Annotated in this window: 51 protein-coding genes and 1 pseudogene; 24 read left to right on the top strand and 28 right to left on the bottom strand. The window is 68.5% G+C overall.

The annotated features are described in order from the left end of the window. Positions 1-119: 119 nt before the first annotated feature. From AB0N89_RS31585 to AB0N89_RS31575, 3 genes are all read right to left on the bottom strand, one after another. Positions 120-794, bottom strand: coding sequence for a class I SAM-dependent methyltransferase (locus AB0N89_RS31585; RefSeq protein WP_364212047.1), 675 nt, complete (start codon positions 792-794; stop codon positions 120-122). Positions 795-918: 124 nt separating this feature from the next. Further along, entirely contained in the window at positions 919-1,524 is a 606-nt protein-coding gene (locus AB0N89_RS31580; RefSeq protein WP_364212044.1) for a PadR family transcriptional regulator, read from the bottom strand. Between the two features lie 81 nt (positions 1,525-1,605). Beyond that, the gene (locus AB0N89_RS31575) at positions 1,606-3,261 is read right to left on the bottom strand and encodes a TM0106 family RecB-like putative nuclease (protein WP_364212041.1); all 1,656 of its coding nucleotides are present in this window, start codon (positions 3,259-3,261) and stop codon (positions 1,606-1,608) included. 81 nt (positions 3,262-3,342) lie between these two features. Between AB0N89_RS31575 and AB0N89_RS31570 the strand changes: the two genes are divergently transcribed. After that, positions 3,343-3,807: a DUF6474 family protein gene (locus AB0N89_RS31570; protein WP_005161672.1), complete on the top strand. Its 465-nt coding sequence runs from the start codon at positions 3,343-3,345 to the stop codon at positions 3,805-3,807. A gap of 76 nt (positions 3,808-3,883) precedes the next feature. On the opposite strand, the gene AB0N89_RS31565 is transcribed toward AB0N89_RS31570, so the two are convergent. Genes AB0N89_RS31565 through AB0N89_RS31550 form a run of 4 tightly spaced genes read right to left on the bottom strand, consistent with a single transcriptional unit; the run spans position 3,884 to position 7,436 of the window. Continuing rightward, a complete protein-coding gene (locus tag AB0N89_RS31565; protein WP_364212038.1) occupies positions 3,884-4,843 on the bottom strand; it encodes a glycine betaine ABC transporter substrate-binding protein in 960 nt (319 codons plus the stop codon). 1 nt (position 4,844) lies between these two features. After that, positions 4,845-5,621, bottom strand: coding sequence for an ABC transporter permease (locus tag AB0N89_RS31560; RefSeq protein ID WP_364212035.1), 777 nt, complete (start codon positions 5,619-5,621; stop codon positions 4,845-4,847). Beyond that, positions 5,618-6,796 (bottom strand): ABC transporter ATP-binding protein, encoded by a 1,179-nt coding sequence (locus AB0N89_RS31555; RefSeq protein ID WP_364212032.1) that lies wholly within the window; start codon positions 6,794-6,796, stop codon positions 5,618-5,620. Before AB0N89_RS31555 ends, AB0N89_RS31560 begins: the two co-directional genes overlap by 4 nt. Next, complete coding sequence (locus AB0N89_RS31550; protein WP_007030477.1) at positions 6,789-7,436, bottom strand: ABC transporter permease; 648 nt, start codon at positions 7,434-7,436, stop codon at positions 6,789-6,791. Before AB0N89_RS31550 ends, AB0N89_RS31555 begins: the two co-directional genes overlap by 8 nt. A 302-nt stretch (positions 7,437-7,738) precedes the next feature. Between AB0N89_RS31550 and AB0N89_RS31545 the strand changes: the two genes are divergently transcribed. The 4 genes from AB0N89_RS31545 (at position 7,739) to AB0N89_RS31530 (ending at position 10,668) form a co-directional block, all read left to right on the top strand. Continuing rightward, positions 7,739-8,230, top strand: a complete 492-nt coding sequence (locus AB0N89_RS31545) for a hypothetical protein (RefSeq protein WP_364212029.1) — start codon at positions 7,739-7,741, stop codon at positions 8,228-8,230. A gap of 72 nt (positions 8,231-8,302) precedes the next feature. Further along, on the top strand, positions 8,303-9,076 hold the full coding sequence (locus tag AB0N89_RS31540; RefSeq protein ID WP_364212026.1) for a YcnI family protein: 774 nt from the start codon (positions 8,303-8,305) through the stop codon (positions 9,074-9,076). Next, complete coding sequence (locus tag AB0N89_RS31535) at positions 9,077-9,640, top strand: copper resistance CopC family protein (RefSeq protein WP_364212023.1); 564 nt, start codon at positions 9,077-9,079, stop codon at positions 9,638-9,640. Then, positions 9,637-10,668 (top strand): CopD family protein, encoded by a 1,032-nt coding sequence (locus AB0N89_RS31530; protein ID WP_364212020.1) that lies wholly within the window; start codon positions 9,637-9,639, stop codon positions 10,666-10,668. The genes AB0N89_RS31535 and AB0N89_RS31530 overlap by 4 nt, the downstream gene beginning before the upstream one ends. Here the strand turns inward: AB0N89_RS31530 and AB0N89_RS31525 are convergent. After that, on the bottom strand, positions 10,665-11,231 hold the full coding sequence (locus AB0N89_RS31525; protein ID WP_364212017.1) for a dihydrofolate reductase family protein: 567 nt from the start codon (positions 11,229-11,231) through the stop codon (positions 10,665-10,667). The genes AB0N89_RS31530 and AB0N89_RS31525 overlap by 4 nt on opposite strands. Before the next feature lie 216 nt (positions 11,232-11,447). Here AB0N89_RS31525 and AB0N89_RS31520 point away from each other — a divergent pair, with 216 nt between their 5' ends. Further along, entirely contained in the window at positions 11,448-13,523 is a 2,076-nt protein-coding gene (locus AB0N89_RS31520; protein ID WP_364212014.1) for a tetratricopeptide repeat protein, read from the top strand. A gap of 213 nt (positions 13,524-13,736) precedes the next feature. Here AB0N89_RS31520 and AB0N89_RS31515 read toward each other — a convergent pair whose 3' ends face one another. Both AB0N89_RS31515 and AB0N89_RS31510 read right to left on the bottom strand, forming a co-directional pair. Next, positions 13,737-14,663 (bottom strand): aminoglycoside phosphotransferase family protein, encoded by a 927-nt coding sequence (locus AB0N89_RS31515; RefSeq protein ID WP_364212011.1) that lies wholly within the window; start codon positions 14,661-14,663, stop codon positions 13,737-13,739. Further along, positions 14,623-15,990, bottom strand: coding sequence for a helix-turn-helix transcriptional regulator (locus AB0N89_RS31510; protein WP_364212053.1), 1,368 nt, complete (start codon positions 15,988-15,990; stop codon positions 14,623-14,625). The genes AB0N89_RS31515 and AB0N89_RS31510 overlap by 41 nt, the downstream gene beginning before the upstream one ends. Positions 15,991-16,350: 360 nt before the next feature. On the opposite strand from AB0N89_RS31510, the gene AB0N89_RS31505 reads away from it, so the two are divergent. Further along, a complete protein-coding gene (locus AB0N89_RS31505) occupies positions 16,351-16,719 on the top strand; it encodes a hypothetical protein (protein ID WP_364212009.1) in 369 nt (122 codons plus the stop codon). A gap of 13 nt (positions 16,720-16,732) precedes the next feature. Next, positions 16,733-17,131, top strand: a complete 399-nt coding sequence (locus AB0N89_RS31500) for a hypothetical protein (RefSeq protein ID WP_364212006.1) — start codon at positions 16,733-16,735, stop codon at positions 17,129-17,131. Between the two features lie 317 nt (positions 17,132-17,448). Here AB0N89_RS31500 and AB0N89_RS31495 read toward each other — a convergent pair whose 3' ends face one another. Beyond that, positions 17,449-18,705, bottom strand: coding sequence for an MFS transporter (locus AB0N89_RS31495; protein ID WP_364212003.1), 1,257 nt, complete (start codon positions 18,703-18,705; stop codon positions 17,449-17,451). After that, positions 18,698-20,020 carry a GH1 family beta-glucosidase gene (locus AB0N89_RS31490; RefSeq protein WP_364212001.1) on the bottom strand — a complete coding sequence of 441 codons (1,323 nt, stop codon included), beginning with the start codon at positions 20,018-20,020 and terminating at the stop codon, positions 18,698-18,700. The genes AB0N89_RS31495 and AB0N89_RS31490 overlap by 8 nt, the downstream gene beginning before the upstream one ends. A gap of 126 nt (positions 20,021-20,146) precedes the next feature. Here AB0N89_RS31490 and AB0N89_RS31485 point away from each other — a divergent pair, with 126 nt between their 5' ends. Next, positions 20,147-20,788 (top strand): TetR family transcriptional regulator, encoded by a 642-nt coding sequence (locus tag AB0N89_RS31485; protein WP_364211999.1) that lies wholly within the window; start codon positions 20,147-20,149, stop codon positions 20,786-20,788. 358 nt (positions 20,789-21,146) lie between these two features. On the opposite strand, the gene AB0N89_RS31480 is transcribed toward AB0N89_RS31485, so the two are convergent. Then, positions 21,147-22,331: an amino acid deaminase/aldolase gene (locus AB0N89_RS31480; RefSeq protein WP_364211997.1), complete on the bottom strand. Its 1,185-nt coding sequence runs from the start codon at positions 22,329-22,331 to the stop codon at positions 21,147-21,149. 87 nt (positions 22,332-22,418) lie between these two features. Between AB0N89_RS31480 and AB0N89_RS31475 the strand changes: the two genes are divergently transcribed. After that, a complete protein-coding gene (locus tag AB0N89_RS31475) occupies positions 22,419-23,723 on the top strand; it encodes a D-arabinono-1,4-lactone oxidase (protein ID WP_364211994.1) in 1,305 nt (434 codons plus the stop codon). On the opposite strand, the gene AB0N89_RS31470 is transcribed toward AB0N89_RS31475, so the two are convergent. From AB0N89_RS31470 to AB0N89_RS31450, 5 genes are all read right to left on the bottom strand, one after another. After that, on the bottom strand, positions 23,720-24,667 hold the full coding sequence (locus tag AB0N89_RS31470) for a ribose-phosphate pyrophosphokinase (protein ID WP_364211991.1): 948 nt from the start codon (positions 24,665-24,667) through the stop codon (positions 23,720-23,722). The two genes, AB0N89_RS31475 and AB0N89_RS31470, sit on opposite strands and share 4 nt — an antisense overlap. A gap of 61 nt (positions 24,668-24,728) precedes the next feature. Beyond that, positions 24,729-25,379 carry an NAD(P)H-binding protein gene (locus AB0N89_RS31465; protein ID WP_364211988.1) on the bottom strand — a complete coding sequence of 217 codons (651 nt, stop codon included), beginning with the start codon at positions 25,377-25,379 and terminating at the stop codon, positions 24,729-24,731. Between the two features lie 19 nt (positions 25,380-25,398). Beyond that, on the bottom strand, positions 25,399-26,049 hold the full coding sequence (locus tag AB0N89_RS31460) for a hypothetical protein (protein WP_364211985.1): 651 nt from the start codon (positions 26,047-26,049) through the stop codon (positions 25,399-25,401). A gap of 351 nt (positions 26,050-26,400) precedes the next feature. Beyond that, positions 26,401-28,686: a serine/threonine-protein kinase gene (locus AB0N89_RS31455; RefSeq protein ID WP_364211982.1), complete on the bottom strand. Its 2,286-nt coding sequence runs from the start codon at positions 28,684-28,686 to the stop codon at positions 26,401-26,403. Next, positions 28,677-30,914 (bottom strand): protein kinase, encoded by a 2,238-nt coding sequence (locus AB0N89_RS31450; protein ID WP_364211979.1) that lies wholly within the window; start codon positions 30,912-30,914, stop codon positions 28,677-28,679. Before AB0N89_RS31450 ends, AB0N89_RS31455 begins: the two co-directional genes overlap by 10 nt. Before the next feature lie 118 nt (positions 30,915-31,032). Here AB0N89_RS31450 and AB0N89_RS31445 point away from each other — a divergent pair, with 118 nt between their 5' ends. The 4 genes from AB0N89_RS31445 (at position 31,033) to AB0N89_RS31430 (ending at position 34,822) form a co-directional block, all read left to right on the top strand. Then, complete coding sequence (locus tag AB0N89_RS31445; RefSeq protein ID WP_364211977.1) at positions 31,033-32,103, top strand: CoA ester lyase; 1,071 nt, start codon at positions 31,033-31,035, stop codon at positions 32,101-32,103. Beyond that, complete coding sequence (locus AB0N89_RS31440) at positions 32,100-32,954, top strand: CoA ester lyase (protein ID WP_364211974.1); 855 nt, start codon at positions 32,100-32,102, stop codon at positions 32,952-32,954. Before AB0N89_RS31445 ends, AB0N89_RS31440 begins: the two co-directional genes overlap by 4 nt. 85 nt (positions 32,955-33,039) lie before the next feature. Then, the gene (locus tag AB0N89_RS31435) at positions 33,040-34,167 is read left to right on the top strand and encodes an AAA family ATPase (protein ID WP_364211971.1); all 1,128 of its coding nucleotides are present in this window, start codon (positions 33,040-33,042) and stop codon (positions 34,165-34,167) included. After that, positions 34,160-34,822, top strand: a complete 663-nt coding sequence (locus AB0N89_RS31430) for a DUF4276 family protein (protein ID WP_364211968.1) — start codon at positions 34,160-34,162, stop codon at positions 34,820-34,822. The genes AB0N89_RS31435 and AB0N89_RS31430 overlap by 8 nt, the downstream gene beginning before the upstream one ends. 15 nt (positions 34,823-34,837) lie before the next feature. Here AB0N89_RS31430 and AB0N89_RS31425 read toward each other — a convergent pair whose 3' ends face one another. Genes AB0N89_RS31425 through AB0N89_RS31390 form a run of 8 tightly spaced genes read right to left on the bottom strand, consistent with a single transcriptional unit; the run spans position 34,838 to position 43,142 of the window. Then, entirely contained in the window at positions 34,838-36,217 is a 1,380-nt protein-coding gene (locus AB0N89_RS31425) for an amidase (protein WP_364211965.1), read from the bottom strand. Positions 36,218-36,228: 11 nt separating this feature from the next. Further along, on the bottom strand, positions 36,229-36,987 hold the full coding sequence (locus AB0N89_RS31420; protein WP_364211962.1) for an SDR family NAD(P)-dependent oxidoreductase: 759 nt from the start codon (positions 36,985-36,987) through the stop codon (positions 36,229-36,231). Continuing rightward, entirely contained in the window at positions 36,984-38,405 is a 1,422-nt protein-coding gene (locus AB0N89_RS31415) for an aldehyde dehydrogenase family protein (protein ID WP_364211959.1), read from the bottom strand. Before AB0N89_RS31415 ends, AB0N89_RS31420 begins: the two co-directional genes overlap by 4 nt. Continuing rightward, entirely contained in the window at positions 38,398-39,168 is a 771-nt protein-coding gene (locus tag AB0N89_RS31410; protein WP_364211956.1) for an ATP-binding cassette domain-containing protein, read from the bottom strand. Before AB0N89_RS31410 ends, AB0N89_RS31415 begins: the two co-directional genes overlap by 8 nt. Then, complete coding sequence (locus AB0N89_RS31405) at positions 39,165-39,902, bottom strand: ABC transporter ATP-binding protein (RefSeq protein ID WP_364211953.1); 738 nt, start codon at positions 39,900-39,902, stop codon at positions 39,165-39,167. The genes AB0N89_RS31410 and AB0N89_RS31405 overlap by 4 nt, the downstream gene beginning before the upstream one ends. Next, complete coding sequence (locus tag AB0N89_RS31400; protein WP_364211951.1) at positions 39,899-40,711, bottom strand: ABC transporter permease; 813 nt, start codon at positions 40,709-40,711, stop codon at positions 39,899-39,901. Before AB0N89_RS31400 ends, AB0N89_RS31405 begins: the two co-directional genes overlap by 4 nt. Continuing rightward, a complete protein-coding gene (locus AB0N89_RS31395) occupies positions 40,711-41,655 on the bottom strand; it encodes an ABC transporter permease (protein WP_364211948.1) in 945 nt (314 codons plus the stop codon). The genes AB0N89_RS31400 and AB0N89_RS31395 overlap by 1 nt, the downstream gene beginning before the upstream one ends. Continuing rightward, on the bottom strand, positions 41,652-43,142 hold the full coding sequence (locus tag AB0N89_RS31390; RefSeq protein ID WP_364211945.1) for an ABC transporter substrate-binding protein: 1,491 nt from the start codon (positions 43,140-43,142) through the stop codon (positions 41,652-41,654). The genes AB0N89_RS31395 and AB0N89_RS31390 overlap by 4 nt, the downstream gene beginning before the upstream one ends. 60 nt (positions 43,143-43,202) lie before the next feature. Between AB0N89_RS31390 and AB0N89_RS31385 the strand changes: the two genes are divergently transcribed. Both AB0N89_RS31385 and AB0N89_RS31380 read left to right on the top strand, forming a co-directional pair. Further along, positions 43,203-43,946 carry a FadR/GntR family transcriptional regulator gene (locus AB0N89_RS31385; protein ID WP_364211942.1) on the top strand — a complete coding sequence of 248 codons (744 nt, stop codon included), beginning with the start codon at positions 43,203-43,205 and terminating at the stop codon, positions 43,944-43,946. Between the two features lie 21 nt (positions 43,947-43,967). Continuing rightward, on the top strand, positions 43,968-45,023 hold the full coding sequence (locus AB0N89_RS31380) for a patatin-like phospholipase family protein (protein ID WP_364211939.1): 1,056 nt from the start codon (positions 43,968-43,970) through the stop codon (positions 45,021-45,023). A 77-nt stretch (positions 45,024-45,100) separates the two neighbouring features. Here the strand turns inward: AB0N89_RS31380 and AB0N89_RS31375 are convergent, their stop codons facing one another. Then, positions 45,101-46,036 (bottom strand): LLM class F420-dependent oxidoreductase, encoded by a 936-nt coding sequence (locus AB0N89_RS31375; protein ID WP_364211936.1) that lies wholly within the window; start codon positions 46,034-46,036, stop codon positions 45,101-45,103. Between the two features lie 82 nt (positions 46,037-46,118). On the opposite strand from AB0N89_RS31375, the pseudogene AB0N89_RS31370 reads away from it, so the two are divergent. Further along, positions 46,119-46,553, top strand: a pseudogene (locus AB0N89_RS31370) (OsmC family protein). Between the two features lie 84 nt (positions 46,554-46,637). On the opposite strand, the gene AB0N89_RS31365 reads toward AB0N89_RS31370, so the two are convergent. Further along, positions 46,638-47,924 carry an adenylosuccinate synthase gene (locus AB0N89_RS31365; protein WP_364211933.1) on the bottom strand — a complete coding sequence of 429 codons (1,287 nt, stop codon included), beginning with the start codon at positions 47,922-47,924 and terminating at the stop codon, positions 46,638-46,640. Between the two features lie 145 nt (positions 47,925-48,069). Between AB0N89_RS31365 and AB0N89_RS31360 the strand changes: the two genes are divergently transcribed. The 7 genes from AB0N89_RS31360 to AB0N89_RS31330 all read left to right on the top strand — a co-directional run bounded on the left by AB0N89_RS31360 (position 48,070) and on the right by AB0N89_RS31330 (position 55,692). Beyond that, positions 48,070-48,660 carry a hypothetical protein gene (locus AB0N89_RS31360; RefSeq protein ID WP_364212050.1) on the top strand — a complete coding sequence of 197 codons (591 nt, stop codon included), beginning with the start codon at positions 48,070-48,072 and terminating at the stop codon, positions 48,658-48,660. Positions 48,661-48,852: 192 nt separating this feature from the next. Continuing rightward, the gene (locus AB0N89_RS31355; protein WP_364211930.1) at positions 48,853-49,491 is read left to right on the top strand and encodes an HNH endonuclease family protein; all 639 of its coding nucleotides are present in this window, start codon (positions 48,853-48,855) and stop codon (positions 49,489-49,491) included. Between the two features lie 224 nt (positions 49,492-49,715). Beyond that, on the top strand, positions 49,716-51,323 hold the full coding sequence (locus tag AB0N89_RS31350; protein ID WP_364211928.1) for an ABC transporter substrate-binding protein: 1,608 nt from the start codon (positions 49,716-49,718) through the stop codon (positions 51,321-51,323). Then, the gene (locus AB0N89_RS31345; protein WP_364211926.1) at positions 51,320-52,270 is read left to right on the top strand and encodes an ABC transporter permease; all 951 of its coding nucleotides are present in this window, start codon (positions 51,320-51,322) and stop codon (positions 52,268-52,270) included. Before AB0N89_RS31350 ends, AB0N89_RS31345 begins: the two co-directional genes overlap by 4 nt. After that, entirely contained in the window at positions 52,263-53,078 is an 816-nt protein-coding gene (locus AB0N89_RS31340; RefSeq protein ID WP_364211923.1) for an ABC transporter permease, read from the top strand. Before AB0N89_RS31345 ends, AB0N89_RS31340 begins: the two co-directional genes overlap by 8 nt. Then, positions 53,075-54,652, top strand: a complete 1,578-nt coding sequence (locus AB0N89_RS31335) for an ABC transporter ATP-binding protein (protein ID WP_364211920.1) — start codon at positions 53,075-53,077, stop codon at positions 54,650-54,652. The genes AB0N89_RS31340 and AB0N89_RS31335 overlap by 4 nt, the downstream gene beginning before the upstream one ends. Then, a complete protein-coding gene (locus AB0N89_RS31330) occupies positions 54,649-55,692 on the top strand; it encodes an LLM class flavin-dependent oxidoreductase (protein ID WP_364211917.1) in 1,044 nt (347 codons plus the stop codon). The genes AB0N89_RS31335 and AB0N89_RS31330 overlap by 4 nt, the downstream gene beginning before the upstream one ends. Positions 55,693-55,830: the final 138 nt, after the last annotated feature.

Raw genomic sequence — 55,830 nt, 5'->3', positions numbered from 1 at the left:
ACCTATACCTCCACCCCGTATCAAACACTCTTCCCCACCCCCCCGCTCTCCCGAACTCCCGCATGTCATGAAAGGGTCGTTCCTGACGTTTTTCGTCAGGAACGACCCTTTCATGACATTTACGGACGGGTGAGGCGGACGTCCAGGCCGATGCCCACGGTGGTGACCTCACAGGTCCGGAACGCCGTTTCGGCGACCAGCCCGCCGAAGTCGACCGGCGTGTACGCGCGCCGCCGGAGCTGGCCGAGTGCCTGCCGCACGCCGAGCGCCGCCAGCTTGCCGAGCTTCATGCTCTCGACCTCGCGCACGATGTCGCCATCGGTCGAGTCCCGGTTCATGTCCTGCACCACGGCCGTACCGCCGGGACGCAGGACGCGGTACATCTCGTCGAGCGCCTTCACCGGCCAGACGAAGTTCTTGAACGCCGCCTGGCAGACGACGAAGTCGAACGACTCGTCGTCGAACGGCATCGCCGCGACATCGCCTTCGCGAAACGCTGCCTCGACGCCTTGGGCCCGTGCGTACTCGCTCGCGATCTCGACGAACGTCGGCGCGACGTCGAGGCCGGTGACCGAGAACCCGAGCCGCGCCAGTTCGACGGCGAAATAGCCGGGGCCGAAGGCGACTTCCAGGATCTTCGCGTCTTCCGGCAGGTCCGCGGTGAGTTCGCGGGCCTGCTTCCGCCACAGTTCGATCTGCGGTCCGGTGCCGCGCTGCCGGGCGTAATTCCGCGCCAGCGCGCCGCCCATCTCCGGGACGAGCTTGAACCGCCTCCTGTCTTTGATGTTCGACATGGTCTCTCCAGGGTGATGTCCCGGAGCCCGGTTATCCTCAAGATGCCGTCTCGTGGCCGGGTTCCGGTTGCGGGATCGTCATCCCCGGCGGGGTGCTGCAACACCTCGCCGGGGTTTCTTTCGACTAGCCGGTGTTCCCCCTTTCGGCCAACAGCGCCCGCCACTCGGCGAGGCCGGGCATCGAGCCGGAAGTCAGTTCCCCGAGGATCGAGCGGACCCACTCGGCCTCCGCCGTCCGGATCGCCAGGTGGTACTCGGATTCGAGCAGCACCAGCCGCGGGACCTCCTCGATCAGTCGCGCCAGCCCCTCGCGCTCCGCGGCGATCTCCTCCTCCAGCGCCGCCAACCGGGTGCGCAACAGGGCGATCACCTCGTCCGGGCCGAGCCATCCCATCACCGACAGCCCGGCGACGAACGTCGGCTCCTCCGGCGCCAGTTCACCGAGCAGCTCTCGCAGCCAGTCGAGCATTTCGTCACGGCCGGCGTCGGTGATGCGGTACACCGTGCGCTCGGGACGGGCACCGTCGCGGCCGCTTTCGGCGGCCTCGATGAAACCGTGTTTCCGCAGGTTGCCGACGACCGTGTAGAACGAGCCCCATTTGATCCCCATGTCGCGGTCCTTGCCGCGGCTCTTCAGGATCGAGGCCATTTCGTACGGATGCGCGGGCCGCTCGTTCAGTGTGGACAGGATCGCCAGCGCCAGCAGATTCCCGACCTTGCGCCGCTTCACACTGTCTCCTCGTAGGCGAGTACTCGTCTACGAGTGTCCACAGGAACGGCCATGATCGCAAGGTCCTCGGTGACCGAGGGATCAGAGGTCGTTCATGTACGGCACGGCCGTCTGCGCGTGGTCGGTCATCCAGGTCCGCAGCGCGTGCGTCGCCAGGACGTCGTCCTCGTTGTAGCGCAGCAGGCGCTCCCGCTGGACGTCGTCCGGGATCCCGCCGTCCATGCCGACCGCGTCGCGGTACCAGCGCATCGACGCCTCGCCGCCCGCTTCCGGATCACGCCAGGCGAACCCGGCGACCGGGGCGATCACCTTGAGCCCCTTGCCTTGCGAGCAGAGGAACTGGTCAGTGACGCTGCGGAAGAGGTCGATCCATTCGTCGGAGTCCACAAAGGACGCGATCTCGGCCTTGGCGGGGACGCCGGGGTACTCGCCGAACCGGTCGGCGGAGCCGAAGAGCCAGCGGTTCTCGGCGAGCGCGTTGTAGCAGTAGGCGCGGAAGGTCAGGCCCGCGGCGAGCGTGCGCTCGCGGACTTCCTTGAACCAGGCCCAGAACTCGGCGAACGACCGTGCCTCGTCCGCGGTCGGCAACGGCTCCCACGTCGCGAAGGCCCGGTAGCCCTGCTCCATCCCGATGTCGGCGCCGGTCAGCAGCGAACCCCACAGGTACGCGCCGGAATCCCCGAAGCTCTCCATGTCGACGTCGACCTCGACGTCGCCGCGCGAGACCTCGACGCGGTCGACCTTGCGCACCATCGTGAGGTCGGCGAGCCAGGCGCGCGCGAGGATGATCGAATCGGCGAAGGTGCCGCCGGTCCAGTTCATCGGCGGCGGTTCGTCGGCCGGATCGAGCGCGGCCAGCTTGTCCACTGTGGACACCCCGGCGCGGCGGAGCTCCATCGCGTCCTCGCCTCGGACGACCAGGCTGACGTCGCGGGTTTCGGTGAGCACGACCTCGCACGTCGGCCACCACGGGCAGCGACGGCATTCCAGGACACGGGAAGGTTCGGCGAGCGCCTCTTCGCCCTCGGCGGCCGCGCTCGCGATGGCGAGCCTGTCGGCGAAGCGGCTCTGGTACTCCGTCAGCGCGCTTTTCCCGCCGGGCCAGGTGCCCGCGGACAGGTCGTGCCAGACGACGACGTCCGCGTCGAGCCCGATGACGCCGCCGATGGCGCGGTGCCCTTCGTGCTTCCCGAGCGCTTCGAGCATCCGGTAGAGGTGCGCGAGCCGCATCTGGTCCCGAGGCTGCGAACGAACCTTCCGTGCCGGGTCCGGCAGCCGGTTGGCCGGGTCGAGATCGGTCATCGCCGTCGTCGGCGCGCCCGAACCGCGATCGGTGATGCGGTGCCGCACGACCAGCACCGGCACGTAGCCGGCACCGGTGTGGACCAGGAGTTCGGAGCCGCCACGCCGGTGACCGGCGCGATCCACCGGCAGCAGCCCGCCCCAGATGTAGCGCGCTTCGGCGGCGAAGGCCTCTTCGGTGAGCTGCACGCGCTCGGCGGCAGGGAGGTCGCGGGAGATCTTGACCCAGCCCGCGTCGGGGCCCGTCGCGTCCATGAGCCGCTGCACGATCGCGTCGCGATGCGCCGACGCGTCGGCGATCCGCTGCTGCGAGGAGGGGTCGGGCGGGGCGAGCGGGACCTCGCGCATCGCCGGGTCGTGTTCCAGGTGCACGCGACGCCGGCAGCGGCTCACCGCTCCCGCGTCCAGTAGCACCTCGTTACTCACGGACAACACTCTAGAAGGCGACCGGCAAGCCGACATGCCCGCCACTTCGGGGACCAGTAAGTTCGTCAGTGACACAGCGTGGGAGGTGCCATGGCGCGCAAGGCCAAAGCCGTCGAGGGCGAAGGCAGGATCACCCCGAAGAAGGCGAAAAACGCCGTCGCGGTGGCCAAAGTGCTCGGTCCGGCCGTACTGCCGGTGATCGCGCCGTACGCCGTTCGAGCGGCGGGCGCCGCTCGAGAGCTATACGACCGTTATCAGGCGAAGAAGCTCGGCGTGGCCGTCGACCAGCTCGGCGAGTTCAGCGGACGGGGTGCCGCGCTGCACGCGCGGATCGCGGGACTGACGCAGGGGCTCGCGGAATTGAAGAGGTCCGCGAAGGCGACCGACGCCGACGCGGCCTTCGCGAAGGACACTCAGGGGACGCTGGAGCAGCTCTCGGCGACCGTGCGCGCTTCGGAGCGGATGCCCGCCGCGCGGCGGAAGGCGGCGCACCGGGCCGTGGCCGGGGAGCTGGACCAGCTGGAGGGGAAGTTGCTGCACCGGCTGGGTATCTGAGCCTTACCCGGATGTCATGAAAGGGTCGTTCAGGACGAAAAACGTCCTGAACGACCCTTTCATGACACACCTGGGGCTAAGAGATAAAGCCCTTCTTCTTCATCCACTCGTAGGCGACCTCGCCCTGGTCACGACCGTCGACGTCGACCTGCTTGCACAGTTCGATCATCTGCTTGTTGTCCAGCGCCGCGCCGACGGCTTCCAGCGGCCCGCGGAGTTCCGGGTGCTGGTTGAGGAAGTCCGTGCGCAACGTGGGGACGGCGTTGTACTGCGGGAACGCCTTCTTGTCGTCTTCGAGGACGCGCAGGTTGAGTCCGGCGATCCGGCCGTCGGTCGTGAAGATCTCGCCGATCGGGCAGGTCCCGCTCGCCACGGCCGAGTAGATCGTGCCGATGCCGAAGTTCTTGATCACCGGGTTCTGGAACCCGTACGCCCGCACGGCGGCCGGGAATCCGTCCTGGCGGCTGGTGAATTCGGTCTCCAGGCAGAACACGTTCTGATCCGGCTTCCGCTTCAGGAACTCCGCCAGGTCCGACGTCGTCTTCAGGTTGTTCGCCGCGCCGTAGGCCTCGGTGACCGCGAAGGCGTACTGGTCGTTGAGCGGCGAGTAGTTCAGCCAGGTGACGCCGAACTTCTTCTCATCGGCCGTCTTCGTGGCTTCGTACTGGGCCTGTTCCCCGCCGGGGACGGGGAGTTCGTTGCCCTGGTAGTTGATCCAGCCGGTGCCGGTGTACTCCCAGGTGACGTCGGTCTGGCCGGCGAGCAGCGCCTGCCGCGACGAGTTCGAACCCTTGATGTCGGTCAGGTCGACGACGTCCGCGCCCGCCGCGGAAAGCGCCATCTCGGCCATGTAGCCCAGGATGATGTTCTCGGTGAAGTCCTTCGACCCCACCGTCACCTTGACGCCCTTGAGGGATTCGATGGGCTTGATCGAACCGGGTTCGATCTTGTACGGCAGCGCGGTGTTGACCTCGAGTCCGCACGCGGAAAGCGTGCCGCACAACAGGACCGCGCCCAGGATCGCTTTCAGTCGCATGTCAGCGCAGTCCCTTCGGTCCGAAGAACTGTTCCGCCACCGCGCCGAGCCAGTCCACCAGCAGCGCCAGTGCGACGGCGAGCACCGAGCCGGTGATCAGCACCTTCGTCAGGTTGAGCTTGTAGCCGGTGTCGATGAGCAGGCCGAAACCGCCGGCGTTGACGAACATGCCGAACGTCGCCGTGCCGACCGCCAGCACCAGCGAGGTCCGCAGGCCCGCCAGGATCAGCGGGACAGCCAGCGGGAGCTCGACCCGCCACAGCACACCGGAGGCCGACATGCCGATGCCGCGGCCCGCGTCGATCAGCGACGGATCGACCTGCTGCAGGCCGACCATCGTGTTCCGCAGCACCGGAAGCAGCGAGTAGAACGCCAGCGGCAGCGCCGCGACCCACAGCCCGCCGGTCGCGCCGGTGACGATGAACCACAGCACCAGCACACCGAGCGCGGGCGCGGCCTGGCCGATGTTCGCGACCGCCAGGAAGACCGGCGCCGCCCATTTCGCCCAGGGCCGGGTGACGAGCACGCCGAGCGGCACCGCCACGACCACCACGATCGCGGTGACCACGACGGTCATCGCCAGGTGGTCGCGCAACGCGGTGAACAGCCCGGGGGCGTTGAGCGTCTCCTTCTCCGTCGTGGTCAGGTCGCTGGTGAAGACCCAGATCAGCACGCCGGCGACGATCAACAGGACCGCCGCGGGCTGGGCGAACAGCCGGACCCGTTCGGCGCCTCTCGACGAGGACTCGGTGGTGAACCCGGTATCGACGGCCGTCATGCGGTCACACCTTCCGCCGGGTTGTCGTCGGAGTGCTCCTCGCGCAGCTGCTGGATCGTCGAGATGACGGTGTCGAGCTCGATCGTCCCGGCGTATTCGCCGCGGGCGCCGGTCACCGGGACGCTGCCGCCCTCGGCGAGCATGGCTTCGAGCGCGTCCTGCAACGTCGACTGCGTGCTGACCGAGTCACGCAGCGGCTTGCCCGCGGTGGCCAGCGACGACGCCGAGGTCAGCTCGCGGACGTGCACCCACCGCATCGGCCGACGGCGCTGGTCGAGCACCAGCACGAAGTGCTTGCGCTGCTGGGTCAGCTTCTCGCGGACGTCCGACGGCGATTCGCTGACCGTCGCGGTCAGGGCGTCCTGCTTCAGCTCGACGTCGCGGACCCGCAGCAGTGTCAGCTGCTTGAGCGAGGCTCCGGCGCCGACGAAACCGGCGACCGTGTCGTCGGCCGGGTTCGCGAGGATCGCGTCCGGGGTGTCGTACTGGAGGATCCTCGACTGGTTGCCGAGCACCGCGATCTTGTCGCCGAGCTTCACGGCCTCGTCGAAGTCGTGGGTGACGAAGACGATCGTCTTCTTCAGGTCGGTCTGCAGGCGCAGCAGTTCGTCCTGCAGGTTGCCGCGGGTGATCGGGTCGACCGCGCCGAACGGCTCGTCCATCAGCAGCACCGGCGGGTCCGCCGCGAGCGCCCGCGCGACGCCGACGCGCTGCTGCTGTCCGCCGGACAGCTGACGCGGGAAGCGGTCGCGGAAGTCGGCCGGGTCCAGCCCGACCAGGTCCATCATCTCCTCGACCCGGTCGTCGACCTTCTTCTTCTCCCAGCCGAGCAGCCCGGGGACCACCGCGATGTTCTGCGCGACGGTGAAGTGCGGGAACAGCCCCGCCTGCTGGATCGCGTAGCCGATGCGGCGGCGCAGGGTGTCGACGTCGAGCTTCAGCGCGTCGTCGCCGCCGATGGTGATGCGGCCCGACGTCGGCTCGATCAGCCGGTTGATCATCCGCATGGTGGTGGTCTTGCCGCAGCCCGACGGGCCGACGAAGACCACGATCTTGCCCGCGGGCACCACCATCGAGAAGTCGTCGACAGCCGGCTCGCGGGTGCCGGCGTAGCGCTTCGTGACGTTCTCCAGCTCGATTTCGACGCCGGATACGGTTTCAGGCGACTCAGCCACGGACACCCCTTGAGACGGTCAGACGGTTGATCAGGACGTAAACGGCGTCGAGGACCAGTGCGAGCACGACCACGCCGAGCGTTCCGGTCAATGCCTGGTTGAGGGAGTTCGTGCTCCCCGCGTTGGTGAGGCCGGAGAAGACCTCCGAGCCGAGGCCCGGGCCCTTCGCGTAGGCCGCGATGACCGCGATGCCCATGAGCATCTGCGTCGCGACCCGCATTCCCGCCAGGATCGCGGGCCAGGCGAGCCGCAGCTCCACCCTGGTCAGCACGCCGAACCGGCTCATACCGATCCCGCGCGCCGCGTCGCTGACCGCCGGATCCACGCCGCTCAGCCCGACGATCGTGTTCCGCACGATCGGCAGGAGCGCGTAGAGCACGAGCGCGATGACGGTGGTGTTCGCGCCGAGGCCGAACACCGGGATGAGGAGCCCTAGGAGGGCGAAGGAGGGAACGGTGAGGATCGTGCTCGCCAGCGCCGTGGCCACGGCCGACCCGATCGGGCTGCGGTAGACGGCGACGCCGATCACCACGCCGAGCACGGCGGCCAGGATCGTGCACTGCACGACCGCGCTGACGTGGAGGAGCCCCTGGAGGGCGAGTCTGTCCCACCGATCCGAGATGTACTCGAAGAGATTCATCGCGTGCTGGTTCTCCCGCCGCCTCTGGGTGAGACTCCTCACCCATTCGGAGTAGCTGTATCGGGAGCCTGACTACCCACTACGGTCGCGGTCAAACCCCTGTTTACCGCCTTGTGTCCTGCAAACGTTCCCCATTCGGCCCAATCGGGCAAACGCACGCGCCGACCCGACGGTGTCTTTTTCACTGCTCAACAGCCGGGAGGACGTCGACTGCCCGGCCGGACGTCTAATACTCTTCACCCGTGAGTAAGGGCAGCCATCACCGAAGCGCGCTACGCGCCGTACGTGGTGGTTTGCTCGGTGTGAGCTCCGCGGCGCTCGCCGTGACAGCTCACGTGATCGGGGACGGTGAAGTACCCGATACGGCGATGACGTTGTTGCTCACCGTGTTGATCGGCTGGAACGCGGCCGCGCTCGCCGCGAAGGCCCGCGGCCCGATGGCCACGATCGTCGACCTCGGCGCCGGTCAGATCGTCATGCACCTCGTGCTCAGCTCGCTGAGCAGCCACGAACTCAGGCACGACGAACCCGCGCCCGCTTCGGGCGGACTCGCGATGACCGCCGCGCACGTCGTCGCCACGCTGGTCACCGCGTTGCTGCTGGCCAAGGCCGACGGACTGCTGCTCGGCGTCCTCGCCTGCCTGCGCTCGCTGGTCCCGTTCATCCTCGGCGCCCTCCCGGTTCCCGCCGGGACGGCGTCCCCGGTGCTCGCCCGTCCGGCGGGCCCCGGTCACCTCGTCCGCGTGGACCTCCGCCGGGTCCACGGCAGGCGCGGCCCGCCGCTGTTCTCCTGAACCCCAGCTCGAATCCCCCGTAATCCGGCGAGGTCCCCGAACCCGCCGTCTCGATCATGTTCAGGAGTTTCCGTGTCCAAGCACGTCTTCAAGCGCGCCGGTGTCCTCGCCGCCGCCATCGGCGCCGCCGGTCTGCTCTCGGCCGGGGTCGCCTCGGCCCACGTCAGCGCCAACGTCTACGGCCCCCAGCCCGAAAAGGGCGGCTACGGGTCGATCTTCTTCCGTGTCCCGAACGAGGAGAAGGACGCCGGCACCATCAAGGTCGAGGTCACCCTCAAGCCCGAGTACGCCCTCAGCTCGGTCCGCACCAAGCCGATCCCCGGCTGGAAGGCCGAGGTCGTCAAGTCGAAGCTGCCCGCCCCGGTGACCACCGCGTCCGGTACGCAGATCACCGAGGCCGTCACCAAGGTCTCCTGGACCGCGGAGCCCGGCACCAAGATCGCCGCCGGTTCGACCGAGTTCCAGGAGTTCCAGATCAGCGCGGGCCAGTTCCCGACCAACGTCGACGCGATCGAGTTCCCGGCCACGCAGACCTACGAGAACGGCAAGGTCGTCGAGTGGAACCAGCCGACCCCGGCCTCCGGCGAGGAGCCCGAGCACCCCGCGCCGAGCGTGAAGCTCGCCGAGAAGAGCGGTGACGGTCACGGCGGCGGCCACGGCACCGACGCGAAGGCCACTTCCGAGGAAGCCCACGCTTCTTCGTCGTCCGACAGCACCGCCCGCTGGCTCGGCGGCGCCGGCCTCGTCGTCGGCGCGCTCGGTCTCGGCGTCGGCGCCGGTGCCACCCTGCGCGCTCGCCGGGCCACCGCTTCCGCCAAGAACGGCAACACCGAGGGAACCGAGTAAATGCGCAAAGCGATCGTCGCGCTGGCGATCACCGGGGTGGCGTGGCTCGCCACCGCCACCCCGGCGCTGGCGCACAACGTCCTGATCTCCTCGGACCCGGCGAAGGGCGCTTCGATCGCCGCCGGGCCCGCGAAGATCACGCTCACGTTCGACCAGTACGTGCAGAACGCGAACGTCAACCAGATCGCGGTCACCGGACCGGGCGGCGGCCAGTGGGCCGAGGGCCAGGTCGAGGTCCGCGACAGCGCCGTGAGCGTCCCGCTGCGGCCGCTCGGCCCGGCGGGCGAGTACAAGATCGGCTACCGGATCCTGTCCGCGGACGGGCACGCGGTGACCGGTGAGGTGCCGTTCACCCTCACCGCCGCAGGCACCGGCACCCCGGCGAGCGCCGACGCCGCGCGCGGTAACGCGGGCCAGGCCGAGACCACCCCGGCGACCGGCGGCGAAGGCTCGTCCGGCGTGCCGATCTGGGTGTGGATCGCGGGCGCCGTCGTGCTGCTCGCCGTCGGACTGACCGTCGCGTTGCGCACCGGCGCGGGCGACAAGGAGAAGAGCGGGTCATGACACAGGCCGAGACCACCTCGCGCGCCCGCGTCGCCGTGCTGTTCTGCGTGGTGACGGCGGGCATCGTCGGCGCCCTGATCGGCGTCGCGCTGACGGCCACCGCCCCGGTCCCCGGGGTCGCGCAGGTCAGCGAGGTGGTCTCGGTCTCCATCCCGCTCGTGCGGGTCCTGCTGGACATCTCGGCGGTCGCCACGATCGGGCTGGCGCTGCTTTCGGTGCTGGTCGGCTACGACCGGCCGAAGCTCTCCGAGCCGATCATGCGGATCGCGCGGCCGGCGAGCGTCGCGGCCGCGCTGGTCTGGGCGACCACGGCGCTCGTCACGCTGATCCTGCAGACCGCCGAATACCGGCCGGGTTCCAGCACGCTGTCGATGTCGGACGTCGGCGGCTACATCGCCGACGTCGGCGCCGGGAAGGCGCTGCTGATCGTCGCGGTGCTGGCCCTGCTGCACGCGGGACTCGGCATCCTCTCGCTGAAGCACGGCGAGAAGGTGCCCGCCGAGGTCCGCGTCGGGCTGGGCCTGTTCGCGCTGCTGCCGCTGCCGGTCACCGGGCACGCGTCGAACTGGAACTACCACGACTACACGATGATCTCGATGGAACTGCACGTGATGAGCGCCGTCGCCTGGACCGGCGGGCTCGGCGCGATGGCGGTGCTGCTCGTCGGGAACCGGACACTGCTGGCGCACGCGCTGCCGCGGTTCTCGAAACTGGCGACGCTGTGCCTGATCCTCGGCGCGGCGACCGGCCTGTTCAACGGGCTGATCGAGATCTCGCTCAACCCGTCGCTCGGCTTCTGGGAAGGCGTCTTCACCACGCCGTACGGACAGCTGGTGCTGCTCAAGCTGCTGTGCACCGGCGTGATCGCGGGCCTCGGCGCGTACACGCGGTGGAAGCTGATGCCGCAGATCATCCGGCACAACCGCACGGCGCTGGCCGCGTGGGCGACGCTGGAACTGACCGTGATGGGGCTCGCGTTCGGATTCGCCGTCGTCCTCACGCGAGCCCCGGTCGTCCCGACGAGCTAGCGCTCGACCGCGTACCGCTGGATCACCACGCCGTCGCGGAAAGCGGTGGCCTCGATCGGCTTCAGGTTCCGCCGGTCGTCGAAAAGGCGCGTCCCCTTGCCGAGCGACACGGGGCTGACCATCATCCGGATCTCGTCGACGAGACCGGCGTCGAGCAGGGATCGCATGAGCGTCAGGCTTCCCCACAGCCACAGGTCCTTGCCGCTCCGCTGCTTGAGTTCCCGGACGGTGGCGACCGCGTCGGTGGTCACGGTCGCTTCGGGGAAGTCGCCCCAGGGAGCCTTCTCCAGCTTCGACGACGCGACGAACTTGGTGAGGGCGTTGACCTTCGCGCCGTATTCGCCCTGCTCTTCGGCGTAGGGCCAGTAGTCCTTGGCCATGGCGTAGGTGTTCGCGCCGAGGATCATCGTGTCGACCGAATCGACGAGCCCCATCACGCTCTCCATGAACGCGGGCTCGGTCTTCTCGGAGAAGGGCTCCCCCGACACGAAACCGAGTCCGCCGTCCTCCTCCGCGACGATGTTGTCGACGGTGACCCACTGCTGGACGATGAGCTTGCGCATCACTTCGTTCCTCCCGGTACGAGCGGCCACGTCGGCCGCGATCTCGCCCCGGGGACGGAACCGTCACGCCGGTCTCGACATCGCGTCGAAGATCTTTTCGACCTGTTACACGCCTTGCTCCATCCGGCCGCATTTGGCCGGTTTCGCTGTCCTCTCCGTACCCGCACCGGGATGCTCTACGCGATCGCTGGGGTTAACCCGATGAGGGGATGGTAAATGGGCGGCCCGTTACCGGGTGACAGCGAAATCAGCACTCCGCAGGTACCGCGCCAGCGATCGGCGGTCCGGCTCACCGGGCAGGTGAGTTCGGGGCCCCGGCAGCTTCCGCCCGTGCCCGCGCATTTCACCAACCGCTCGGACGACCTCGCCAAGCTCGAAAAGCTGCTGAACCAGCGCGACATCGACGGGCCGTCCGTGCACCTGATCAACGGTCAGGGCGGGATCGGGAAGACGGCACTGGCCACCGCGTGGGCCCGTCGCCTCGCCGACCGGTTCCCGGACGGGCACCTCTGGGCGGACCTCGGCGGGTTCAGCACCAACGGCCCGCTGTCGGTGAGCGAAGCGCTCGGCCGGTTCCTCCGCGCGCTGGGGGTCCCGCCGCAGGGGCTGCCCGCGGACGTCGAGGAGCTCACCGCCCTCTACCGGACGACGACCGCCGAGCGGCCGCTGCTCGTGCTGCTCGACAACGCGGCTTCAACCGATCAGGTGCTGCCGCTGCTGCCCGCCGATGGGGCGAGCCTGGTGATCGTGACTTCGAGGCGCCCGCTGGGCAGGCTCCAGACCGAGCGTCGCGCGAAGCTGGTCGAACTGTCCCCCTTCGGTTCCGCCCACAGCGCCGAACTGCTGGAGCGCGCCGTCGGCGCCGAGCGGGTCGGCGCCGAGGCCGAGCAGGCGCGGGTCATCGCCGAGCTGTGCGGCGGCCTGCCGATCGCGCTCACCACGATCAGCGCCAAGCTCGCGGGACGCCCGAAAATGTCGCTGGAGAAGATCGCCACCGAGCTGGGGAAGGAATATCGTCGACTGGCCACGCTCTCGACGAAAGAGGCGCAATCGGTGGAAGCCAGCTTCAACCTGTCCTACGACGAACTCCCCTCGGACGCGGCCGCGCTGTACGCGGCGCTCGGGCTCCATCCCGGCCCCGACTTCGGCGTCGGCGTGGCGGCCGCGTCGATCGCCGTCCGCCCCGAGGTCGCCGAAGACCTGCTGGGCCAGCTGGTCGACGTCGGACTGCTGATCGACCGCGGCGACGACCGGTACACCTTCCACGATCTCGCGCGGCTGCACGCCAAGGAGAAGACGGCGGGCAACGAGTACGACCGCGACATCGCCCTGCGCCGGATGCTCGAGTGGTACCTCCTCACCGCCTCCGCGACCACGAACCTGACCGTCCCCGATCAGGAGCCGATCCCGTACCGCTACGAGTACCGGCCACCGTCGCCGCTCTCGTTCGGCTCGCCCGACGAGGAACTCGCCTGGCTCGAACTGGAGCGCGAGAACCTCATCGCCGCCATCGAAGCCGCCGAAACGTGGCAGCTGCCCGAGCTCGGCTGGCAGCTCGCCGCCGCGATGTGGCCGCTTTTCCTGCTGCGCAAGCACTATCCGGACTTCCTGCGGGTGAGCCAGGCGGGTGTGCGCTGCGCGCGGACCTGGGGCGACGCGTCCGCGGAGGCGCTGATGCACAACCGCAGCGGCGCCGCCTGCCGCGGCACGGGCCGCTACGACGAAGCCGTCGGGCACTACACGGCGGGGCGCGAAGCCGCGCGGACGGCGGGCAACGGCGTCGTCGAGATCCGGTCGGTGGAAGGGCTCGGCCTGGTCGCGCTCCAGCAGGGCAGGCTCGACGACGCGATCGAGTGGTTCACCGAGGACCATCTGCTCAGCGAGCGGCAGGAGCGGCGGCACGACATCGGGCTGGCGCTGATCAACCTCGGCGCGACCCGCGTCCGCGCCGGCCAGGCCGAGGCCGCGATCGCCGACCTCACCCGAGCTCGCGACGTCCTCGAAGGCGACGACTACAACGTGGCCCGCGCCCGGATCGAACTCGCCCGGGCCCTCACCGTCACCGGGGAGCTCGCGGCGGCGCGGGACGAACTCGGACCCGCCCGCGTCACCATGGAGGCGCGCGGATCGAGGTTCGAGGTGGCCAGGGCGCTCACCGCGTTCGGCGAGATCGCCGAGGCGGAGGGGAACCAGGACGAGGCGCGGCGTCTCTACGACCAGGCTTTGCCGATTTTCGTCGGCCTCGGCCGCCCGGAGGCCGACGCTCTGCGTAGGCGTTTGGACCAGCCCTGAGCCGGCGGTATCGATCGGTGTGCCAACGACAAGGTGAACTCAGCACGTTAAATAACGGAGCGTAGCTGCAAGTTGCACATTTGGGGGAGTGCTGATCCAATAGAAGTGATTAGCCCGGGCGAATTCGTCACCGATTGATCGGTGAATTCGAGCAAGCGACGAACGGTCATTCGGCGTCGGCGAATGCACGTGCAGATGGATGTTCCGGGTGAGTCACCGATACCGGTTCCAGTGTGCGCCGGTATGTCCGTTCCGGAGATCGTCCAATCGTTTTCGCAGCTCATCCCGTACGCCGGGGTGACTGCGGAGAATCGGGAGAACACTCGTCGTGAGCTTCAGTTCACGGATGGCGCGCAACACCGGGAATCCGGACCAAGTGGTCACGTCGAATCCGTACCGCTCGGCGAACACGCGATAGCGGGCGGGTGGATCACCGAACCGTTCATGGCCGACGGCGAGCGGCGTGAGATCCCATTCCGGCGGCCCGACACAGGACGAATCGAAATCACACAGCACCGGACCGCCCGGCCCGGAGATCACATTCCCGGTGTGCGCGTCGCCGTGGACGAGGCCCCTGGGCAGGGGGAAGTCGAGTGTCGCGAGGGCGGCTTCGACCTCGGCGCAGCGTTCGAGCAGGAACCGCCGGTCGCCCTCGGCCAGTTCCTCGGCGTCCGAGACCCGGGCGCGGACCGCGGCGAACGGCGCCCAGGCGGCCAGTCCCTCGGGCGGTTCGAGCGCGTGGACCCGGCGCAGCAGCGCGGCGAGGTCGGCCGACCTCGCCTTACGGCCGGTCCCGGGCACCTTCCACCAGACCGTCACGAGGTGCTCGCCGACCGGCATCGGCTGGTCGACACCGGGGATCAGGCGGATGGCCGGCACGTCGTGCCGTTCGAAATGCCGCGCGACCCGCACGACCGTGCCGACGCGGTGCCGCAGCAGGGTGGAACCGACGATCCGGACGACGAACGGCGCGCTCGCCAGCTCGTAGACGGCGTTGTTGGTGAACCTCAGCAGCCTGGCGCCCTCAGGGGCCACGCCCAGCACTTCACACGTCCGCCCCAGGGCGTCACGCAGTTTGCCGGGCGTGAACCGTCCCCGCTCAGGCGGCGTAGAAGGAGTTGAGGCGGTCGGCGAGGTCACGGGCGTCGGCGTTGTTCCGGCGGCGTTCCGCCTCGACCTGCAGCGGCCGCATCCGGTCCTTCACCCGCTCCGACTTGATGCCCTCGGCACAGTCGACGGCCTTCGAGCCCACCTTGGCGCCATGATCGAGATCGCCTTCGAGCAGGTGGTTCGTGGCCAGCGCGCTCAGCATGAACGTCTTGCTGCGGGCCATGTCGTCGTCGTAGGACTCGACGGCCTTGGTCAGCGCCGGGATCGCGTACTTGGTGTGCTCGGCGTTCTTCGCGGCGAGCACGGTGTGCACGGTGCCGATCATGGCGTAGACGTCGGTCTCGGTGAAGAACTTGACCCAGGATTCGGCCTCGGCCAGGTCGGCGCGGGCGAATTCGTCCTTGCTCCGGCCGAGCAGCTTCGTGGCCTGTTCCTCGTTGCCCATCATCGCGTAGGCCCAGGCCTCGTTGGCGCAGAGCACGGCGACCGCCAGCTCGGAGCCCGATTCCTGGGCGGCGATCTGGCCCAGCTGGAACAGCTTCAGCGCGTCGTTCGGGGCGTCCTGGTGCAGGTAGACGCGGCCCATCCGGTAGAGGACGTTGGCCACGAGCGGATGGTTGTCACCCTGTTTGGCCAGGTCGAGCGCGTTCGCGAAGTGGCCACGCGCCGAATCCATGAGGCCGGTGTCGAAGGACGTCCAGCCCGCCAGGCTGTGCAGGTCGGCGAGCGCGACGTACAGCCGGTTCTTGACCATTTCGGTGCCGTTGGATTCGAGCATCTGCTGTCCCCAGGACAGCTGCGCGACCACGGCGTCGCGGCAGAAACCGCCGCCGTACTGGTAATCGAGGGACCGGAGCGCTCTGGTCGCGGCTTCCACCTGGCGGACGTCGGTCATGCCGATGCGCCCCGGGGCCGGCGTCTTCGCCGGTCCCGACGACCATGTCCCCGATTCCGGACCGAACACCGCCGCACCCATCGTGACCTGGGCGGCGTGCGCGAGGAACCTCCGTCGCTTCACGGACTCGTCCTCCTCCGCCTGCTGGCCGTCGGCAGCGCCGACGACCTTTATCGCTGTCGCCTCGTCATAGGCGAGACCCATGTATCCGCGCGGGACACCCAGGCCGTCAGCGATGCGGGTGAGCACGTCGTACGCCATCACCTGGCGACCTTTGAGGATCTCGGACACCTCGGACTGCGACTGGCCGGTCATCGCGGCGATCTGACGCTGCGAAACACCGTGCTTGCGCAACAGCCGGTACACGGAGGAGATCTCCCGTGTCGCCAGTGCAGCCCGCATCTCCGCCTGTTCCCAGGCATCCGGCGGCACGGGGTGACTCTGGCGGCCCGGAGTGTTCATGTCCGAGCCGACGACAGCGCCGCCACCGATACTGGCGTCCATTGCGCCCCCTCACAGTTCCGTTGGGGTCGAGAAACAGCGTAGGCACACCTATTCAACCGTGCGAAACACCGGATCGCCCGTCGTGATCGGCCCGGCAGAAGTCGTTTGACCGCTTACCGTGAAACCTCGTCCGGTCACCGCTATGACGGCGGTTCGACCTTCTATCGCACTCGGTTTCACATCACTGTAGTTGTCAGATCTCCGTGACCGACCAGCCACCGGCAGCGATCACAGAGAGCTACCAAGTCTCCGAACCCCCTACAGGTGCGGACACGCGGATACGAAGACGACGTGGAACGAGAGAGCGGAGAAGAGCCAGTGGAGTTCGTGGACTCGATCGCAACAGGCTCCATCGCCGCGGGACGGCCCGGTATGGCCACGCGCCACCTGCGTGCGGCCGGCCCCGCCGGTCAGCAGGCGGTCGCGGTCGGCGCCAACCGCCCGGTTTCTCCTTCCGCCCCGGTCGACCCCCGTACCGCGAGTGTGCGTCGTTACGAAGGCGGGCAGCTGGTCTGGCGTGTGCAGTGCGGCGATCTCATCAGCCGTGAACGCGCCGTCACCGTGTTCGTCGAAGACAACCAGGTGGTTCTCGTCTCGCCGCCAGGAGAGACCGCGCGCCTGACGTCCGGCCAGCTCGGACAGCTCAGGGCAGCGCTCAACGAAGCCGCCAAGATGGCGGAAAGGTAACGGTGAGTTCTCCGTGGATCAGGTCCTAGGGCAAGTCCTCCGCAACGCGGTTTGGGAACGCCTCGACATGCTCTCCGATCTCGCGACCCGGGCCGACGCGCAGTCGCTCGTGTCGGTCGCCCGTTCGGAGCTCCCCCGGCTGACCGAAGGCTGGCGCGCGATGCTCCAGGCGCACGAGCCCGACGAGCGCGGGGACTGCCCCACCTGCTCGACCCGCTGGCACAAGTGCAAGGCCCCCTGCTCGGTCTGGCAGGTCGCGCACGAGCATCTGGTCGCCGGTGGCCTCGCCCCCCAGCAGACCGCGGCCACCCAGGACCACCGGCGGCGCGTCCCCGGGCAGAGCCGCGTGAGCCCGGCCGAAACCACCGGCAGGCACGCGCTGGTCAACCCACGTCGTCCCATCACCGCTTGAAAGACCGGCGAGTGAACGGCGGTCCGAGCGCCCCCTCGGCAACCACGCCACGAGCTCGCCTTCGCCGGCAGCGGTTCGCGCGTACCCCCGAACGTGAAGAGCCGCTCTCGGTAATCATCCCGGTCCCCACCGCGATTAATCGAAAATTATCGGCAGAACACCTAGCGAACGTAGTAATCGGTCGCTAGATTCAAGATCACCAACGCAGCGCGATACCTGCCCCCGAGGTCCGCGCTGACGTCCCCGAACCCCGCGGGCCGGTGCCGTTGCACTCCCCTCCCCCGACCGGCACCGGTCCGCGGTCTCCAACATTTCTGTCAACTGACCGTTTTCACCCGCGTGACCAGCACCGCGGCGACGGCGGTGGACAGCGCCGAAGCCGCGAAGAGGCTCGGATATCCGCCCAGGTAGGCCAGGATCGGCGCGGTCAGCATCGGCGCCACCACCTGCGGCAGCGAGTTCGCGATGTTGATGACGCCGAGGTCCTTCGCCCGGTCCTGCGCGGCGGGCAGCACCTGCGTGAGCATCGCCAAGGCGACCGCCATGTACGCGCCGAAACCGACCCCCAGCAGCGGCGAGGCCGCGAGCGCGGTCGTCCAGTTCTGCCAGACGACCAGCAGCAGCGCGGCGACGGCCATCACCGCCGACGCGGCGAGGACGTAGGGCTTGCGCCGCCCGGATTTGTCGGAGAAGTGCCCGGCGATGAGCGCGCCGACGACGAGCGCGGCGCCGTAGAGCCCCATCATGATCAGCAGGCCGGTGTCCGGGTCTTCGTAGTGCACCGCGTCCTTGAGGAAGAACAGCAGGTACAGCGTCCCGAAGGCGTTGCCGAGGTTGATCATGAAGTGGCAGCCCCACGCCCAGGCGAAGTCCGGATGCTCGCGCGGCGAGATCCACAGGTTCGCCAGTACGTCGCGGGTCCGCCCGGACGGCCGGAACGCGACCGGCAGCCGCGCGTCGGGCGTGCGCAGGACGAACGCCGCCGCGCCCGCCAGCACGACGGCGGCGCACACCGCGTAACCCAGCGGGAGACCGGCGAGGTCGAGCATCACCACGACCACCACCGCGCCGAGCACGGTCCCGAGCATCTGGGCGATGCCGACCAGTCCGCCGACCTGCGCGCGCTGCGGAACGGGCACCCGGTCGGCGATCGCCGAGACGAGCATCGCGAGCATGCCGTTCAGGCCGGCCTGGACCAGGCACCAGCCGAGCACCATGATCGCGACGTTCGGCGCGAACGCGAGGACGAGCAGCCCGGCCGCGGCGACCGCCGCCCCGGCGGCCGTCCACGGATGGCGACGGCCGCGGGCGTGACAGGTGCGGTCCGAGAGCAGGCCGACGACCGGGTTGGCGATCAGCGCGACGACCGCGCCGACCCCGGTGACGAGACTGAACACGGCCTCTTTGTTGGCCGCGTCGAGGATTTCCGCCTGCTTCGGCAGGAGGACCTGGATGGGCGCGTAGACCCCGAGCCAGAGCGCGATGTTCGCGAAGAACAGCAGGCTCATCCAGCCCGCGCGGACCCGGGCGACCGGTTCGGCGAGCGCTTCGGGCAGATCCCTGACCTCACTCATGGCGGATCAGTTTCCGGTACCAGCCGAAGGAATCCTTCGGCGTCCGCTTCTGCGTCTCGTAGTCGATGTGCACCAGACCGAAGCGCGGCTGGTAGCCCTTCGACCATTCGAAGTTGTCCATCAGCGACCAGACGAAGTACCCGCGGACGTCGACGCCGGCGTCCATCGCCTCGCGCACCGCGACGAGGTGGCTGTCGAGGAAGTCGATGCGCTCCTGGTCGTGGACGTGTCCGTCTTCGGCGACGACGTCGTCGAAACTGCACCCGTTCTCGGTGATGTGGACGGGCGGGAGGTGCTCGCGGTAGCGGTCGTGGAAGCCGACGAGCAGGTCGCGCAGTCCGTGCGGGACGATCGGGGAATCGTTGGTGGTCATGGGATATCCCTCGATCGCGCGAAGCTCGAAGGGCAGCGGGTTGCCTTCACCGGGCGCGGCGACGCCCTGCGGCTCGTAGTAATTCACCCCGTAGAAGTCGAGCGACTGCGCGATGGTGGGCAGATCGTCGGCGAAATCCTTCGGGAGATGTTCGACGACTTGTTCGGGATAACGGCCGAGGAGCACCGGATCCGCGTAAGTGCGATTAATGAGGGCGTCGATCCATTCGCCCGCGGCCTTGTCTTCCGGCGAATCGGAGGCGGGCCAGATCGGCGAATGATTGTTGGCGGTGCCGACTTCGCGGGCGCCTGCCGCGCGGAGGGCTTGGACGGCGAGACCGTGCGCGAGATTCTGGTAATGCGCGGTGGGCAGGGCGTCGAGCAGGAGCGTTTTGCCGGGGGCGTACTCGCCGATGGCGTACCCGAAGATCGACATGACCATGGGCTCGTTGAGCGGGATCCACATTTTCACCCGATCGGAGAACCGCTCGCCCAGGATGGCGGCGTACTCGCCGAACCGTTCGGCGGTATCACGGGAGAGCCAGCCGCCCTTGTCCTCGAGCGCCTGTGGGAGGTCCCAGTGGAAGAGCGTCCCCGTCGGCGTGATGCCGGCGGCGCAGACCTCGTCGATCAGTTCGTCATAGAAGGCAAGGCCTTCCGCGTTCGCTTTGCCTTCGCCGTCGGGCTGGATCCTGGGCCAGGCGAAGGACATCCGGTACGCGCCGACGCCGAGTTCGGCCATCAGGGCGATGTCCTCGCGGAAGCGGTGGAAGTGATCGGCGGCCACCCTGGCGTGTTCGGCCCGCGCGATCTTTCCCTCCGTTTCGGTGAACGTGTCCCAAATGGACTGTCCCCGGCCGCCTTCCCCGGTCGCCCCCTCGATCTGGAAGGCGGAGGTGGAAACACCCCACAGGAAATCGGACGGGAAGGTCGGATTCTCCACCGGCTACGCACCTTTCCTCTTCAGACTCGGCCGAACATGAAAAGTTCTCAGATACTATGCCTTCACTCGACCGTGGGGAACCCCGTCGGCACGATAAAGTCGCAGATCAGCGAAGGAGGAGCCCGAGTGTCCGACATCCAGGCCGCGAAACCGCAAGCGGAGACGACTCCGCTCCGGCGGCAGCCCGTCCAGCAGCGCAGTGCCAAGCGGGTGGAGCAGATGCTCGACGCCAGCGCACAGCTGATAGACGAGCTCGGTTACGACGCACTGACGACCACGCTGATCGCGAAACGCGCCGGGGTGGCCGTCGGGTCGCTGTACCAGTTCTTCCCGGACAAGCGGGCCGTCGTGCAGGCGCTGACGCAGCGCAATCTCGAACGGTTCGTCGCTTCGGTGTCGGAGACGCTCAACGAGCTCGCGCCGGAACACTGGTGGGACGTCGTGGACTCGATCCTCGACATCTACCTGGCGATGCATCGCGAGGTGCCCGGATTCTCGAAGGTCCACTTCGGTGACGTCGTGGACCGGCAGCTCCTGGACGAGACCCGCGACAACAACGCCGTCATCGTCGACGCGCTCACGGACGTGCTTTCGGCGCGGATCCCTTCGGAGCCGGACGACATCCGGTTCGCTTTAACGATCGCGAACGAGACCGCGGACGCGCTGCTGAAGCTGGCCTTCCGCCGGGACCCGCGAGGGGACGAGCGGATCGTGGCCGAGGCGAAGTCCGTCGTGAAGGGCTACCTGGCGAGCAAGTTCGGCGCCTGAGTTCCGCTTGGCTCTCTCCGGCCTCCGGCGGGTGTCCCGAGCGCCACGCTTGAGACGTTGAGCGTCCCGTGCGTGGCGCTCGGGACCCCCTTCCGTCACCGGCGGATCCCCCTTGCTCCATTCGTGTCCGCCAGTGCCCGGTTCCGCAACCCCATCAGTCACACGCCCCTCACCAACCACGCAGAGACCCGGCCTGAACTGGCCTTATCCAGTTATCCACATAACCTGTCCACACCCACCCACAGTTGTGGACAACCTCGCCCCTCCCACCTCGGTTCCCCACTCCCCGACACCCCCTCTCGATACGCTGGTGCGGGGCGCGCCCCCCAGGGAAGGGTGGGGGGTGGGGTCGCGTGGGTCAGCCGAAGTTCTGGGCTTCGCCTCGGTAGGTGGGGACGGTCCGGTCGACGCGGTCGCCGATGACGACGTGGTAGTGCGTGAAGCGTTCGGCGAGTTCGCCGGCCTTCGCGTGGCGCAGCCAGACGCGGTCGCCGAGCCTCAGGTGGCGGGCCGCTTCGCCGGACACGGGGGTCTGGACTTCGCCCGCGCCTTCGAAGGCGAGCAGCGAGAGACCTTCAGGCAGGTAGGGCGTCGGCTGGCGCGAAGACTCCGTCGGGCCCGAAGCGATGTAGCCGCCGGAGAAGAGCGTCGCGACCTTCGGCGCCGGACGGCGGACGACGGGGAGCGCGAACATCGCGGCCGGACGCGGCGAGAAGTGCGCGTAGCCGTCGAAGAGGGTCGGCCCGATCAGGCCCGAGCCCGCCGCGATCTCGGTGACGGCCGCTTCGGCGCCGGTCGATTCCACGCTTCCGCTGCCGCCGCCGTTGACGAACTCCAGATCCGCCAGCGCCCGCACCGCTTTCACCGCGGCCGCGCGGCGTCTCGCGATTTCCACAATGGACTTCCGCTGCATCCAGCCGATGACCGAGTTCTTGACGCCGCTGCCCGCCGCGTCACCGAGTCCGGCGATCTGACCTTCGTAGGCCATCATGCCGACGAGCCGGAAACCCTTGCGGGACAAGATGGTCCGCGCCAGATCCGCGGCCTGTCGCGGGCTGAACACCGGCGAGCGCCGGGTGCCGATGTGCACTCCGGGCAGCGGCCGCCACGAAGCGTCGAGTTCGAGACAGACCCGGATTTCGGGATGTCCCTGTCCCAGCGCGGAATCGACCAGGTCCAGGTGTTCGGGTGAATCGACCATGATCGAGATCGCCGCCCGCGCCCGGTCGTTCGCCGCCAGCCGCCGCAACGCGCCGTGATCGGCGGTCGGGTACGCCACCACGATGTCCTCGGACGTCCCCTGCTCGACGTGCCAGACGGCTTCGGCGAGCGAGTAGCACATGAGGCCTTCGAAACCCGGTCGCGCGAGCGCCCGCTCAAGCAGGTATCGGCACCGGACGGACTTGCTGACCACACGGATCGGCTTGCCGTTCGCCCGCCGCAGCAGATCGGCGCCGTTCGCGTCGAACGCATCCAAGTCGACAACCGCAAACGGAGGATCCAGATCCTTCGTCGCCAAGTCGTACACCGTCGCACTGGTCACCCGAACTAAGGTACGACAGAAGGGCTTGAAACGCGAATACTATTCACTTACTGTTTCGGCACTCACGAGAAACGGTTAGGTGGGCGCATGACACGGTGGAGCAACTGGGCCGGCACCGCGACGGCGTCGCCGCTGCGCGTGCACCGTCCGCGCGGCACGGAGGAGATCGCCGAGGCGATCGGCCGGACCGCCGCGGACGGACGGCGCTTGCGCCCGCTGGGCAGCGGCCACTCGTTCACGGCGATCGCGGCGGCCGACTCCGACGCCATGGAGCTGACCGGCTGGACCGGCATCGCGTCGGCCGACGTCGCGCAAGGCCTGGTCACGGTCCGATCGGGCACCACGCTCAAGCAGCTCAACGCCGAACTCGACGCGCTCGGGCTGGCGATGACCAACCTCGGCGACATCGACGCGCAGACCGTTTCGGGCGCGATCTCCACCGGCACCCACGGCACCGGCGCCCGGCTCGGCGGGATCGCCACCCAGATCGCCGCGCTCGAACTCGTCCTCGCCGACGGCTCCGTGGTCACCTGTTCGGCCGACGAACGCCCCGATCTCTTCTCCGCCGCGAGGGTCGGCCTCGGCGCGCTCGGCGTCATCAGCACGGTCACCCTGCAGTGTGAACCGTCGTTCCTGCTCTCCGCCCAGGAACGGCCGGAACCCCTGGAGCAGGTCCTCGAAGGCTTCGACCGGTTCGCCGAAGAGAACGACCACTTCGAGTTCTACTGGTTCCCGTACGGCAAGAACGCCCTGGTCAAGCGCAACAACCGGCTCCCGGCGGGCAGCGAACACCGCCCGCTGAGCAAGCTGAAGGAATTCATCGACTACGAGGTCACGGAGAACGTCGCGTTCGGCGGCCTGTGCCGTCTCGGTCGCGCGGTGCCGAAACTCGTCCAGCCGCTCGGCCGCTTCGCCTCGAACATCCTCTCCGCCCGTGACTACAGCGACACTTCGCATCGCGTCTTCGTGACCCATCGCGGCGTGCGGTTCGTCGAGTCGGAGTTCGCGATCCCCCGCGAATCGCTGCAGGACGTCTTCGCCGAACTCCGCGCGTTCGTGCCGAAGCTGGAGAACCCGGTCGCGTTCCCGGTCGAGGTGCGCGTCGCCGCCGCAGACGACATCTGGCTTTCGACGGCGAACGGCCGCGACTCCGCCTACATCGCGATCCACCAGTTCGTCGGCATGCCCTACCGCGAGTACTTCGCCGGGTTCGCCTCGATCGTCGGCGAGGTCGGCGGCCGCCCGCACTGGGGCAAGATGCACGACCTCGACGCGGCGACGCTGCGCTCGCGGTACCCGCGGTTCGACGACTTCACGCGGGTCCGCAAGGAGGTGGACCCGGCCGGGGTCTTCACGAACACCTACCTCGACCGGGTCCTCGGAACCGTTTAGGCGGTTTCAAAGAGCGCGCTGACCGACTCCCCGTTGTGGATCCGCCGCATCGCCTCCGCCAGCGCGGGCGCGATCGACAGGACCCGCAGCTTCGGGCTCTGCTCCTCCGGCGGGATCGGCACCGTGTTGGTGCAGACGATCTCCAGCACGTCGTCCTGCTCGCCGATCCGCTTCAGCGCGCCGCTGGAGAACAACCCGTGCGTACAGGCGACGCGGATCGAGCGCGGCTTCAGTTCCCGCAACTTCGAGAGCAGCTCGATCACCGTGCTGCCCTTGGCGATCTCGTCGTCGAGGACGATCACGTCGCGGCCGGTGATCTCACCGATCACCGAGTTGATCTCGACCCTGTCGTCGGCGAACCGCTGCTTCGCGCCCGCGGCGACCTGGACCCCGAGCAGCCGGGCGAAATGCGCGGCTTCCTTGGCGTTGCCGAGATCCGGCGAAACCACGGTGGTCGCGGAGAGGTCGTACTGGCGGAAGTGCTTGGCCAGCTCCTTCAACGCGTGCAGGTGGTCGACCGGGACGCTGAAGAATCCGTGCACCTGCGGCGAATGCAGCGTCATCGCGAGGACGCGGTCGGCACCGGCGGTCGCCAGGAGATCGGCGACGAGCCTGCCGCCGATCGAGATCCTCGGCGCGTCCTTCTTGTCCGACCGGGCGTACGAATAGTGCGGCATGACGACGGTGATCCGCTTCGCCGACGCGCCCCGCGCGGCGTCCAGCATCAGCAGCAGTTCGACGAGATGTTCCTGCACCGGCCGCACCAACGGCTGGATCAGGAAGACGTCGCGCTCGCGGCAGTTCGCTTCCAGCTGGACTTCGAGACAGTCGTTGGCGAACCGCTGCACCTTCACGGGATGCAACGGAACACCGAGATGGGCGCAGATCTCTTCGGCGAGCTCGGGATGTGCGCTGCCGCTGAAGACCGCGATGTCCTCGCGCAAGGACCTTCTCCGTTCATTTGACTGACGGATTACGTCCACACACTAGCCACGAGCGGGGATTTCACAGAGCGGAAACGGCCTGAGAGATAGCAGTATCACCCGAGATCGCTTCGAGGACGCGGCCTGCCGTCGACGGGGTGTCGAGCAAGGCGACGAGGACAGCGGCGACGTCCTGGCGGGGAATGGGTCCGCGTCCGGTGGATTCGGCGATCAGGATCTCGCCGGTGCCTTCGTCGTCGGTCAGCTGACCCGGCCGCAGGATCGTCCAGTCGAGATCGCGGGCGCGCAGATCGTCCTCGGCCGCTTTCTTGGCTTTGAGGTAGATCCGGAACTCGTCCGAGACGTCCGCGGTCTCCCATTTGTCGGCACCCATGGATCCGACCTGGATGTGCCGCCGGACGCCCGCCTGTTCCGACGCCGCCGCGAAGAGTTCCGCGGCGGCCCTGTCCACGGTGTCCTTGCGGGCCGTGCCGCTGCCGGGGCCGGCGCCCGCCGCGAAAACGGCGGCGTCGGCACCGTCGAGCACCTTGGCGACGGCGTCCACATCGGACTTTTCCAGATCGAGGACGGCGGCTTCCGCGCCCGCCGCTTCGAGATCGGCGACGTGATCGGGATTGCGCACGATCCCCACCGCTTGATCACCTCGCGCGGAGAGGAGTTTCTCCAGCTTCAGCGCGATCTGTCCGTGTCCACCCGCAATAACGACTCGCATGGACCCGACAGTAATGGGTTCAGTCGACTTCGGCAGGGAGCTCGGTCTCGCGCAGCAGCTGGTCGTAGACGATCTCGTTGACCAGGCGCGAGACCGGGTCCTCGTCGAGGAGCATGCGCTCGTTGTGGCCCTCGAGGTCGAGGTCGGCCACCGCGTTGGGGTCGGCGGTGACGATGCCGAGCCCGTAGGCGCGGGCACGCGGCAGGCAGTTGCCGACGTAGTCTTCCGTCAATACGGCTGGCGATGGGAGCACCATCGCGGCCTCGCCGTAGCGTGCGAACGGAACCGCGGAGGCCATCGCGGTGCGCCAGTGCCGGGCGACCGCGAGGACGCCGATGATCTCGGCGGCCGGCGCGGGTGCGGTCGCGGCCAGCTCTGGCCATGTCCAGGTGTCGACGGTGGCGCGATCGACGACGGGACCCATGCCCATCGCGATGCGCTCCGCGTGCACGTCGGTGCGGAGCCGGGCGACCACGCAGATCTTGCGGCCGAGCACGGTGGTCTCCGGCAAGACGATGCCGTTCCAGCCGAGCAGGGCCGCCGCCTTGCGCGAAAGCTCCCCGACGCTCGCGGGCAGTTCGATCGGCGGCACCACCCGGCTCGGCAGTGACCGGCTGCGCTTCGCGCCACCGGCGACCGTCGAGCTCTCCATGTTCGGTGTAGCCGCCACGTTCCGCCTCCTTCGAACCTGGTTTCCCTAAGGCTCTTCATCCCGTGCCACCTCGGTGGAAGCGGCACATGAACTGTCTAACAGGGCGGGGAGGCGGCGGCGCCGGACAACGCGAGTGGCTGCGATCGGCGGCGCCTTGCGATCGGTGACCGGTCGGTAGGCGGTCGTCGGACTTCAGTCCGACCGTGCCGCCAACCGAGTGAGAGCGAGGTAAGTGGTGTGACCGTTCGTCTCCGAACGGTCACCAGTACGGACCCTCCGCCACCGAACAGTGACGCGGCGAGGGAAGCAAAACGTTAGGCCATTCAGCCCAATGAATACTCATTCCATTGTGGACCGTCGCAGGTCAGCTCACGAGATCGTCGCGGTGCGGAGGAGATCTTCGACGCCCGGCGTCCGCCACTCGTCCATCACCACGACTTGCCTGTCCGCGACGAACCAGATCCGCTGGGTCACTCGCGTCTCGCCGCTTCCGCCCGTCTGTCCACGAGGAACACACTGGATCGTCCACTCCTCGTAGGCCGCCGTCGCCGCGCCGACCGGTGCGGTGGCGGAAGCCGTCCGCTCGGCGTCACCCTCTTGGCGGAGGTCTTTGCGTCCGGCCGCGTTACAGGCCCGGCCGCCCGCGCTGCGCCGGTAGAACCCGCCCGGCCGGTACGGCGGCTGTTCGGCGGACTGCTGGGTGTTGTCCGTGACGAGGACGTACTTGCAGTTGAAGTACTTCTTGGGATCCGGGCAGCCCGGCGCGACGAGCACCTTCTCCAGTCCCTGCGAGACCACGGTCCAGTCCTTCGGCAGCTGCAGGGTCAGCGCGCCGACCGACACGGCCTCGGTACCCGGCGGAGTCCCGGTGCCCGGGGCGGCGGTGGCCGACCCCTTCACGGCCTTGCCGCCGGTCAGGCCCGCGACGAGTTCGGGTTTCAGCAGTTCGGAGAGCCTGGCGTAGGGAAGCTTCATGGTCTGGACGCCGCAAGCGGTCTCGAAACCGAGCCGGGTGAAGTTGATCGCGAGCTCGACTTCGGCGGGGGTGAACGCCGGGAACACCTTGCGCTCCCCCGGTCCGGCCAGGTCGGACGGTTTGATCGGCGTCCAGGTGGTGAGCGCGCAGCCCTGGTCGTGATCGGGCCAGAGCAGATCGCTGAGCGTCAGCATGCCCTGGTCGGAGAACATCCCGGGACGGAACAGGTCCGCGGGCGCGACGGCGGTGCCGCTCGCGAGGTCGATCAGCACGGAGGAGCGGCCGAAGTTCCACGTCGGGTGCGGAGCGTTGTCGAGGCCGTGTTCGTAGCTGACCGAGAGGTACTTCTCGTTCTGCATCCGCACGTCGGCCTTGGTAGTGAGGACGTACGGGCCGCCGCCTCGTTCGGAGGCCAGCTTCGCCGCGCCCGGTCCGGTCTCCCGGTTCCACTCGTCGATCGGCGCGGTCAGCGCGTCGTTGACCCGCTTCGACCAGGCCTGGCCGGGTCCGCCGGTCACCTCGGGATACTGCCCGCGGAACCGGAGGTCGGTGCCGGGCACCGTCCCGGAGCGGTCCTTCATGGCCACTTGGAGCGCGACGGCCTGCTGAGTGGTCGGCGACGGCTGTGGTGGCGGGGTGCTCGCGTCGGAGAAGACGACCACGCCACCGACCACCGCGGCCGTCGCGGCGACGACACCGACGGCGATCTTCAGCCCGGCCGCGATCCCGCCGCTCGACGCGGCCACCGCACCCGTTCCGGCGGCGGCGACGCCGGGAGCGGCCGCCGTACCGGCGCCGAGCAGGACCAACGGCGTCGCCGCGACGAGCACGCCCGCCGCCTTCGCCAGCCGGGACCAGCCCTTGCGCTCCCAGTCCTCGCCGTACCCCGCGCGGGCGACGCGTTCGAGTTCGCCGACGAACGTGAGCGCGTCGACAGGCCGTTTCGACGGGTCCTTCGACATCCCCATCGCGACGATCTGGTGCACCGGCTGCGGGACTTCGCCGAACGGGATGGGCGCGTGTTCGTGCAGCGTGCGCAGCACTTCGGTCTGTTCGGCCTCGTACGGCCGGTGCCCGGCGACGCACTGGAAGAACACGCAGGTCGCGGCGTAGACGTCGGTCGCGGGAGTGGCTTCTCCGCCGGCCCATTGCTCGGGCGCCATGTACGCGGGGGTGCCCACGGCCGGGCCGCGTTCACCCGCCAGGACGGCCGTGCCGAAGTCGACCAGCTTGCTCTCGCCGGTGTCGGCGACGAGGACGTTGGCCGGTTTGTAGTCCCGGTGGACGACGTTCGCGAAGTGCGCCGCCGCCAAACCGAGCAGCGAGCCTTTCAGGACCGCGAGTGCGGCTTCGGGTTCGAGAGCGCCTTCGGCCTGAAGCACCGAACGGAGCGAGACACCGTTGATCGCCTCCATGACGATCGCGGCGCCCTGCGGCGTCTCGAAGAACTCGTACAGCTTCACGACGTGCGAGCTCGTGACACGGTGCAGCGCCAGCGCCTCCTGGCGGAACGCGGCGAGATAGGCGGGCTCGGCGGCGAAGCGGGAGAAGAGGTACTTGATGGCGACGACGTGGCCGGTGTTGTCCTGGCGCGCGAGCACCACACGGCCGAAGGTGCCCGTGCCGAGCTGCTCCAGCTCGGTGAAACCGGGCAATCTCCACTCGTCGTTTAGTTCCATCGCGCCTCTTCCAGGATTTTGTCGAGGCCTGGAGTGTTCCATTCGTCCACGATCACGAGCTGTGTTTTCGGCAGGAACCACACTCGCTGGGTGACCGTGCCGCCGCCGGAGCACGTGAGCCGCCACTCTTCGTAGGCGGCCTTCTTCGTTCCGATCGGGCGAAGCTCCTTCTTCTGCAGGATGGGTGATCCCTGTGTCTCGCCCGGTGCCCCGAGGGAATGGCAGGGCCGCGGACCGTTGGACCGGTTGTACGGCTTGCCCGGTTCATACGCCGGGGTGGCCGCGTCGACGCGCGAGTTGTCGCTGAAGACGACGCCCGCGCAGTGGAACGGCTGCATCCCGTCGTTCGAGCACTGGTCGGCGGTCACCAGGTAGCGCTCGATGGGCGCGCTGGAGAGCAGCCACCACTTCTCCGGCGTGGTGATGGTGAAGGCGCCGACGTTGTCCTCTTTGGTCCGTTTGCCCTGCGTGCCGCCTCCCGCGAGGCCGAGGAGGTTCGACACCGAGGGACTCAGCAGGTCGGCGAGGCGGGCGTACTCGGTGGTGACCTCGGTCGGATCGCAGACGCGCGGATAGCCGAGCGCGGAGCCGTAGACGTAGAACCGCATGCCGTTGGCCGTGGGCGCCGCCTGCAGGATGGAGTCGTAATCGAAGGTGTACCGCGCCGACAACGCCGTCGCCGGGAGGTGTTCGGGCGAGGTCGGTTTGTCGGCGAGGCAATCGCCCGGCCTCGCCGAGTCGAGGATCAGGTCTTCGAGCTTCCGCATCCGCGCGGCGGTGCCGTCGACGTTGTCGAACAGGTGCGCGCCGGAGATCTGCTCGCCCTTGGCCAGGTCGATGACGATCGGGCGGACGCTGAACCCGCCGTGGTTGCCGAACTGGGTGGAGTCGATCGAGCGTTTGTAGACGACCGAGACCAGCTTGTCGTCCTGGCGCAGGATCTCGGCCTCGGTCTTCATGTGCGGGATGTCGCCGTCCGGCTCGCGCCGCGGCTGGTAGCTGTCGGGCCAGAAGTTCTCGAGCCAGCCGTCGATCGGCGCCATCAGCGCCTTGTTGACGCGGTCCTCGGCGGCCTTGTCCTTCAGCCCGCTGATCCGGACGTACTTGCCGTTGTAGTCGAAGCCGTCGAACTTCTCGGTGCGGGTGAGGAGGTCGACCTTCATCGCGGAGAGCGTCGTGGTCGGCGGGTCGTCGCTGTTGGCGTTGATGACCACGACGGTGCCGACGGCCGCGGCGGTGACGGCGGCGACCGCGGCCGTCACCTTGAGGCCGACCGCGATCCCGCCGCCGGTGGTCGCCGCGACCCCGCCCGCCGCGCCGCCCGCGACGACCGGCGCGGCGGCGGTCCCGGCTCCGAGCAGGGCCAGCGGGGACAGCGCGACCAGGACACCGGCGCCCTTGGCGAGCCAGTGCCAGCCGTTGCGCTCCCAGTCCTCGCCGTACGCCTTCCTGGCGGAGGACTCCAGTTCGGCGACGAACTCGGCCGCTCCCGACGGCCGCTGGGCGACGTCCTTCGCCATGCCGCGCGCGATGAGGTCGCGGACCGGTTCGGGGACCTCGCCGAACGGGATCGGCGCGTATTCGTGCAGCGTGCGCAGCACTTCGGTCTGTTCGGCTTCGTACGGCCGGTGCCCGGCGACGCACTGGAAGAACACGCAAGTCGCGGCGTAGACGTCGGTCGCCGGAGTGGCGATCCCGCCCGCCCACTGCTCGGGCGCCATGTACGCGGGCGTGCCCGCGGCGACCCCGGTCTGCCCGGCGAGGACGGCGATGCCGAAGTCGACGAGCTTGCTCTGCCCCTCACGGGTGACCAGGACGTTGGCCGGTTTGTAGTCGCGGTGGACGGTGCCCGCGGCGTGCGCGCCGGCGAGGCCGAGCAGCGAGCCCTTGAGGATGGCCAGCGCGGCTTCGGGTTCGAGCTTCTCCTGGCGGCCGAGGATCTCTTTCAGGGAGATTCCGTGAACGGCTTCCATGACGATGGCCGCGCCCTGCGGGGTCTCCACGAACTGGTGCAGACGGGCGATGTGGGGCCCCGAAACGCGGCTCAGGACGTGGGCCTCATGGCGGAACTCGGCCAGGCGCTGCGGGTTTGCGGCGAACTTCGTGTACAGGTATTTGATGGCCACGACCTGCGCGGATTCGTCGTGCCGGGCCAGGACGACCCGGCCGAATCCACCTTCGCCCAGCGACCCCATCTCGGTGAAACCCGGCAAGGTCCAGTCGTCCACAGATTCCTCCGCGATTCCCGATCGTGTCCCCTTGGAGGTGAGCTGCGCCGCAGCGGTTCCCCGCCTTCCGGGTTTAGGGTTACCCGTCGGTCACTTAGCCCGTTGCGATGGAGGAACGATGCGTTCGCCGAAGGATTTCTTCGCCCCGCTCGCCGTGGGGGCGCCGGAACCGCTCCGCCAGATCCCCGTGCCTCCTTCGCGGATGATCCACTTCTTCGACCCCAGCAACGAGAAGATGGCCGCCAAGGTCCCGGATCTTGCCAAGAAGGTCGACGTCCTGCTCGGCAACCTCGAGGACGCCGTGCGCGCCGACCGCAAGGAGGCCGCGCGGAATGGGCTCGTCTCCATCGCCAAGGCGACGGACTTCGGCAAGACGCAGCTGTGGACCCGTGTCAACAGCCTCGACTCGCCGTGGGTGCTCGACGACCTGATCACGCTGGTCACCGAGATCGGCGACAAACTCGACGTGATCATGGTGCCGAAGGTCGAAGGCGCGCAGGACATCCACTACGTCGACAGGCTGCTCGCGCAGCTCGAAGCGCGGGCAGGGCTGACGAAACCGCTGCTGGTGCACGCGATCCTGGAAACCGCCAGCGGTGTCGCGAACGTCGAGGAGATCGCCGGCGCGAGCCCCCGGATGCAGGGCATCTCGCTCGGCCCGGCGGACCTCGCGGCGAGCCGCCGGATGAAGACCACCCGGGTGGGTGGCGGGCATCCCGGTTACCTGGTGCGCACGGATCCGACCGGCGAGGACCTGAACGAGGGACGCACGACGTATCAGCAGGATCTCTGGCACTACACCGTCGCGCGGATGGTCGACGCCTGCGCGGCGAACGGGATCCTGCCGTACTACGGGCCGTTCGGCGACATCCGCGACGTCGTGGCCTGCGAAGACCAGTTCCGCAACGCGTTCCTGCTCGGCTGCGTGGGTGCCTGGAGCCTGCACCCGGTGCAGATCGACATCGCCAAGAAGGTGTTCTCGCCCGCGCCCGAAGATGTGGCCTGGGCGCGGCGCGTGATCGCCGCGATGGGTGATGGCACCGGTGCGGTGATGATCGACGGCAAGATGCAGGACGACGCCTCGGTCAAGCAGTGCCGGGTGGTCGCCGAACTCGCCGACGCCCTGGCCGCCGACGACCCCGAACTCGCCGCCGCGTACGACGCGGCCACCAAGGAGGCTTCCGCATGAACCCCCGGCGTTCCGTCCTCTACATGCCCGGCGCGAACGAAAGAGCGCTGGAAAAGGCCAAGACGCTCGACGCGGACAGCCTCATCCTCGACCTTGAGGACGCCGTCGCGCCCGATGCGAAGGAAGCCGCACGTGAACGCGTTTGCGCCGCCGCGTCGTCGAAGGAGTACGGCAAGCGCGAGGTGACCATCCGCGTCAACGGCCTCGACACCGAATGGCACGACGCGGACCTTCGCGCCGCCGCGCAGGCGGGCCCGGCCGCGATCGTGGTCCCGAAGGTGAACTCCGCCGCCGAAGTACACAACATCGAGCGCGCGCTGGAACTCGGTGGCGCGCCGGACCACACGAAGATCTGGGCGATGGTCGAAACCCCGGTCGCGATGCTGCACGCCGAGGAGATCGCCGCGGCGTCCGAGCGGTTGACCGTGCTGGTCATGGGCACGAACGACCTGGCGAAGGAACTGCACGCCGAGTTCGTCCCCGGCCGCGCGCCGTTGCTGGGCGGGCTCTCGCTCGCGCTGCTGGCCGCGCGGGCGACCGGCAAGGCGATCCTCGACGGCGTCTACAACGACGTGAAGGACCTCGAAGGCTTCGAGGCCGAATGCCTGCAGGGACGTCAGTTCGGCTTCGACGGCAAGACGCTGATCCACCCGGCGCAGCTGGAGCCGTGCAACCGGATCTTCGCGCCCTCGGAGGAGGAGATCGCACGGTCGCGCAAGATCATCTCGGCGTTCGAAGAGGCGCAGGCGGCCGGTCAGGGCGTCGTGACCGTGGACGGGCGGATGATCGAGAACCTGCACGTGGAGAACGCGCGGCGGATCCTGGCGCTGGCCGACGCGGTCGCCAACTGACGCGTTTCGTCCTCTGAATGCACTATTTGCGTATGCGAGGACCGCAAGGTGTCAACTCATATGGACGCTTGCCTAAGCTGTACGCATGACCCGGCAGCGTCTAACGTCGATCGAGATCGAGGGCTTCACCTCGATCCGTTCGGCGCGCGTCGAACTGGGCGCGATGAATGTGCTGATCGGCGCGAACGGCGCGGGCAAGAGCAACTTCGTCCAGTCCTTCGAGCTGTTGGGCTGGATCAGCGAAGACCTGCTGAACCTGTTCGTGGGACGCAATGGCGGTGCGTCCGCGCTCCTCAACGACGCCGTCGACACCCTGCGGATCAGCTTCAAACTGGAAGCCCCACCCAACAGCTACCAAGCACATCTCGCGGCGGCACCCGGGGAAGAACTGATCTTCGACGAAGAAGTGATTTCGTACCATGGCCCCGGCCATGACCAGCCGTGGACGAAATCGATCGGCCGCGGGCATCGGGAGAGCCGCCTCAACGACGTCGTCGAGGAGCGCGGTCCGAAGTCGGTGGCTTCACACATCACCGAGTTACTCCAAGGCTGCCGCGTCTATCACTTCCACGACACCAGCTTCGACGCGCCGGTGAAACGGCTGACCCCGACCGCGGACGATCTCGCGCTGCGGGCGGACGCGGGGAACATCGCAGCGGTTCTCTTGCGACTACGAGACAGTGAAGCCCGGGCGGACAAGGTCGCGTATCGCCGGATCGTCGGCGCGATCCGGCTGGTCGCGCCGTTCTTCCGCGACTTCGTCCTCCAGCCGGACAGCACCGACCGCATCCTCCTCCGCTGGCAGCGGCAAAATTCCGAAACCATTTTCTCCGCGAATCAGATGTCCGACGGGACGCTGCGTTTCGTCTGCCTCGCCACCCTCTTGCTGCAACCGGAACTGCCCGCGCTGGTGGTGCTCGACGAACCGGAACTTGGCCTGCACCCGATGGCCATCGTCCAGTTGGCCGACATGCTGCGATCCGCCTCGACCCGCAGTCAGGTCCTCATAGCGACTCAGTCGGTGACCTTGATGAACCAGTTCTCCGCCGAGGACTTGATCGTCGTCGAACAGCGGGACGGGAACTCGGTCTTCATCCGGCCGAACAAGGCGGCGCTGGAGAGCTGGCTCGACGAGTACTCGCTCGGCGAACTTTGGGAGAAGAACATCATCGGCGGTCAGCCGGGATCGACAGGCAGCGTTCTCGATGCCTGAGCCGAGACGCCTCCATCTGCTGGTGGAAGGCCAGACCGAGGCAACGGTCGTCCGGGATCTGCTCTCCCGTCATTTCCGCCACCAAGGCTGGCTCGTCACCTATTCGACGGTCCGTACGCACACCTCGTCCGTGACTTACCGCGGCGGTGTCACGTCCTGGCCGAAACTGCACAAGGAGATCAAGGAACTGCTCGCCAGCCCACGTCTCACCGTTCTGACGACGCTGTTCGACTATTACGGGTTCCCTCCTGACGCGCCAGGCATGGCGACGAGACCGTCCGGTCCGGCCACGACCAAGGTCACGCATGTCGAGGAAGCGATGCGAGCGGCTGTCGGTGACCGCCGATTCGTCCCGCATCTCGTCCAGCACGAACTGGAGTCCTGGGTGTTCGCCGCCGGTGACCAGCTCGCTCTCCTTCGCGACGAACCCGATGTCGCCGACCGGATCAAACAGGACTGCGCCGAAGCCGGTGGACCAGAACTCGTCAATGACGATCCGAAGAACGCACCTTCGAAGCGTCTCGCCAGGTATTGCCCCGGCTATGTGAAGACACTCGAAGGGCCACTGGCGATCGCGGACCTGGGCATCGACGGCCTCCGAGCCCAATGTCCACACTTCTCGGCCTGGCTGGACGAACTCGGCTCCAGGGTTTGACGCGAAATGCCCGGGTCAGGGCCAGGGGCGCGGGGTGGGGCGAAGGGTTTCGTAGGCGGCTGCGGCGCGAAGGACGTCCAGGTCGGCGAAGCGGCGGCCGCTGATTTGGAGGCCGATGGGCTGGTCGTCGCTCGTGTGGCCGCAGTTGATCGAGACCGCGGGCTGGCCGGACATGTTGTACGGCACGGTGAACGCGATGTGCTCGAACGGGCGGCGCGGGTCGTTGGTCGGCGAGGGCCAGTCGGCGGGCGGGGCCGAGACCGGGCAGGTCGGCGACAGGACGACGTCGAACCGTTCGGTCTCGCGCAGGGTGGCGACGGCGATGGCGTCGATCTGCGCGAAACCGCGATAGGCGTCGACACCGCTGACGTCGGCGCCGCCGGCGGCCCAGTCGGCGATGTACGGCAGGACCTTCGCGCGGCGGTCTTCGGGCAGCGCCGCCATGTCCGACCAGGCGCGGACGCGCCAGAAGGTGTCGAGCCCGTCGAGCATTTCGCGGCGCAGGAAAGGCGAAACCGACTCGACGACAGCACCGGCCGCCTCGAAGACACGTGCGGCTTCGGTGACAGCGGCGATCGTCTCCGGCAGCACAGGAAGGCCGACGCCGGGATCAAGGTGCAGCCCGATCCGCAGGCCCTTGACCTCGCCGGACAGCGCAGTCCAGTCGAGCGCCGACGGCGGCAGCGAAAGGTGGTCGCGACCGTCCACACCGGACAGAACGCTCATCAGCAGCGCGGTGTCGGCGACGGTCCGCGTCATCGGCCCGGCGACGCGGCCGAGGAACGGCGGATCCACCGGCACCCGGCCGAAACTCGGTTTCAGCCCGACCAGGCCGCACCAGCCGGCGGGCAGCCGGATCGAGCCGCCGATGTCGGTGCCGACGTGCAGCGGGCCGTACCCGGCGGCGGCCGCCGAACCGGCACCCGCGCTGGAGCCGCCCGGCGTACGCGTGGTGTCCCACGGATTCCGCGACGCGGTGTGGAAACTCGACAGCCCGGACGTCAGCATCCCGTAGTCCGGCATGGTCGTCTTGCCCAGCAGGACACCGCAGGACTCGCGCACGCGAGCGCCCGCCGGTGCGTCTTCGGACGCGGCTTCCAGCGAGGTGGCGGCCGTGCCGAGCGGGACCGGCGTGCCCCGGGTCGCGATGTTCTCCTTGAGAGTCAAGGGAACGCCGTCGATCGGGCCGAGCGGTTCCCTCGCGTGCCAACGGCTTTCGGACGCCTTCGCGTCTTCGCGCGCGCCACTCGGGTCGTACGCGTAGAGCGCGTGCAGTTCGGGTTCGCGCGCTTCGACGCGGGCGAGGACCGCGTCGGTGACCTCGACCGGCGACAACGTCCCGGCACGGTACTGGGCGACCAGTTCGACAGCGGTCAGATCGGGCAACTCCGGCACAGCGGGCCTCCTTACGTCGCGGGTGGTTCGAAGCGGCCGTCGACCGCGGTCCAGCCGCCGTCCACCGCCAGCACGGAGCCGGTCACGAACGACGACGCGTCCGAGGCCAGGTAGACGACGGCACCGGCGAGTTCGTCCGGACGCGCCCAGCGACCGAGCGCGCCCTTGGTCGCGTAGGCCTCGTACCAGTCCGGATTCGCTTTGATCTGCGCGGTGAGCGGGGTCTCGACGACGCCGGGCGCGATCGCGTTGACCCGCACCCCGGCCGGGCCGAACTCCGCCGCGGCCGTGCGGAACAGCTGCACCAGACCGGCTTTCGTCGCCGCGTACGGTCCTTGCCCCGGCTCGACAGTGGTGCCGCGGATCGACGAGAACCCGACGATGCTCCCCCGTCCGCGCTCGACCATCCCGGCGCCGAACGCGCGGACGACCTCGAACGTCGCGCCGAGGTTCAGCGCGATCACCCGGTCGAATTCCTCGCGCGAGTACTCCAGCAGCCGTTTGCGCACGTTGGTCGCGGCGGTCAGCACGACGACGTCGATCTCACCGAGCTCCTCCGCCGCTCGCGCCGCCGCGCCCTCCGAGAGCAGGTCGATCTCGTACGCCTCCCCGGCGCCGGTCTCCTTGGCCGCGGCGACGTCGCGGTCCGCGACGATCACTTCGGCACCGTGCGCGGCCAGGGCTTTCGCCGATTCGCGGCCGATTCCGCTGCCGCCGCCGAGGACGACGGCCCGCTTGCCGTCCAGCCGGAACAGGTTCTCGTAACTCACGGTCGCAGCACCGCCATCCTCGTCACGGTCAGTTCCTCGACCGCGAATCGTGGCCCTTCCCGCCCGATCCCGGAGTCCTTCACGCCGCCGTACGGCATGGTGTCGGACCGGAAACCGGGCACCTCGTTGACCACCACGCCGCCGACCTCCAGCTCGTCGAGCGCGCGGAAAGCCGTCTTCAAGGACGTACTGAACACCGAAGCGTGCAGCCCGTAGCGTGACGCGTTGACCTGGTCAAACGCTTCGTCCACAGAGGACACACGACGGACGCAGACGACCGGGCCGAAGATTTCCTCGTCCCAGCATTCGAGGCCGTCGGGCACGTCGAGCAGCACGGTCGGCCGGATCACCGTGCCGTCGACACCGCCGCCGGCCAGCCGCGCGCCGGCGGACGTCGCTTTGCCGACCCAGTCCTGAACACGCCGGGTCGATCCCGGATCGATCAGCGCCGAGACGCGCGTCTTCTCATCCCGCGGATCACCCGTGACGACCTCGCCGAGCCGCGCGAGCACCCGTTCGCTGAATTCCTCGGCGACGGCGTCCACGACCAGCACTCGCTGCACCGAAATGCAGGCCTGTCCGGACGCGTAGAACCCGCCGCGCAGCACGGCGTCCGCGGCGGCGTCGAGATCCGCGTCCTCCGCGACCACCAAAGCGGCGTTGGACCCCAGCTCCAGCAACGTCTTCGTGGGCGCGGCGTCACGGGCGATCCGGTGCCCGACCAGCGCGGATCCGGTGAACGACACCGCGCCGACACGCCGGTCCGTGACCAGCGCGGAGCCGACGGCCGCGTCCCCGGTGACCAGCTGGACCATCGCGGGCACCTCCGTCAGCGAGCGCACGAGATGCACCAGCCACAGCGTCGCCAGCGGCGTCTGCGGCGCGGGTTTCACCACCACCGGGCAGCCCGCCGCGATGGCGGGCGCGATCTTGTGCGACGCCAGCAGCAGCGGATAGTTGAATCCGGCGATCCCGACCACGACGCCGATCGGCTTGCGTTTCCAGAATCCGACCAGCCCGTCGCCGGAGGGCAGCAGATCGAGCGGCACGGTCTCGCCGTGCAGCCGCGAGACCTCCTCGGCGGCGGCCTGCCAGGTGACGATCGTGCGGGCGACCTCGACCCGGCAGTCGACCAGCGGCTTCCCGGTTTCGAGGACCAGAAGCCGCTCGAATTCGGAGCGGCGCGCTTCCAGGGCGGCGGCGACGTCGTTCAACAGCGAACGCCGGGTGCGCGACGGCAGGGCCGCGACCTGCTTGAACACCGCGACGGCCTCGTCGATCGCGCGCGTGGCCAGCTCCGGCGTCCCGACCGGCGCCCGGCCGATCTCGCTCCCGTCATAAGGGAACACGACCGGTTCGATGTCTACAGTGGACACCCAGCCGTCGCCGATCGGCAATCCCTCGGGATAGTCAGCCATCGTCCCCTCCCCTCAACCGCGCCAGCTCGGCCCGCAGATTCGGCGCGGCCGCCAGCAACTGCCTGGTGTAGTCGTGCTCCGGCGCGTCGTAGACCTGGTCGACGTCGCCGATCTCGACGATCTCCCCGCGCCTCATCACCGCGACCCGGTCGCACACGTGCCGCACCACGCCGAGGTCGTGCGAGACGAAGATCAGCGTCAGTGAGTACAGCTCGACCAGCGACGCGAGCAGGTCGAGGATCTGTTTGCGCACCGAGACGTCGAGCGCGCTCACCGGCTCGTCCGCGATGAGGACGCTCGGGTTCGGCGCGAGCGCCCGCGCGATCGAGACGCGCTGCCGCTGCCCGCCGGAGAACTGGTGCGGGTAGCGGCCGGCGGCGTCGGCGGGCAGGCCGACCGCCTCCAGCAGCTCCGCGACCCGTGCCGGATCCCGGCGTCCCAACGGTTCGGAGATGATGTCGCGCACTCGCATCCGCGGATCGAGCGAACCCATCGGATCCTGGAAGACGATCTGGAGTTCCGACCGCAGGAAGCCGAGTTTCCGCTCCGGAAGCGTGTCGACGCGTTTGCCCTGGAACGAGACGCTGCCCACCGTCGGCTTGTCCAGCGCGGCCAGCAATCTGACCAAAGTGGACTTTCCCGAACCGGACTCGCCGACGATCCCGAAGCGCTGACCTGCTTCGACGTCGAACGACACCCCGCGCAGCGCGTGCACGTCACGGCGTGTGTAGCGGCGTTCGAGGTCCCGCACCGAGATCATCATCGGCTCGCCTCCAGATCCGAAGCGGCCAAAAGCTTCTTCGTGTACTCGTGCTGCGGCGCGGTGAGAACGTCGCGAGTGGTGCCGGCTTCGACGATCTCGCCGTCCAGCATCACCAGCACGCGCTCGCACACCGACGCCACGACCGCGAGATCGTGCGTGATGAACAGCAGCGCGCTCTCCCGTTCGCGGACGCCGTCGAGGATCAGTTCCAGGATCTGCGCCTGCACGGTGACGTCCAAAGCGGTCGTCGGTTCGTCGCAGATCAGCAGCTTCGGGTCGTTGGCCAGCGCGATCGCGAGGACGACGCGTTGCCGCTGCCCGCCGGACAGCTGATGCGGATACGCGCGAGCGACCCCCGGCAGTCCGACGGAAGCCAGCAAAGCCTCGGGATCCTTCCTGACGTTTCGGTGGATCCGCATCGGTTCGGCCACCTGCGCGCCGACCCGCATCGCCGGGTTCAGCGCGGTCATCGGCTCCTGGAACACCATCGACAGGTCGTTGCCGCGCAACCGCGACAGTTCTTTCTCAGGAGCGCCCAGCAACTCGCGGCCGTCGAGTTTCACCGAGCCGGACGCGGCGAGCTCGTCGGGCAGCAGCCCCATGATCGACAACGCCGTCAGCGACTTCCCTGAACCCGACTCGCCGATCAAGCCGACGCGCTCACCTCGGGCGATGTCGAACGAGACGCCGCGGACCAGGCCGCCGATCGCGAGGTCGTGGACTTCGAGGGTCATAGCCGCGCCGCCAATCGCGGGTCGAGACGATCGCGAAGGCCGTCACCGAGCAGGTTGAATCCGAGGACCGCGATGGCGATCGCGACACCGGGCACGAGCGCGAGCCGCGGGTGCAGGGTCAGGAACACCTGGGATTCCTGCAGCATCCGGCCCCACGACGGCGTCGGCGGCCGCGTGCCGAACCCGAGGAATGACAACGCCGCTTCCGCGAGCACGGCGATCGCGAACGACACGGACGCCTGCACGATCAGCAGCCCGGAGATGTTCGGCAGCACGTGCCGCGCCGCGATGTTCAGCCGCGAGCGACCGGCCGACCGCGCGGCCAGCACGAACTCGCTGCTCATCACCTGCAGCGTCCCCGACCGCGCGATCCGCGCGAACGACGGGATGGTCGCGATGCCGATCGCCACCATCGCGGTCAGCGTGTCGGCCCCGAACACCGCGCCGAACATGATCGCCAGCAGCAGCGCGGGGAACGCGAGCACGAGATCGTTGACACGCATGACGAACTCGCCGAGCCACCGCGAAGACATCCCGGCGAGGATGCCCAGCGGCGTCCCGATCACCGCGGCGATGCCGACCGCGACCACGCCGACGTACAGCGTCGTCCGCGCGCCGACCATGATCTGGCTGAGCACGTCACGGCCGAAGCTGTCGGTGCCGAGCGGGTTCGAGCCGCTGAACTCGTGCAGCCGGTTCGGCGCGTCGACCTTCACCGGGTCGAACGGCGTCCACACGAACGAAAGCAGCGCGGCGAGCACGATCAGCGCGACCAGCACGCCGCCGATCACGAGACTGCGATTGCGCATCAGGAACCCCGCAATCTCGGGTCGAGCACCGTGTACAGGACGTCGACCACGAAGTTCACCAGCAGCACGCCGACCACCAAGACCAGCACGATCCCCTGCACGGACAACAGATCCCGCGAGGCCACCGAGTCCAGCAGCATGCTGCCCAGCCCCGGGAGCACGAACACGCGCTCGACGACGACCGCGCCGATCAGCAGCGTCGACAACTGCAGGCCGAGCACCGTCACCACCGGCACGGAGGCGTTGCGAAGGCCATGGCGGAACAGCGCTTGGAACGGCCGGAGTCCTTTGGAACGCGCGGTGCGCAGGTAGTCCTGCCCGAGCGTGTCGAGCACGGCGGACCGCACATAGCGCGTGAGCACCGCGCCTTGCACGAGCCCCAGCGACAACGCGGGCAGCACCAGACCGCGGAGGAATTCGCCGGGATCCTGCACCGGCGGCGTCCAGCCACCGGAGGGCAGCCAGCGCAGCTGCACCGCGAAGATCTGCACGAGGATGATGCCGGCGAGGAACGCGGGGATCGCGACGCCGATCTGCGACAGCCCGGAAACCGCGGTGCCGTCGGCCTTCCGGTGCCGCACCGCGGCGAACGTGCCCGCCGGGACGGCGATCAGCAACGCCACCAGCATCCCGGCCCCGACCAGCCACAACGTGACCCCGAGCCGGTCGGTCAGCGCCGGTCCGATCTCCTCGCGGGTGACGTACGAGCGGCCGAAGTCGCCGTGCAGGACACCGCCGATCCAGTCGAAGTACTGCGTCGCCAACGGGCGGTCGACGCCGAATTCGGCGCGGGTCTTCGCGACCAGGTCCGGCGTCGCGTTGACGCCCAGCGCGACCTGCGCCGGATCACCCGGCAGCACGGCCATGAACAGGAACACCACGATGGACGCGGCCAGCACACTGGCCACCAGGATCGCGACACGTCGCACGACTTTCACCGTCATCGCGGCGCCAATCCCGTGAGGTCGAAGGACTCGCTGACCTGGTTGCGGACGAACCCGGTCACCTTGTTCTTCGCCACGATCACGTTGGGGAACAGGAAAAGCCAGTCCGCGGCCGCGTCCTCGGACAACCGCCGCGCAACCTGGCGCATCGCGTCGACCTGCTCCTGGGACGTTCCGGCGTCGGCCTTCGCCAGCTCCTTCTGGACGTCCTTGCCGTCGTAGCCCCAGTAGTACTTGGGCTTGCCGAAGGTGACGATGTCGCGCGCCTCGACGTGCTGGATGATCGAGAGGTCGTAGTCGTGGTCGGTGAAGACCTGCTTGAGCCACACCGCCGGGAAGTCCAGCGGCTCGATCGTCACGGTGACCCCGACGTCCGCCAGCTGCGAAGACACCACCTGCGCGGCCGAAACGGCGTACGGCAGGTTCGGGATCCGCAGCCGCAGCGAGGGATTCGGCTGCCCGGCCTCGGCGAGCAGCGCTTTCGCCTTCGCGGGATCGAACGAATACGCCTTCGAGAGATCCTCGTACCAGGGATCCGTCGGCGGGACCATGCTGCCGATGAGCGTGCCGCGACCGGCCCAGGCCGTGTCCAGCAACGCCTTCCGGTCGATGGCGTACGACAGCGCGCGCCGCACGCGGACGTCGTTCAGCGGCGCGCGGGCGTTGTTGAACGCGAGCGTGACCTCGCTGTTCGTCGTGCCTTCGACGACGGTGAACCGGTCGTCGCTCTGGAACTGCGGGATCGAATCCGGCACGGTGATCGCGGAGATGACGTCGATCCCGTTGCTGAGCAAGGCGTTGTTGAGCGCCGTCGGATCCTTGATGTACTTGAGGACCACCGTGGAGTACGCCGGTCGCGTGCCCCAGTAATCGGGATTCCGCTTGAGCACGATGGAATCGCCGCGCCGCCGCGAGGACACCGTGTACGGCCCGGTGCCGACCGGTTTGTTCGCCAGATCCGCGACCCCGGTGGGGCTGAACATCGCGCCGAGCCTGCTGGTGAGGCTGAACAGCCAGCCGTTGCTGGGTTTCGTGAGCACGACCCGCGCGTGATCCGGAGCGACGACGTCGACCCTGTCGACGACGTCCATGGTGGACTTGATCGACACGGTCCAGTCGGTTTTCACCCGCATCAGGGAGAACTTGACGTCCTCGGCGGTGAACGGCGCGCCGTTGGAGAACTTCGCGTTCTCGCGGAGCTTGAAGTCGTAGGTCTTGCCGTCCGGGGAGACCGTCCACGATTCGGCCAGCAGCGGCACGATCTTCGCGTCCGCGTCGAGTTTCACCAGACCCTCGTAGACGTTGTAGAGCAAGGCTTGCGGGATGGCGGCGCCATCGGTGCGGGTGAAGTCGAAGTTCGCGGGCTCGGCGGTGTAGCCGATTGCGAGAGTGCCGGGATCCTTGGCGACCGTGGCGCTCGAACCGGCGGAGCAGCCGGACGTCACCAGCAGCAACGCCACTGTCGCCGCTTGGATCCGGGCTTTCATCCTGCCCCCTGACCGGTAGACTGGTCTGACCAGTAAACCAGACGAGACGGCAGGGTCAAGATGGAATTCGAGCCGGTCGCCCCTGTCCGCGCGTACCAGCGCGTCGTCGAACAGATCGAGGAAGCCGTGTTCAGCGGCCGGATCAAACCCGGTGACCGGCTGCCGAGCGAACGCGAGCTGATGGTCCAGTTCGACGTCGGCCGCTCGACCGTGCGGGAAGCGCTGCGGGTGCTGCAGGCGGCGGAAATGATCCGCTCGCGGCCCGGGGATCCGCGCGGCCCCGAGGTCCTGGCCGCCTCACCCGCCGCGTTGCACCGGTCCATGCACCGGCTGGCGCGGGCCGACCACCTCGGTCTGTCCGAACTCCTGCAGTTCCGCATGGTGCTCGACGGTTCCGCACATCTGCTCGCCGCGCAGCTCAGGACCGAGGAGCATCTCGCCGAACTGGACGCGGCGCTGGAGGCGATGCGCGCGGGCGTCTCGCGGGGATTCGCGGAGTTCTCCCACGCGGACGTCGCGTTCCACGAGGCCATCGCCCGCGCGACGGGGAATCCGTTGCTGGTGATCAGCGGCGAAGTCGTCCGCGGCGTCGTCCTGGAACTCATCGAGGACAAACTGGAGCACGCCGACGACCGGACCGCGTTGATGCGCAACTGGCTCACGCATCACGAAGAGGTGCTGGAAGCGATCCGGGATTCGGACGGCGAACGCGCGTCGCGGCTGGCCAAACAGGCGCTCTACGACAACTACGCGGAATACGTACCGGAAGGCCAACGCCGTCTCCTGTTGCCCCTGCTTGCTTGACCCACCCCTACACTCGCTCATATGGGGGATGCGACGGAGCCTGCGAACCCCCGCCAAGGCGTCGGCCTGGCGCTTTCCGGCGGCGGCTATCGCGCGATGCTGTTCCACACCGGAGCCCTGTGGCGGCTCAACGAACTCGGCTGGCTGTCGAAGATCTCGACGTTCTCCAGCGTCTCGGGCGGTTCGATCGCGGCGGGCGCGCTCGCGCACGCGTGGTCGGAGCTGAAATTCGGAAACGGTGTCGCGGGCAACTTCCACGACGAGGTCGTCGTGCCGGTCCGAAACCTGGCGCGCACGAGGCTCGACATCCCGGTTACGTTGCGGGCCATGGCGATTCCGTGGCGGAGCGCCGGTGAGGAACTCGCGCGCGTGTACGCGAAACACCTGTTCGGCGACTGCTGCCTCAAGGAACTGGACCCCGAGGGTCCGCAGTTCGTCTTCACCGCGACGAACCTGCAGGACGGCGAGCTGTGGTGGTTCTTCCGGCAGAACGGCGCGCACGGGAACATCCCGCTCGCGACCGCGGTGGCCGCGTCCTCGGCGTTCCCGCCGATGTTGTCGCCGGTGGTGCTCCGCGATCCGTTGTCGGAGGAGACGAGCCGCAAAATCGTGCTGAGCGACGCCGGCGTCTACGACAACCTCGGCCTGGACCCGGTCGAAGGACACGCGACGGTGCTGGTCAGCGACGCGGGCAAGCGGATGAAGGTCGAGCCGAAGGTCAAACGCGACTGGGGACGGCAGCTGCTGCGCGTCCTCGACGTGATCGACAACCAGGTCCGCGAACTGCGGCGGGGCGCGCTGCTGAAATCGTATGTGGAGAAGGATTTCGCGGGCGCCTACTGGGGTTCCTACGTGAACCTCGAGAATTTCCAGCTGGAGAACGCGCTGAAGGCACCCGTCGAGGTCACGCACGCGCTGGCGGAAACCCCGACGCGGCTGACGAAGATGCCGGAAGTGCTGCAGGAGCGGTTGATCAACTGGGGTTACGCGGCGTGCGACGCGGGGATGCGGAAGTGGGTCGATCCCGAGGCGGCCGCTCCCGGCGGGTTCCCGTTCCCGTCCTCCGGCGTGGGCTGAGCGCTCCCCCGGATGTCAGGAAAGGGTCGTTCAGGACGAAAAACGTCCTGAACGACCCTTTCCTGACACTTGACGGACTAGCGCTTCACGAGGTCTCCCAGGACGTGCCAGGTGCGGAGCCGCTCTTCGCTGTTCCGGATGCCGCTCTGGGTCGCGACGACCTCGGTCGCCCCGGCGTCGAAGTAGCGCCGGATCTCGGCGGCGACGGTCTCCTCGTCCCCGGCGATCACCAGCTCACCGGCGGAATCCACGCCCTGGGCGTCGAACACCGCGCGGTAGGAGGGGATGTCGCGGAAGAACGCGTACTGCTTGTCGACCGTCGCGCGGACGGCGTCGGGATCGTCGGTCACGACCACCGGGACCATCGCGATGATCCGCGGCGCCGGACGGCCGGCGGCCGCCTTGGTGATCTCCGGGACGATCAGCCCGGACAGGGCTTTCGGCCCGGCGAGGAACGGGATCGTGCCGTCGGCCAGTTCGCCGGTGACGCGCAGCGCCTGCCGCCCCATCGCCGCGATGATCACGGGGATGTCCGACGAGCCCGCGACCGAGAGCGAAGCCGCGAAGCCCTTGGCGTGCGCGCTGACAGTCTCACCCGCGAGCTCGACTTCGCCGCCGTCGAACACCTGGCGAAGGATCGTGAGGTACTCGCGAAGGTGCTTGATCGGCGACGGGTATTCGATGCCGTACGCCGGTTCGAGCCAGTTCTTCGCGCCGGTTCCGAGCCCGAGGACGAACCGGCCGCCGGTGGCGGCTTGCGCGGTCTGGGCGAGACCGGTGATCAGCAGGGGATGCCGGGGATAGATCGGGACGACGCCGGTCCCGACGGTGATCCCCGGGACGGCGCGGCCGGCGAGAGCGGCGACGGTGATCGCGTCGTGCTCCATCTGCTGGGAGAACCAGGCCGAAGTCAGGCCCGCGTCGGCGGCCTGCCGGGTCTGCGTGATGAGTTCGTCGACGATGTTGACGGCGTCCGCGGTGTCTCCGGACGGGAGTGCCACTCCGATGGTCATGTTCAACGCTAACCGCGCTGTCGACGGGATATTTCGCCGTTCACCAGCTGGGATCACGCCCCCTCGATCCCGGAGAGCCCCCATGTCGCTGACCGACGTCATCGAAGGAACCAAGACCGCCGTCGACGCCGATCCCCGCAACGCCGCCGTCTCGTTCAGCGTCGCCAACGCGCTGAATCCCGGGACCGCGACCCAGGTGGACGTGCGGGTGCGCGACCACTCGTTCACCGTCGACGAGCCCGCCGCGCTCGGCGGCACCGACACCGCGGCGAACCCGGTCGAATACGCGCTCGCCGCCCTGGGCTCGTGCCAGGTGATCACCTAGCAGTTCTGGGCGGCGAAGCTCGATGTGCCGCTCGAAGGCGTGAAGGTGACCGTCGACGGCGACATCGACCTGCACGGGTTCTTCGGGTTCTCGGAGACCCGGCCGGGCTTCGGGGACGTACGCGTTTCGGTCAAGCTGAGCGGGCTGGGCCTGTTCCGGAACCCGACTCCGGTGAAGACCTCGCTCGCCTGAGATGTCATGAAAGGTCCCCATGGGACGGAAAACGTCCTATGGGGACCCCTCATGACACACGTGAGGCCGGGGAGACCGCGACCGTCAGACGAACTCGTGCCGCACGATCGTCTGTTCCCGGCCCGGACCGACGCCGATCGCCGAGATCCGCGCGCCCGAAAGCTCCTCGAGCCGCTCGACGTACGCCCGCGCGTTCGCCGGCAGCTCTTCGAAGGTGCGGCAGCCCGAGATGTCCTCGAACCAGCCCGGCAGCTCTTCGTAGATCGGCAGCGCGTGGTGCACGTCGGTCTGCGTCATCGGCATGTCGTAGGTGCGCGACCCGTCGACCTCGTAGCCGACGCACACCGGCACCTTCTCCAGCCCGGACAGCACGTCCAGCTTGGTGAGGAAGTAGTCGGTGATGCCGTTGACCCGCACCGCGTAACGCGCGATGACCGCGTCGAACCAGCCGGTGCGCCGCGAGCGGCCGGTGGTGACGCCGAACTCGCCGCCCTGCTTGCGCAGGTACTCGCCGGACTCGTCGTCCAGCTCGGTCGGGAACGGGCCGGAGCCGACGCGGGTGGTGTAGGCCTTGAGGATGCCCAGCACGGTGGTGATCTTGCCGGGGCCGATGCCCGAACCCGCGCTCGCGCCGCCGGACGTCGGGTTCGACGACGTCACGAACGGGTAGGTGCCGTGGTCGACGTCGAGCAGCGTGCCCTGCGAGCCTTCGAGCAACACGGTCTCGCCGCGTTCGAGGGCCTGGTTGAGCCGCAGGCGCGTGTCGGCGATGCGGTGCGCGAACTTCTCGCCCGCGGCCAGCACCTCGTCGGCGACCTGGTCCGCGTCGAGGGCCTTGCGGTTGTAGACCTTGACCAGCACCTGGTTCTTGAACTCCAGGGCCGACTCGACCTTCTGCCGGAAGATCTTCTCGTCGAGCAGGTCCTGCACGCGGACGCCGACGCGGGCGATCTTGTCCTGGTAGCAGGGGCCGATGCCGCGGCCGGTGGTGCCGATCTTGCGGCTGCCGAGGTAACGCTCGGTGACCTTATCGATCGCGACGTGGTACGGCATGATCAGATGCGCGTCGGCGGAGATCAGCAGCTTGCTGGTGTCGACGTCGCGTTCTTCCAGCCCGGCGAGTTCGTCGAGCAGCACGCCCGGGTCGATGACGACGCCGTTCCCGATGACGTTGGTGACGCCCGGCGTGAGAATCCCGGACGGGATGAGGTGGAGGGCGAAGTTCTGCCCGTCGGGAAGGACTACGGTGTGGCCCGCGTTGTTACCGCCTTGGTAACGCACGATCCACTGGACGCGGTCGCCGAGCAGGTCGGTGGCCTTGCCCTTGCCCTCGTCCCCCCATTGGGCCCCGATCAGCACGATGGCCGGCATGTGACACTCCAGGTGTTCGGCGACTGATGGTTTTGGCGCTGGTAAATGCCGGTGCATGAGCGTAACGGAGGGCCTTCGGGTGCGCGGAATAGTGGTGGTCTGTCCAGAGGGCGAGCCCACACTCCCGGAGATCGACGACGTCGAGATGGTGCGCGTCCCGAGCCGTCCCGGCAAGGCGGATATCGACCCCTTGCTGGGGGAACACGATCGTCTCGTGGTCGCGGGCACCGACGCCGATCTCGCGGCCGTCGCGCTCCGGCTGTTACGAAAAGAACAGCTCTCCGGCGTGTCGCTCGGCTTCGTGCCGTCCTCATCGGACTCCGACGTCGCCCGCATCTGGAGCCTGCCGACCCAGCCGCTGCGCGCCCTCGCGCTCGCGTTGCGCGGCGAGGTCGACCCGGTGCCGCTGATCCGCGACGACACCGGCGGTGTGCTGGTCGGCCGGGGCGTGGTCGGCATGATCCGCGGGGTCGCCTACTGCGACGAGCACACCGTCCTGCGCGGGCCCGCGCGCTCGATCGAGGTCGAGCCGGACGTGAGCGGGCCGGGGCTGATGGTCCGCGTGACCAAGGGGACGCTCTTCAAACGGCCCACGACGCAGTACGCGCGGGCGTTCCAGCTCGGCTGCATCCCGACCCGCCCGAGCAGCGACGGCGTCGTCCATCCGCGCGCGATGAGCCGCTGGACCTGGTACCGGCACACCGAGGACCTCCGGCTGGTCCGCGGCCTGGTCTAGGGCCTAGTCCGTTCGGCCCAGAACCTTCAGCTGGACTTTCCGAAACTTTTTCGGCGGTGTACACCGCGTCCGACCTGCTCGTGACACCCTCCGTTCACGAACAGCCAGCAGAGTGTCATCCGATGGTGTTGCGTGGGTCATATCCGTGCCTCATGGTGACCAGGTCCCCAAACCTGACACGGAGGCAGCAATATGCCAACTGCGCTTGCTGTTCGTCGCTCCTTCACCGTCCTCGCCGTCTCGGCGATCGTCTCGGCGGGCGTGGTCGGCGTCGCCGAAGCGACGCCCCCGGGCATCCCGTCGACCGCGACCGCCAAGACCCAGCTCGCCGGGCTGACCGTCAAGCCGGACGGTTCGTCGAGCGGGTACAGCCGCGACAAGTTCCCGCACTGGGCCGACCAGGGCAACAGCTGCAACACCCGTGAGGTCGTGCTGAAGCGGGACGGCACGAACGTCAAGCAGGACAGCAGCTGCGCCGCCGTGTCCGGCAGCTGGTTCAGCCCGTACGACGACGCCACCTGGACCGCCGCGTCCGATTTGGACATCGACCACGTCGTCCCGCTTTCGGCCGCGTGGCGCACCGGCGCGTCTTCGTGGACCACCGCGCAGCGGCAGGCGTTCGCGAACGACCTCAGCGCGCCGCAGCTGATCGCCGTCACCGACAACGTCAACCAGGAGAAGGGCGACAAGTCGCCGGACGCCTGGAAGCCGCCGTCCACCGGGTACTGGTGCACCTACGCGAAGATGTGGACCACGGTGAAGTACAAGTACAAGCTCACCATCAAGTCGGCGGAGAAGACCGCGCTCACCGACATGCTCAACCGCTGCTGAAACCTGGTCGTTCCGTGAAGGCCTCCTTGAGGGACCCAGAGTCCCTCAAGGAGGCCTTCACGGACTTTTGGGGCTGTCAAGCGGAATCATGGGACGTTTCGCGGGGTGGGAGCCGGGCTCAGCATGTGGGCGGGGCTCAAGGCCGTGATTAGCGTGAATCGGGTCGGCGCAAGCAGCAGTGCTGTTCCAAGACAAGCGCCCCGTTCCCCGCTGGAGGCCACCCGGTGTCCCGTACCACCGCCACTTCCCTGCTCGCGCTCACGGCGCTCGTCCTCACCGCCTGCTCCTCCGCCGGCGGTGCGACCGGTGCCGACGCCGGACCGCCCAAACCCGGTGGCACGCTGCGCCTCGGGATCTCGTCGAGCCCGGATTGCGTGGACCCGCAACAGGTCGGCACCAACGCCTCGCTCAACGTCGGCCGTCAGCTCGTCGATTCGCTGACCGACCAGGATCCCGCCACCGGCGAGATCAAGCCGTGGCTGGCCGAAAAGTGGGAGAGCGACGCGGATTCGACCGCGTTCACCTTCCACCTGCGCGACGGCGCGACCTTCTCCGACGGCAGTCCCGTCGACGCCGCGGCGGTCAAGACCAGCTTCGACGCGATCAAGGCCCTGGGCCCGAAATCCCAGCTCGGCTCGGGTTACCTGGCCGTGTACAAAGGCACGACGGTCGTCGACCCGAAAACGGTGAAGATCGACTTTTCCGTTCCCAGCGCCCAATTCCTGCAGGCCAGCTCGACGATGTCGCTCGGCGTCCTCGCGCCCGCCGCGTACAAGAAGACCGCCGATCAGCGATGCCAGGGTGACGGCCTGATCGGCTCGGGTCCGTTCGTCTTCGAAAGCCTGAAGCAGAACCAGGAAATCGTCCTCGCCAAACGCAAGGGCTACCACTGGGGCTCGTCGCTGTTCAAGCACCAGGGCGAGGCGTACCTCGACAAGATCGCCTATAAGATCGTGCCGGAACCCGGTGTGCGCACCGGAAGTCTCGCCTCCGCTCAGCTCGACGCCATCACCGACGTCCAGCCGGTCGACGAACCGCAGTTCACCGGTAACGGCTTCACCGAACCCACCCGGCCGAACCCGGGTATCGTGTTCAACCTGCAGGCCAACGTCACCAGGGGCGTGCTCACCGACGAGAAGGTCCGCCAGGCGGTGGTCAAGGGCATCGATCGGCCTGAGGTCACGAACACCGTGCTGACGCAGAATTACAAGCCCGCCACCAGTATCCTCGGCTCGGCGACCCCGTTCCACACCGACCTTTCCCCGCTGCTCGCCTACGATCCGGACGGGGCGGAGTCGCTGCTGGAAAGCGCGGGCTGGGCGCCCGGTCCCGACGGAATCCGCACGAAGAACGGCCGGCGCCTGACCGCGAAGGTCGTCTTCTCGCTGGTGTTCAACCAGAACAAGAGCGTGCTCGAACTCGTCCAGCAGCAGTTGCGCAAGATCGGCTTCGATCTCCAGATCGAGCAGCGCACGACGGCCGAGAGCGTGCAGATCACGCAGAGCGGCGACTACGAGTACCTCTGGTACAACACCACCCGCGCGGATCCGGACATCCTGCGCAATCTGTTCTCCACCAAGGCGAACAACCGCAGCAAGCTCCCCGCGGACAACCCGGTCGACGCGCCGCTCGCCGCGCAATCGTCCACTGTGGACCCGGCGAAGCGCAAGCCCGCGGCCGAGGCGGCGCAGCGCGCGATCATCGAGCACGGCTACTCGGCGCCGGTGTTCGAGCTGACCCAGGTGCTGGCGCACGGACCGAACGCGCACGGCGTCGGCTTCGAGGCCTCGTCCCGGCTCCAGCTGTTCGACGCCTGGGTGTCCGGCTCGTGAAGCGGTACCTGGTCCGCCGGATCCTGCAGGCGGCCTTCGTCCTGTGGGCCGCGTTCACGGTGTCGTTCGTGATCCTCTACCTCCTGCCGGGCGACGCGGTCAGCGCGAAGCTCGGCGGGGGTGAGGCCGGGCTTTCGCTGACGCCGGAGCAACTGACCGCGGCGAAGGCGGAGTACGGACTCGACGACCCGGTGCCGCTGCAGTACGGGAAACGGCTGGTCGCCGCGCTGCAGGGCGACTTCGGCCGCTCGATCTCTACCGGGGACGACGCCACGGGCATGGTCGTCTCGGCCCTGCCGCCGACGCTCGCGGTCACCGGGCTCGCCCTGGTGCTCGCGATCCTGTTCGGCGGCGGGATCGCGATCGCCGGGACCGTCACCCGGCATCGCTGGCTCGGCAACGCGCTGCTCGCGTTGCCTCCGCTGGGGATCTCGCTGCCGCCGTTCTGGGTCGGGCTCGTCCTCATCCAGTTCTTCTCCTTCCAGCTCAGGCTGGTGCCCGCGCTGGGGTCGAACGGCTTCGAGTCGCTGATCCTGCCCGCGATCACCCTCGCCATCCCGACCGGCGCGATCATCGGGCAGGTGCTGGCGAAGAGCCTCCGCACGCAGCTCGCCGAGCCTTACGCCGAGATCGCGCTGGCGAAGGGGGCAAGCCGGTTGCGAGTCCACTTCGGACATTTGCTGCGGAACGCGGCGGTGCCCACGCTGACCATCGCGGGGGTGGTCGCGGGAAACTTGATCGCGGGTTCGGTGATCACCGAGACGGTGTTCTCCCGGGACGGCCTCGGGCGGGTGACGTCGTCGGCGGTCACCGCGCAGGACATCCCGGTGGTGCAGGCGGTGATCGTGCTCGCCGCGCTGGTCTTCGTGGTCATCAACCTGCTCGTCGACCTGATCTGCCCGCTGCTGGACCCGCGGATCCGACACCGGGAGACGACCGATGCCTGACGTTCTCGTACGCACCCGGCGGCGGCCGGGCCTGGTCCTCGCGGTCGCCGTCCTCGCCTTCGCGCTGCTCGCCGCTGTCGTCCCGGGGCTGTTCACCGGCCAGGACCCGCTCGCCGGCGTCCCCGCCGAGAAGATGCAGGGTCCCTCGCTCGCGCATCTCTTCGGCACCGACGAAACCGGGCGGGACATCTTCGCGCGGGTGGTCCACGGCGCCGCGCTCTCGTTGCAGGCGACCGTGATCGCCGTGCTCGTGGCGCTCGTGGCCGGTTCCGCGCTCGGCCTGCTCGCCGGCTTCCGGGGCGGCGCCCTCGATTCGGCGATCATGCGCTGCGTCGACGTCCTGCTGGCGATCCCGTCCATTCTGCTCTCGCTCGCGCTGGTCACCGCGCTCGGCTTCGGGACGACCAACATCGCGATCGCGGTCGGCGTCGCGAATCTCGCGCAATTCGCCCGGCTGATGCGCGCCGAGGTCCTGCGCGTCCGCAGCGGCGTGTTCGTCGAGGCCGCCCGCGCGGGCGGCGTGCGCTGGACCGGGGTGCTCGGACGGCACGTCCTGCCCAACGCGCTCGGCCCGGTGCTCGCGCTCGCGACGCTCACCTTCGGCACGGCGGTGCTGGAGGTGTCGGCGCTCAGCTTCCTCGGCTACGGCGCCACCCCGCCGACCCCGGAATGGGGCTCGCTCGTGGCGGGCGGCCGCGGCTTCCTCGCCACCGCCTGGTGGATGACGACCTTCCCCGGACTCACCGTCGCGGCCGTGGTGCTGTCCGCGAACCGGCTGTCCCGAGCGATCGAAGGAGACGAGCGGTGAGCGCCCTGCTGACCATCCGCGATCTCGCGGTTTCCTACAAGAACGTCCCCGCGGTGGACGGCGTCGATCTTGACGTCCACAAAGGACAGATAGTCGCCGTGGTCGGCGAGTCCGGTTCCGGCAAGAGCACGACGGCGCACGCGGCGATCGGGCTGCTGCCGCGCGGTGGGCGAATCGATCGCGGCGAGATCACCTTCGACGGCCGTGACCTGGCGAAACTCTCCGACCGCGGCTGGCGTTCCGTCCGCGGCCGCGAGATCGCCCTGGTCCCCCAGGATCCGACGGTCTCGCTCAACCCCGTGCACCGGATCGGTGACCAGGTCGCCGAAGTGCTGCTGATCCACGGCCTCGCGGACAAGCGCACAGCCGGCGCGGAGGCGGTGAGACTGCTGCGCAAGGCCGGAATCGCTGATCCGGAGGCACGGACGCGGCAGTATCCGCACGAGTTGTCCGGCGGGCTGCGCCAGCGCGCGCTGATCGCCGCCGCGCTGGCCGGACGGCCGAAACTCATCATCGCCGACGAGCCGACCAGCGCGCTCGACGTCACCGTGCAACGGCAGATCCTCGACCATCTCGAAGAACTCGCCGCCGAAGCGGGCACCGCCGTCCTGCTGATCACCCACGACCTCGGCGTCGCGTCCGACCGGGCGTCGCGGATCGTGGTCCTGTCCCAGGGCAAAGTGGTCGAGGAGGGGACGACCGGCGAGATCCTCTCGGCTCCCACGCGGACGTACACCCGGGACCTGCTGGCCGCCGCGCCCAGCCTCTCCGACAAGCCGCTGAGGGTGCCGAAACCGCCGTCGTCCGACGTCCTGGTTTCGGTCCGCGGCCTCGGCAAGACCTTCGGCGCGATCCGCGCCGTCGACGGCGTTTCCTTCGACGTCGAACGCGGGCGGACACTCGCGCTGGTGGGCGAATCCGGTTCGGGCAAGTCGACCACCGCGCGGATGATCCTGCGGCTGGAGACGCCGACCGACGGCGTCGTCGAGTTCGATGGCCAGGACATCACCTCGGTGCGCGGCGAGGAACTGCGACGGCTGCGGCGCCGGTTCCAGCTGGTGTACCAGAACCCGTACGCGTCGCTGAACCCGAAGTTCAGCATCGAGGACGTCGTCGCCGAGCCCCTGCGGGCGTTCGGCGTCGGCACGAAGGCGGAACGCCGGGCGCGGGCGGCGGAACTGATCGACCAGGTCGCGCTGCCTTCTTCCGCGCTGAAGCGCAAACCCGCCGAACTGTCCGGCGGGCAACGGCAGCGGGCGGCGATCGCGCGGGCGCTCGCCCTGCGCCCGGAACTGATCGTCGCCGACGAACCCGTGTCCGCGCTGGACGTCTCGGTGCAGGCGCAGATCCTGCGGCTGCTCGCGGACCTCCAGGACGAACTCGGCCTGACCTACCTGTTCATCTCGCACGACCTCGCCGTGGTCCGCCAGATCGCGGACACCGTCGGTGTGCTGCGTGGCGGCGAGCTCGTCGAAATCGGCCCGGCGCAGGACGTCCTCGAACGGCCGGGCGCGGACTACACCCGGGAGCTGCTTGCCGCGATCCCGGGCCGGAAACCGTTGGAGGCACGATGAAGTTCGGGCTCTTCTCCCTCGTCGCCAATCATCCCGACCCGGTGACCGGCGTGACGCCCACCCAGCACGAACGCCTGCGCCGAGTCGTCGACGAAGCGATCTTCGCCGAGGAACTGGGATTCGACGCGTACGGCGTCGGCGAACGGCACGGCGAACCGTTCCTTTCTTCGGCGCCGCCCGTGATCCTGGCGGCGGTCGCGGAACGCACGCGCCGCGTCCGGCTGCTGACCACGCTCACCGTGATCAGCGTGCTCGACCCGGTCCGGGTCGCCGAGGACTACGCGACGCTGGACCAGCTTTCCGGCGGACGGCTGGAACTCATGATCGGGAAGGGCAACGATCCCCGGCATTTCCCGCTTTTCGGGCTCGAAGAGGAACGGCAGTGGGAGTACCAGGCGGAGAAGTTCGCCCTGCTGCGCAAGCTGTTCCTGGAGGAGGGTGTGACGTGGGAGGGCGAGTTCCGCGCGCCGCTGACGGACGCCACGACGCAGCCGCGTCCGTTCCACGCGCGGCCGCGGATCTGGCACGGGAGCGCGTCGAGCACCGACTCGACCGAGCTGGCGGCGAAGTTCGGCGACCCGCTGTTCACCGCGAACGGCTTCCACCCCAAGAAGAAGTACGCCGATCTGATCGACCATTACCGGCGGCGATGGGCTGAATACGGACACGATCCGGCGGACGCGCTCGTCGGTTCGGGCGCGGGCGGGCTGTACGTCGCCAAGACCTCGCAGGAAGCGCTGGACGGCTACCGGCCGTATTTCGAGGCACTGACGAAGACGCCCGCGTATCAGCACAACAAGTCGGAGTTCACCACGCTGGAGGACAAGATCGCAGGCGGTTCCGCGCTGGTCGGGAGCCCGGAGCAGGTGATCGACAAGATCGGCGACTACCACGCGTCGTTCGGGCACGAGGTGCAGGCGGTCTCGGTCGACGGCCTGACATCCGGGGAGGCGCGGGACGTCCTGGAGCTCTTCGCGTCCGACGTCATCCCGGTCGTGCGGAAAGAGCTGCCGGGTCGTGAGTGGCAAGTGCCGTTCTAACGACACTTGCCACTCACGACACCTGCCCCGGGCTTGTCGCGAAAGCCACTTTCGAGACGTCTGATGTCCCGAAAGTGGCTTTCGCGGCCGCGGTAGCGGGGGGGCCCGGGGGGGGCCGGGGGTGGTGTGTGGGGAGAT

Origin of the sequence: Amycolatopsis sp. NPDC089917 (genome assembly GCF_040684635.1) — a bacterium.
Lineage (GTDB): Bacteria > Actinomycetota > Actinomycetes > Mycobacteriales > Pseudonocardiaceae > Amycolatopsis.
The sequence above is the reverse complement of the archived record's forward strand: the minus strand, read 5'-3'. Positions and strand labels throughout refer to the sequence as shown.

Bases quoted from the DNA above. Each gene is read 5' to 3' on its own strand.
- AB0N89_RS31585 (WP_364212047.1), bottom strand. From the start codon at position 794: ATGTCGAACATCAAAGACAGGAGGCGGTTCAAGCTCGTCCCGGAGATG.
- AB0N89_RS31570 (WP_005161672.1), top strand. From the start codon at position 3,343: ATGGCGCGCAAGGCCAAAGCCGTCGAGGGCGAAGGCAGGATCACCCCG.
- AB0N89_RS31565 (WP_364212038.1), bottom strand. From the start codon at position 4,843: ATGCGACTGAAAGCGATCCTGGGCGCGGTCCTGTTGTGCGGCACGCTT.
- AB0N89_RS31560 (WP_364212035.1), bottom strand. From the start codon at position 5,621: ATGACGGCCGTCGATACCGGGTTCACCACCGAGTCCTCGTCGAGAGGC.
- AB0N89_RS31550 (WP_007030477.1), bottom strand. From the start codon at position 7,436: ATGAATCTCTTCGAGTACATCTCGGATCGGTGGGACAGACTCGCCCTC.
- AB0N89_RS31535 (WP_364212023.1), top strand. From the start codon at position 9,077: ATGCGCAAAGCGATCGTCGCGCTGGCGATCACCGGGGTGGCGTGGCTC.
- AB0N89_RS31530 (WP_364212020.1), top strand. From the start codon at position 9,637: ATGACACAGGCCGAGACCACCTCGCGCGCCCGCGTCGCCGTGCTGTTC.
- AB0N89_RS31525 (WP_364212017.1), bottom strand. From the start codon at position 11,231: ATGCGCAAGCTCATCGTCCAGCAGTGGGTCACCGTCGACAACATCGTC.
- AB0N89_RS31520 (WP_364212014.1), top strand. From the start codon at position 11,448: ATGGGCGGCCCGTTACCGGGTGACAGCGAAATCAGCACTCCGCAGGTA.
- AB0N89_RS31510 (WP_364212053.1), bottom strand. From the start codon at position 15,990: ATGAACACTCCGGGCCGCCAGAGTCACCCCGTGCCGCCGGATGCCTGG.
- AB0N89_RS31495 (WP_364212003.1), bottom strand. From the start codon at position 18,705: ATGAGTGAGGTCAGGGATCTGCCCGAAGCGCTCGCCGAACCGGTCGCC.
- AB0N89_RS31475 (WP_364211994.1), top strand. From the start codon at position 22,419: ATGACACGGTGGAGCAACTGGGCCGGCACCGCGACGGCGTCGCCGCTG.
- AB0N89_RS31465 (WP_364211988.1), bottom strand. From the start codon at position 25,379: ATGCGAGTCGTTATTGCGGGTGGACACGGACAGATCGCGCTGAAGCTG.
- AB0N89_RS31455 (WP_364211982.1), bottom strand. From the start codon at position 28,686: ATGGAACTAAACGACGAGTGGAGATTGCCCGGTTTCACCGAGCTGGAG.
- AB0N89_RS31445 (WP_364211977.1), top strand. From the start codon at position 31,033: ATGCGTTCGCCGAAGGATTTCTTCGCCCCGCTCGCCGTGGGGGCGCCG.
- AB0N89_RS31440 (WP_364211974.1), top strand. From the start codon at position 32,100: ATGAACCCCCGGCGTTCCGTCCTCTACATGCCCGGCGCGAACGAAAGA.
- AB0N89_RS31435 (WP_364211971.1), top strand. From the start codon at position 33,040: ATGACCCGGCAGCGTCTAACGTCGATCGAGATCGAGGGCTTCACCTCG.
- AB0N89_RS31430 (WP_364211968.1), top strand. From the start codon at position 34,160: ATGCCTGAGCCGAGACGCCTCCATCTGCTGGTGGAAGGCCAGACCGAG.
- AB0N89_RS31415 (WP_364211959.1), bottom strand. From the start codon at position 38,405: ATGGCTGACTATCCCGAGGGATTGCCGATCGGCGACGGCTGGGTGTCC.
- AB0N89_RS31410 (WP_364211956.1), bottom strand. From the start codon at position 39,168: ATGATGATCTCGGTGCGGGACCTCGAACGCCGCTACACACGCCGTGAC.
- AB0N89_RS31405 (WP_364211953.1), bottom strand. From the start codon at position 39,902: ATGACCCTCGAAGTCCACGACCTCGCGATCGGCGGCCTGGTCCGCGGC.
- AB0N89_RS31400 (WP_364211951.1), bottom strand. From the start codon at position 40,711: ATGCGCAATCGCAGTCTCGTGATCGGCGGCGTGCTGGTCGCGCTGATC.
- AB0N89_RS31395 (WP_364211948.1), bottom strand. From the start codon at position 41,655: ATGACGGTGAAAGTCGTGCGACGTGTCGCGATCCTGGTGGCCAGTGTG.
- AB0N89_RS31390 (WP_364211945.1), bottom strand. From the start codon at position 43,142: ATGAAAGCCCGGATCCAAGCGGCGACAGTGGCGTTGCTGCTGGTGACG.
- AB0N89_RS31385 (WP_364211942.1), top strand. From the start codon at position 43,203: ATGGAATTCGAGCCGGTCGCCCCTGTCCGCGCGTACCAGCGCGTCGTC.
- AB0N89_RS31380 (WP_364211939.1), top strand. From the start codon at position 43,968: ATGGGGGATGCGACGGAGCCTGCGAACCCCCGCCAAGGCGTCGGCCTG.
- AB0N89_RS31375 (WP_364211936.1), bottom strand. From the start codon at position 46,036: ATGACCATCGGAGTGGCACTCCCGTCCGGAGACACCGCGGACGCCGTC.
- AB0N89_RS31365 (WP_364211933.1), bottom strand. From the start codon at position 47,924: ATGCCGGCCATCGTGCTGATCGGGGCCCAATGGGGGGACGAGGGCAAG.
- AB0N89_RS31360 (WP_364212050.1), top strand. From the start codon at position 48,070: ATGGTGCGCGTCCCGAGCCGTCCCGGCAAGGCGGATATCGACCCCTTG.
- AB0N89_RS31355 (WP_364211930.1), top strand. From the start codon at position 48,853: ATGCCAACTGCGCTTGCTGTTCGTCGCTCCTTCACCGTCCTCGCCGTC.
- AB0N89_RS31340 (WP_364211923.1), top strand. From the start codon at position 52,263: ATGCCTGACGTTCTCGTACGCACCCGGCGGCGGCCGGGCCTGGTCCTC.
- AB0N89_RS31330 (WP_364211917.1), top strand. From the start codon at position 54,649: ATGAAGTTCGGGCTCTTCTCCCTCGTCGCCAATCATCCCGACCCGGTG.